The organism is Sphingopyxis sp. OPL5 (assembly GCF_003797775.2).
Classification (GTDB): domain Bacteria; phylum Pseudomonadota; class Alphaproteobacteria; order Sphingomonadales; family Sphingomonadaceae; genus Sphingopyxis.
Genome location: NZ_CP060725.1, coordinates 4,549,458 through 4,607,128, shown reverse-complemented (window position 1 = coordinate 4,607,128; position 57,671 = coordinate 4,549,458). Strand labels below are relative to the sequence as shown.

General features: G+C 66.7%; 40 protein-coding genes (2 of these 40 cut by a window edge). 17 read left to right on the top strand and 23 right to left on the bottom strand.

Annotation, left to right across the window (positions count from 1 at the left end; genetic code table 11):
- A protein-coding gene (locus tag EEB18_RS22145) for a sugar MFS transporter (RefSeq protein WP_187138836.1) crosses the window boundary here: on the top strand, window positions 1–624 show its end. The gene continues 675 nt to the left of window position 1, outside the view; the window shows 624 of its 1,299 coding nt (coding positions 676–1,299); the start codon falls outside the window, past its left edge; it ends in the stop codon at window positions 622–624.
- 3 nt (window positions 625–627) lie between these two features.
- On the opposite strand, the gene EEB18_RS22140 is transcribed toward EEB18_RS22145, so the two are convergent.
- The 3 genes from EEB18_RS22140 to EEB18_RS22130 all read right to left on the bottom strand — a co-directional run bounded on the left by EEB18_RS22140 (window position 628) and on the right by EEB18_RS22130 (window position 4,503).
- Window positions 628–1,158 carry a DUF7010 family protein gene (locus tag EEB18_RS22140; RefSeq protein ID WP_410468142.1) on the bottom strand — a complete coding sequence of 177 codons (531 nt, stop codon included), beginning with the start codon at window positions 1,156–1,158 and terminating at the stop codon, window positions 628–630.
- A gap of 94 nt (window positions 1,159–1,252) precedes the next feature.
- Window positions 1,253–2,749 carry a carotenoid oxygenase family protein gene (locus EEB18_RS22135; protein ID WP_187138834.1) on the bottom strand — a complete coding sequence of 499 codons (1,497 nt, stop codon included), beginning with the start codon at window positions 2,747–2,749 and terminating at the stop codon, window positions 1,253–1,255.
- A 107-nt stretch (window positions 2,750–2,856) separates the two neighbouring features.
- Complete coding sequence (locus EEB18_RS22130; RefSeq protein WP_187138833.1) at window positions 2,857–4,503, bottom strand: sulfatase-like hydrolase/transferase; 1,647 nt, start codon at window positions 4,501–4,503, stop codon at window positions 2,857–2,859.
- A 124-nt stretch (window positions 4,504–4,627) separates the two neighbouring features.
- Between EEB18_RS22130 and EEB18_RS22125 the strand changes: the two genes are divergently transcribed.
- Together EEB18_RS22125 and EEB18_RS22120 are read left to right on the top strand one after the other, a co-directional pair.
- Window positions 4,628–5,245: a TetR/AcrR family transcriptional regulator gene (locus tag EEB18_RS22125; RefSeq protein WP_187138832.1), complete on the top strand. Its 618-nt coding sequence runs from the start codon at window positions 4,628–4,630 to the stop codon at window positions 5,243–5,245.
- The gene (locus EEB18_RS22120; RefSeq protein WP_187138831.1) at window positions 5,242–6,159 is read left to right on the top strand and encodes a formylglycine-generating enzyme family protein; all 918 of its coding nucleotides are present in this window, start codon (window positions 5,242–5,244) and stop codon (window positions 6,157–6,159) included. Before EEB18_RS22125 ends, EEB18_RS22120 begins: the two co-directional genes overlap by 4 nt.
- Before the next feature lie 164 nt (window positions 6,160–6,323).
- Here EEB18_RS22120 and EEB18_RS22115 read toward each other — a convergent pair whose 3' ends face one another.
- The 3 genes from EEB18_RS22115 to EEB18_RS22105 all read right to left on the bottom strand — a co-directional run bounded on the left by EEB18_RS22115 (window position 6,324) and on the right by EEB18_RS22105 (window position 9,850).
- Complete coding sequence (locus tag EEB18_RS22115; RefSeq protein ID WP_187138830.1) at window positions 6,324–8,126, bottom strand: arylsulfatase; 1,803 nt, start codon at window positions 8,124–8,126, stop codon at window positions 6,324–6,326.
- Window positions 8,127–8,226: 100 nt separating this feature from the next.
- Window positions 8,227–9,234, bottom strand: a complete 1,008-nt coding sequence (locus EEB18_RS22110; RefSeq protein ID WP_187138829.1) for a histone deacetylase family protein — start codon at window positions 9,232–9,234, stop codon at window positions 8,227–8,229.
- Window positions 9,235–9,325: 91 nt separating this feature from the next.
- Window positions 9,326–9,850, bottom strand: a complete 525-nt coding sequence (locus tag EEB18_RS22105; protein WP_187138828.1) for a hypothetical protein — start codon at window positions 9,848–9,850, stop codon at window positions 9,326–9,328.
- A gap of 94 nt (window positions 9,851–9,944) precedes the next feature.
- Between EEB18_RS22105 and EEB18_RS22100 the strand changes: the two genes are divergently transcribed.
- Window positions 9,945–10,784 (top strand): family 16 glycosylhydrolase, encoded by an 840-nt coding sequence (locus EEB18_RS22100; protein WP_187138827.1) that lies wholly within the window; start codon window positions 9,945–9,947, stop codon window positions 10,782–10,784.
- 92 nt (window positions 10,785–10,876) lie between these two features.
- Here the strand turns inward: EEB18_RS22100 and nagE are convergent, their stop codons facing one another.
- The 5 genes from nagE to EEB18_RS22075 all read right to left on the bottom strand — a co-directional run bounded on the left by nagE (window position 10,877) and on the right by EEB18_RS22075 (window position 18,440).
- The gene (gene nagE, locus EEB18_RS22095; RefSeq protein ID WP_187138960.1) at window positions 10,877–12,559 is read right to left on the bottom strand and encodes an N-acetylglucosamine-specific PTS transporter subunit IIBC; all 1,683 of its coding nucleotides are present in this window, start codon (window positions 12,557–12,559) and stop codon (window positions 10,877–10,879) included.
- A complete protein-coding gene (gene ptsP, locus EEB18_RS22090) occupies window positions 12,559–15,045 on the bottom strand; it encodes a phosphoenolpyruvate--protein phosphotransferase (protein ID WP_187138826.1) in 2,487 nt (828 codons plus the stop codon). The genes nagE and ptsP overlap by 1 nt, the downstream gene beginning before the upstream one ends.
- A gap of 16 nt (window positions 15,046–15,061) precedes the next feature.
- Entirely contained in the window at window positions 15,062–16,228 is a 1,167-nt protein-coding gene (nagA, locus tag EEB18_RS22085; protein ID WP_187138825.1) for an N-acetylglucosamine-6-phosphate deacetylase, read from the bottom strand.
- Window positions 16,225–17,262, bottom strand: coding sequence for an SIS domain-containing protein (locus tag EEB18_RS22080; protein WP_187138824.1), 1,038 nt, complete (start codon window positions 17,260–17,262; stop codon window positions 16,225–16,227). Before EEB18_RS22080 ends, nagA begins: the two co-directional genes overlap by 4 nt.
- 101 nt (window positions 17,263–17,363) lie before the next feature.
- Window positions 17,364–18,440, bottom strand: coding sequence for an acyltransferase family protein (locus tag EEB18_RS22075; RefSeq protein WP_187138823.1), 1,077 nt, complete (start codon window positions 18,438–18,440; stop codon window positions 17,364–17,366).
- Between the two features lie 184 nt (window positions 18,441–18,624).
- Between EEB18_RS22075 and EEB18_RS22070 the strand changes: the two genes are divergently transcribed.
- The 4 genes from EEB18_RS22070 to EEB18_RS22055 all read left to right on the top strand — a co-directional run bounded on the left by EEB18_RS22070 (window position 18,625) and on the right by EEB18_RS22055 (window position 26,351).
- Window positions 18,625–21,834: a TonB-dependent receptor gene (locus EEB18_RS22070; protein WP_187138822.1), complete on the top strand. Its 3,210-nt coding sequence runs from the start codon at window positions 18,625–18,627 to the stop codon at window positions 21,832–21,834.
- Between the two features lie 64 nt (window positions 21,835–21,898).
- Entirely contained in the window at window positions 21,899–23,407 is a 1,509-nt protein-coding gene (locus EEB18_RS22065) for a tryptophan halogenase family protein (protein ID WP_187138821.1), read from the top strand.
- On the top strand, window positions 23,404–24,861 hold the full coding sequence (locus EEB18_RS22060; protein ID WP_187669050.1) for a tryptophan 7-halogenase: 1,458 nt from the start codon (window positions 23,404–23,406) through the stop codon (window positions 24,859–24,861). Before EEB18_RS22065 ends, EEB18_RS22060 begins: the two co-directional genes overlap by 4 nt.
- Window positions 24,858–26,351 (top strand): tryptophan halogenase family protein, encoded by a 1,494-nt coding sequence (locus EEB18_RS22055; RefSeq protein ID WP_187138819.1) that lies wholly within the window; start codon window positions 24,858–24,860, stop codon window positions 26,349–26,351. Before EEB18_RS22060 ends, EEB18_RS22055 begins: the two co-directional genes overlap by 4 nt.
- On the opposite strand, the gene EEB18_RS22050 is transcribed toward EEB18_RS22055, so the two are convergent.
- Together EEB18_RS22050 and EEB18_RS22045 are read right to left on the bottom strand one after the other, a co-directional pair.
- Complete coding sequence (locus EEB18_RS22050; protein WP_056348551.1) at window positions 26,337–27,077, bottom strand: GntR family transcriptional regulator; 741 nt, start codon at window positions 27,075–27,077, stop codon at window positions 26,337–26,339. The genes EEB18_RS22055 and EEB18_RS22050 overlap by 15 nt on opposite strands.
- A 94-nt stretch (window positions 27,078–27,171) precedes the next feature.
- Window positions 27,172–28,218: a glycosyl hydrolase family 18 protein gene (locus tag EEB18_RS22045; protein WP_187138818.1), complete on the bottom strand. Its 1,047-nt coding sequence runs from the start codon at window positions 28,216–28,218 to the stop codon at window positions 27,172–27,174.
- Window positions 28,219–28,318: 100 nt separating this feature from the next.
- On the opposite strand from EEB18_RS22045, the gene EEB18_RS22040 reads away from it, so the two are divergent.
- Window positions 28,319–30,883 carry a family 20 glycosylhydrolase gene (locus EEB18_RS22040; protein ID WP_262408039.1) on the top strand — a complete coding sequence of 855 codons (2,565 nt, stop codon included), beginning with the start codon at window positions 28,319–28,321 and terminating at the stop codon, window positions 30,881–30,883.
- A gap of 150 nt (window positions 30,884–31,033) precedes the next feature.
- Complete coding sequence (locus EEB18_RS22035; RefSeq protein ID WP_262408038.1) at window positions 31,034–32,056, top strand: cupin-like domain-containing protein; 1,023 nt, start codon at window positions 31,034–31,036, stop codon at window positions 32,054–32,056.
- A 132-nt stretch (window positions 32,057–32,188) separates the two neighbouring features.
- Here the strand turns inward: EEB18_RS22035 and EEB18_RS22030 are convergent, their stop codons facing one another.
- Window positions 32,189–33,178, bottom strand: coding sequence for an AraC family transcriptional regulator (locus tag EEB18_RS22030; RefSeq protein ID WP_187138816.1), 990 nt, complete (start codon window positions 33,176–33,178; stop codon window positions 32,189–32,191).
- A gap of 101 nt (window positions 33,179–33,279) precedes the next feature.
- Here EEB18_RS22030 and EEB18_RS22025 point away from each other — a divergent pair, with 101 nt between their 5' ends.
- The 6 genes from EEB18_RS22025 (at window position 33,280) to EEB18_RS22000 (ending at window position 41,843) form a co-directional block, all read left to right on the top strand.
- Window positions 33,280–34,776, top strand: a complete 1,497-nt coding sequence (locus tag EEB18_RS22025; protein ID WP_187138815.1) for a 4-hydroxyphenylacetate 3-hydroxylase family protein — start codon at window positions 33,280–33,282, stop codon at window positions 34,774–34,776.
- A gap of 27 nt (window positions 34,777–34,803) precedes the next feature.
- Window positions 34,804–35,484: an alpha/beta fold hydrolase gene (locus EEB18_RS22020; protein WP_187138814.1), complete on the top strand. Its 681-nt coding sequence runs from the start codon at window positions 34,804–34,806 to the stop codon at window positions 35,482–35,484.
- A complete protein-coding gene (locus EEB18_RS22015; protein WP_187138813.1) occupies window positions 35,481–35,927 on the top strand; it encodes an acyl-CoA thioesterase in 447 nt (148 codons plus the stop codon). The genes EEB18_RS22020 and EEB18_RS22015 overlap by 4 nt, the downstream gene beginning before the upstream one ends.
- 658 nt (window positions 35,928–36,585) lie before the next feature.
- Window positions 36,586–39,009 (top strand): TonB-dependent receptor, encoded by a 2,424-nt coding sequence (locus tag EEB18_RS22010; RefSeq protein WP_187138812.1) that lies wholly within the window; start codon window positions 36,586–36,588, stop codon window positions 39,007–39,009.
- Window positions 39,010–39,112: 103 nt separating this feature from the next.
- On the top strand, window positions 39,113–40,066 hold the full coding sequence (locus EEB18_RS22005; protein WP_187138811.1) for a TauD/TfdA dioxygenase family protein: 954 nt from the start codon (window positions 39,113–39,115) through the stop codon (window positions 40,064–40,066).
- Window positions 40,067–40,193: 127 nt separating this feature from the next.
- Entirely contained in the window at window positions 40,194–41,843 is a 1,650-nt protein-coding gene (locus EEB18_RS22000; RefSeq protein WP_187138810.1) for an arylsulfatase, read from the top strand.
- Here EEB18_RS22000 and cobA read toward each other — a convergent pair.
- The 9 genes from cobA to EEB18_RS21955 form a co-directional block, all read right to left on the bottom strand.
- A complete protein-coding gene (gene cobA / locus EEB18_RS21995; RefSeq protein WP_187138809.1) occupies window positions 41,831–42,619 on the bottom strand; it encodes a uroporphyrinogen-III C-methyltransferase in 789 nt (262 codons plus the stop codon). The genes EEB18_RS22000 and cobA overlap by 13 nt on opposite strands.
- On the bottom strand, window positions 42,609–45,197 hold the full coding sequence (locus EEB18_RS21990; RefSeq protein WP_187138808.1) for a nitrate reductase: 2,589 nt from the start codon (window positions 45,195–45,197) through the stop codon (window positions 42,609–42,611). Before EEB18_RS21990 ends, cobA begins: the two co-directional genes overlap by 11 nt.
- A gap of 157 nt (window positions 45,198–45,354) precedes the next feature.
- On the bottom strand, window positions 45,355–45,696 hold the full coding sequence (gene nirD, locus EEB18_RS21985) for a nitrite reductase small subunit NirD (RefSeq protein ID WP_187138807.1): 342 nt from the start codon (window positions 45,694–45,696) through the stop codon (window positions 45,355–45,357).
- A complete protein-coding gene (gene nirB / locus EEB18_RS21980; RefSeq protein WP_187138806.1) occupies window positions 45,693–48,170 on the bottom strand; it encodes a nitrite reductase large subunit NirB in 2,478 nt (825 codons plus the stop codon). Before nirB ends, nirD begins: the two co-directional genes overlap by 4 nt.
- Window positions 48,170–49,372, bottom strand: coding sequence for a hypothetical protein (locus tag EEB18_RS21975; protein ID WP_187138805.1), 1,203 nt, complete (start codon window positions 49,370–49,372; stop codon window positions 48,170–48,172). The genes nirB and EEB18_RS21975 overlap by 1 nt, the downstream gene beginning before the upstream one ends.
- 3 nt (window positions 49,373–49,375) lie before the next feature.
- Window positions 49,376–50,611 carry a nitrate/nitrite transporter gene (locus EEB18_RS21970; protein ID WP_187138804.1) on the bottom strand — a complete coding sequence of 412 codons (1,236 nt, stop codon included), beginning with the start codon at window positions 50,609–50,611 and terminating at the stop codon, window positions 49,376–49,378.
- A gap of 246 nt (window positions 50,612–50,857) precedes the next feature.
- Complete coding sequence (locus EEB18_RS21965; RefSeq protein ID WP_187138803.1) at window positions 50,858–52,069, bottom strand: ABC transporter substrate-binding protein; 1,212 nt, start codon at window positions 52,067–52,069, stop codon at window positions 50,858–50,860.
- Window positions 52,066–52,647 carry an ANTAR domain-containing response regulator gene (locus EEB18_RS21960; protein ID WP_187138802.1) on the bottom strand — a complete coding sequence of 194 codons (582 nt, stop codon included), beginning with the start codon at window positions 52,645–52,647 and terminating at the stop codon, window positions 52,066–52,068. Before EEB18_RS21960 ends, EEB18_RS21965 begins: the two co-directional genes overlap by 4 nt.
- A 194-nt stretch (window positions 52,648–52,841) precedes the next feature.
- The gene (locus tag EEB18_RS21955) at window positions 52,842–55,868 is read right to left on the bottom strand and encodes a TonB-dependent receptor plug domain-containing protein (protein WP_222943130.1); all 3,027 of its coding nucleotides are present in this window, start codon (window positions 55,866–55,868) and stop codon (window positions 52,842–52,844) included.
- Window positions 55,869–56,270: 402 nt separating this feature from the next.
- Between EEB18_RS21955 and EEB18_RS21950 the strand changes: the two genes are divergently transcribed.
- Window positions 56,271–57,671 carry the 5' portion of a penicillin acylase family protein gene (locus EEB18_RS21950; RefSeq protein WP_187138801.1) on the top strand. 987 nt of this gene lie beyond the right edge of the window, so only the first 1,401 of its 2,388 coding nucleotides appear in the window; it begins with the start codon at window positions 56,271–56,273; its stop codon lies beyond the right edge, outside the window.

Genomic DNA, 57,671 nt, shown 5'->3' with positions numbered 1-57,671 from the left:
TGGATGTTCCGGTCGGCGCTCGACCACGCCAAGGCGAGCGATGTGAAGCTCGAGGGCACGTGGGGCCTGCTCACCCACAATCGCCGCGTCCAGCTCGGCGCGCTGTGCATCTTCGTCTATGTCGGCGCCGAAGTGGCGATCGGTTCGAACCTCATCGCCTATCTCGGCGATCCCAGCGTGATGGGACTGGGGCTTCAGGCCGCGGGCAAGCTGGTGGCGTTCTACTGGCTGGGCGCGCTCGTCGGCCGCTTGCTCGGCGGTTTCATCCTGCGACTGGCGAAGCCGGGACGGGTGCTTGCGACCTTTGCGGCAGGGGCGATTTCGCTGATCATCCTGTCGGCGGTGACGACGGGCGCCTTGTCGGGCTGGGCGCTGATCCTCGTCGGCTTCTGCAATTCGCTGATGTTCCCGACGATTTTCAGCCTCGGGACCGAGGGGCTGGGCGAACGGACGCCGCAGGGGTCGGGCATCCTATGCACCGCGATCATCGGCGGCGCGATCGTGCCGTTCCTGTTCGGAACGGTGGCCGACATCGACATCCGGCTCGCGCTGGCGGTGCCGCTGGTCTGCTATGCGATCATCGCCGGTTTCGGGCTGTGGGCGGCGCGCCAGGCGACCGCCTGACAGTCACGCGATGGCGGCGTTCCACCGCGTGAACAGCCAGGCGCCGAACAGCAATTCGACGCTACCGACCGCCAGCGTGATATGGACCGGCAGCGCTTCGGCCTGGATCGCGAAGCCGGTGCCGATCAGGAAGATCGCGCCGCCAAGCGCCCAATAGAGCCGGTCGCGATAGAGCGTCGCAAAGACGAAATAGCGCGCCCCGACGACGATCGCGAGCGCGGCGAAGGCGAAGGTCTCCGACGCGGGCAGCAGGCCGAACGCGATGAGCAGACCCGCGAACAACGGAAAGGTCGCCTCGAACCCGAGCAGTGACAGCGGATTGCCCTTCGACACCTTGGGCGCGCGAAACGCTCGCGCGATCAGCAGCGCCAGCGGAAAGATCAGCATCCCGCCGATAAAGATCGCGACATAGGCGTAAAAGCCGCCCCAGATGTACCAGGCGACGTCCGCCGCGAGCCAGGCCAGCCCCGAAACGAAAACCCCGGGCGCGCCGCCCAGATAGCCGCTGCGCAATTCATCCTGTGCCTGACCGATGTCGATGTTCGCCTCCTCTGACTGTGGATCCGGCGCTACGGGGAAACGCGCACCGTTTCAACGGGCTTGGCTCAGGCCGCGCGACAAGGCGAGGTCAGGCGGCGAGGATATCGTTTTCGCCCATGCCGATATCGTCGCCGTTCGCCCACACGCTGTGGGTGCCCGCACAGATGCGCTCGGGCAGGATGATCCGGCACACCGGGCCCGCCGCGATATTCTTCGCGTCGATCAGCACGCATTCGGACTGGTCGGTTTCGAGGTCGGCGATGAAGGAGACGAGATAGCCATCATCCTCGTCCTTCGCATCGATCCGCGGTGCGAAGGGCGCCTCGCTGCCGAAACGGCCGGGACCGAATTCATATTGCTCGCTCGTCCGCGCCTCAAGGTCGTGTTTGACCAGCCCGCGAAACAGGAACCAGCCCGGCTCGGGCATCGCGCTATAGGCGTAGCGATAGCGCTTGCCGGCATAGCGCTGGTTGAACATCCCGAATTCGAGGTTGCGGTCGTCCAGCCGCTCTTCGCTCGTCTCGCCCGTCACCAGATCGAAGCGCCAGCGGTGAAGGCGCGGCTTGAGCAGTTCCTGGTCGAGATAGGCCATCATCCGTTCGAACCCCTCGGGGGCATTCGGATAGGATTTCGGCATCGGCTCTTCCTGATAATAGCCGTCGAGGATGATCTCGTCGCCGTCCTCCCATGCATTCAGCCAGTGCAGCGTATAGGTCGGTTCGGCCTCGAACCAACGGATGTCCTCGGGGCTCCCGTGGCGGGGGATGATCGCGAAACGTGTTTTTTCGTCGGGGTGGAATTGCACGACGTGGAGCCGCTTTTCGAGCAGCTCGGGGCTCCAATAAAGCGGCATGTCGTTGAGGATGGCATAGTTTTCGGTGAACGCCATATCGTGCGGCAGGCGCGGTCCGGGCAGCGGCACCGGGATATAATGCTTCAGCTTATTGTCCGCGCCGACGACGCCATAATGCATGTACGGCGCGTGCTTCGAATAATTGAAGAACATCAGTTCGCCGGTCGCAGGATCGACCTTGCAATGTGCCGAAATGCCGTCGAGCGGTACCCAGCTTTCGGTGCCATGCTGTTCCAGCGTGAACGGATCGAGCCGATACGCCTCGCCGCACTGATAGAATGTCGAGATGATCTTGCCCGCATGGATCGTAACGTCGGTCGAACTGCTGTCCTTCAGCCACTCTTGCGCGCCCCAGCCGTGCCGCGTCGACTTGTGCGGTGGCTCCATCAACCCCGCCCATAGTGAACGCCCGGCTTCCTTCTCGGCCTCGAACCCCTTGGTGCGGACGAAGCGGCTGCGATAGCTCGCACGCCCCTGTTTGAAGCTTATCGCATGGATGAACCCGTCGCCATCGAAGGGGTGATAGCGCCCGATCGGATCATGCACCTGATTCTCGCCGGTGCGGACATAGACGCCGTCGATGTCGGCGGGGATCGTGCCGATCACCTCGGCATCGCCATTGGCGAAGATCGCGTTCCATTCGTTGAACGTCGGCCGCCATGCGCCCTGCATATAGGGATGGTCGTTCGGCTGGATCGTGGACTGGATCGTCTCGACGAGCTCGGCGGTCATGCGATGACTCCTTCGGCGCGGGCAAGGCGTCGCCGCGTCGCGGCGGCATCATAGTCCAAACTCAGGCGATCGACGAGAGCAGCGCCATCGAGGGGGAGGGGACTGCATCAATTCGTCCAATACACATAATCCTGCCCGTCTTTCCACGGCGCGTTCTGCGGCACGTCGATCCGCACCGGTCCTTCGATCAGGCCCGGCCAGATCGGTTTCGCCATGCCTCGGTTCTGCGCCTCGAGTATCGCGCTGAGCTGGGCGACGCGCTGCGGCTCGTGCGCCGAAAGGTCAAATTGTTCGGTCGGGTCGAGCGCGAGATTATAGAGCCGCGTCTTCGCCGGCCGCTTCGTCACCTGCAATTTCCAGTCGCCCGCGCGCACCGCGCGATAGTCGCCTGAGCGCCAGAACAGCGCCTGCCGCTTTGCCGGACCCGCCAATATATCCTCGCTGTCGACCACCCGGTCGGCTGGCACCTTCGCCCCCGCGACCGCCGCGATCGTCGAAAAGATGTCGAGATGCCCCGTCGGGTCGGCCCGCGTCGAACCCGGCGCGATCGTCCCCGGCCAGCGCATGAAAAAGGGGGTACGGATGCCGCCCTCGAAAAAGGTCGCCTTCCACCCGCGGTACGGCGCGTTCAGATGGTCGATCCCGGTGTACCAGGCGCCGCCATTGTCGCTGGTGAAGATGACGAGCGTATTGTCGTCGATGCCCAGCTCTTTCAGCTTCACCATCACGTCGCCGATCCGCCGGTCGAGTTGTGCGATCATCGCGCCATAGACGCGGGTCTTCTCATCCTTGATCTGCGGCAGCTTGTCATACTCCTCGCGCGTCGCCTGCAGCGGGGTGTGCGGGGCGTTGAAGGCCAGATACATAAAGAAAGGCCGGTTCTTGTTCGCCTCGATCGCCTTCGTCGCCTCTGCGGCGAAATAATCGGTCATATGCCCCTTGGGGTGGAATCTTTTGCTGCCGTTGAAGCTCACCGCATGGCGCAAATTCGCCCACAGGAAGCGGTCGATGCGGTCCCACGGCAGCTTCGCGTTGACAACCTCAGGGTCATTCTCCGGCAAAAACATCGCCGCCCCGCCAAGCACCGCGAGGCTTTCGTCGAAGCCCTGGTTTTGCGGTTGCAGGGCCGGGGACTCGCCCAGATGCCATTTGCCGATATGTAGCGTGTGATACCCCGCCGCCTTTACCGCCTCGGCGATCGTCACCTCGCTCGCGGGAACGCCCATGTCGGGATAGTCGGGGATGTCGGGGGTGATCAGCTCCTTGTGGAACACCGGCCGCAGCGGTCCGATCGCGTCGCCATGCGCCAGATTCTCGGCGAACTGGACCGGCACGGCGGTAAATTCGAAGCCGAAGCGCGTCGGATAGCGCCCCGTCATCATCGCCGCGCGCGACGGCGAACAGGTTGCGTTGGCGGCATAGGCGGTGGTGAAATTCATCCCCTCGCGTGCCAGCGCATCGATATTCGGGGTCTTGACGATCCCGCCGGCGACCCCGCCGCCGTTGAGGCTGATGTCGTTAAACCCCAGGTCGTCGGCGACGATCAGGATGATGTTCGGCGGCCGTTTCGTTCCCGGCGGGGCGGCGGGTGCGTCCGCGGGTCCCGCGGCCCATGTCACCACATGGTTCGGCTGCACGGGGTCGCGCCAGTCCTGGACCAGCCCGGGCAGGCGATAGCTGTTCGCCTGATACGCCCAATATCCGCCCGCTCCCAACAGCGCGAGCACGCTCAGCGCCGCCCATCTTTTCTTCATAGCCCCACCCGCTCCACGGTTGTCGTCGATGTTATGGCACTATATGTGTCATTATATGATGCGCCATGCAAGATCGTTCGGCGCGGCATTGACCCGGGCGTCAAGCTGGGCCAGCGGGGACGCCATGGCAACGAAAACCAAAGCCAGGATCGACGCCGACGCCGCGCCGCGGGTCGACGGCCGCCGCGAACGCAGCCGGTCGAGCCGCGCGCGGATCGTCGCCGCGATGCTCGACCTCATCGACCGCGGCGATCTGTCGCCCAGCGCGGCGCGCGTCGCCGAGGAAGCGGGGGTGGGCCTGCGCACCGTGTTCCGCCAGTTCGACGACATGGACACGCTCTACCGCGAAATGTCCGAAACGATCGCCGAGCGGGTGATGCCGATCGTCGTTGCGCCTTATGCGGGCAAGGACTGGCGCGCCGACGTGCGCGACCTTGCGGCACGGCGTGCCCGCGTCTTTGAAACGATGCTGCCCTTCCGCCTCGCCGCCAATATCAAGCGCTATCAGTCGCCGTTCCTGATGGGGCAATATGGCCAGGTCGTCGCGCTCGAACGCGATCTCCTGTTCCGCCTGCTCCCCGACACCATGATTGCCGACCGCGTCGGCCGGGAGGCGCTGTGCGTCGCGCTGTCGTTCCAGACTTGGCGCGCGCTGCGCCACGACCAGGGCTTGCTGGTCGACGAAGCCGGGGCGGTCGTCGCGCAGATGGTCGAAGCGCTGATCGCGGGGGCGGCGCGATGAAGCGAGCCGTCCTGACTGGATCGCTGGCACTGGCCGGGCTGCTCGCCGCCTGTGGCGACAAGCCCGCGGACAAGGTCGCGGCGACTTCGACGCCGACCTGTCCGGCGATGCCGAAGGCGGATTATGTCTGGATCCCCGGCGCCACCTTCGCGATGGGCGCCGACGCGCATCTGCCCGAAGAGGGGCCGGAAAAGCCGGTGACCGTCGCCGGCTTCTGGATGGCGACCCACGAGGTGACGAACGGCGAATTCGCGGCCTTCGTGAAAGCGACCGGCTACAAGACCATCGCCGAACGCGACCCGCCGCCGCTGCCCGGCGCGCCGCCCGATATGCTGGTGCCCGGCGGGGCGGTGTTCACCGCGCCGACCGACGGCAATCCCAACTGGTGGCGCTGGGTCGTCGGCGCCGAGTGGCGCCATCCCGCCGGACCCGACACCGTGATCGACGGCCGCGACCGCGAACCGGTGGTGCAGATCGCCTATGACGACGCGCTCGCCTACGCCCGCTGGGCGGGCAAGGCGTTGCCCAGCGAGGAGCAATGGGAACTCGCCGCCGCGACCGGCGGCGCCGACCGCAATGTGCCGATCGTCGACGGCAAACCGCAGGCGAATTATTATCAGGGCGTTTTCCCGGTCCGCGACATGGGCACCGACGGCTTCACCAGCCGCGCCCCCGTCGCCTGCTTCGCCGCCGACAAGCATGGGGTGCACGACCTCATCGGCAATGTCTGGGAATGGACCACCGGCGCGATCGACGACGAAAGCAATGTCATCAAGGGCGGCAGCTTCCTGTGCGCCGCCAATTATTGCGCCCGCTACCGCCCCGCCGCGCGCCAGTTCCAGGAACGCTCGCTGGGCACCGACCACATCGGCTTCCGCCTGATCGACACGACACGCCCGGCGCCGGCGGGGTAATTGGGTAGCGCGCGACCGCGCCGGGTCGCTAACCGGGGCGGACATTCCATTTCATCGTCATCCCGGGCTTGACCCGGGACCCGCCTTCCTTCTGTCGCCGTCGGATCAAAGACAAGGCAGGCCCCGGGTCAAGCCCGGGGTGACGAAGGCAGGACCTCCCGGATTCAGCGCGAACCCGATGTCCGAACCCGCCTGCGCCGCCGCCAGCCCCAGATCAGCGCCACGATCGCCAAGATCCCACCGCCCAGCCACAGCCCGGCCTTGATCGCGCGCTTCTTGCCCTGCTTCTCCCACGCATAGGCGTTGATCTGCGCATCGGCGGTATAGCCCGCGGGCATGTCGAGCACGCCATTGGCCTTCGCATAGGCGCGGTAGTCGGCCATCATCGCCTTGAACCGGTCGGGCATCGCTGCCGACAAATCCTTCGTCTCGCCCGGATCACTCTTCAGGTCGTATAGCCGCCAGCTGCCGTCGCCGGTGGGCGGCAGGTTGCGCACCAGCTTGTAATCGCCGCGAAACAGCGCGGCATTGCCCGACAGCTCATACCCCAGCGGATCGTCGCCATGCACGCTGCCTGCCGCGCCGCCGAGCATGGGGACGAGGCTGCGGCCGGTCACCGGCTCGACCGCGCGGCCTTTCCAACTGCCGCCATGCCCGGGCACCCCCGCCAGCTCGGCGAGCGTCGGCAGGATGTCGGTGACATGCGCCAGCCCGCCGTTGATCGCGCCGGCGCGGATCTTCGCATGGCCCGGCCAGGCGACGATCAGCGGCACGCGCAGTCCGCCCTCGGTCGCGCTGAACTTATACCCCGACAAAGGCGACACCGCCGCGCTCGCCCAGCCCTGGCCGATCGCCGCGAAGCTGCCGCGCCGCCCGATGTTCGCGGTCGCGTTGTCGTACTGCATGTTCAGGAACAGCCGGTTGCGCGTGCTGCTGAACGGGTTGATCGGCTCGGCGCCATTGTCCGACAGGAAGACGAAGATCGTGTTCTCATATTGACCGCTGGCCTTCAAATGGTTGACGAGCCGCCCGACCTCGCGGTCCATCGCGGTCGCCATGCCGGCATAGGCCTGCATCACCCGCACCGCCGCCGCGCGCTCCTCGGTGTCGAGTTTGGCCCAGTCGGGGGTGGTCGCCATCGTCGTCATCGGCGCGCCTGCGGGGACGATGCCCAGCGCCGCGGCGCGCTTGGCCCGCGCTTCGCGCAGCGCGGTCCAGCCGTCCTTGTACATCGTCGAATAGCGCGCGATGTCGCTGTCGGGCGCCTGTATCGGGATATGGTTGGCGAGGAAGTTGATCGACGCGAGGAAGGGTTTTCCGCTCGCCCGGTCGGCGTCGATATAATCGATCATCTTCTCGACGACGAAGGTCGAGGAATAGAAGTTCTTCGGCAGCGTCGCCGGCCTGCCATTCTCGGTCCAGGCGGCGGTGTCGTACATGCCCTCGATCGGCCGCTGTTCGAAATTGTCGGCGCCGGCATCGGCGAGGCTGAAGGCGCGATTGTAACCGCGCGCCTCGGGCAGCCGCGTCGCGTCGCTCCCCAGATGCCATTTGCCGGTCAGATAGGTGTTGTATCCCGCCGCGCCGAACAGTTCGGCGATCGTCACGACGCGGTGGTTCATCACCGTGTCGTACCCCGGCTGGCCGCGATGCGCGTCGGGGATCGTCTCGGGCATGTTGCCCAGTCCGTTGCGGTGGTTCATCACCCCGGTCTGCAGCATCGCCCGCGTCGGCGAACAGCTTCCGGCGGCGTGAAAGTTCGAAAAGCGCATGCCCGCATAGGCGAGCGCGTCGATATTGGGGGTCGCGAATTCGGCGCCGAACGACCCGACGTCGCTGAACCCCCAGTCGTCGGCGAGCAGGATCACGATATTGGGATGCTTCGGGGCGGGAGAGGGGGCAGGGGCCGCCTGCACCGGCGCCAGCATCAACGCGGCGGCCAGTGCCGCCATTCCCCGCCTCTTCATCGCGAATCCCCCTCCGATATATTGGCACATGTTATGCCAATATATTCGCAGCCGCAATCGATCGTTCAAATCCTCCCTGTGCCAAAGGCATGAGGAGGACCTAATCGAACCCCGCCAGGAACGCGGCGACATTCACGCCGAGGTCGCCGACCGCATAGCCGCCCTCCATCACCACCAGAGTCGGCAGGCCAAGGTCGGCGATCGCCCGCGCCATGTCGCCATAATCGGCGCGTTCGAGCCGGAAGCTCGAGATCGGATCGCCGCTGAAGGTGTCGGCGCCGAACGAGACGATCAGGCAGCGCGCGCCCCGGTCGGCAATCGCGCCCAGCGCGGTATCGAGCGCCGGACGGTACGCCGTGCCATCGGTCCCGCGCGGCAGCACCAGGTTCAGCGTCGCGCCTTCGCCCGCACGCTCGCCACGCTCGTCGGCATGGCCCCAGAAAAAGGGATAGTCGGTGACCGGATCGGCGTGGATCGAGGCGAAGAAGATGTCACCGTCGGTGTAGAAGATGTCCTGCGTGCCATTGCCATGATGATAGTCGACATCGAGGATCGCGACCGGGCCGAGTCCCAGCATCTGCGCCTGACGCGCCGCGATCGCGGCGTTGTTGAGGTAGCAATAGCCGCCCATATAGTCGCGCCCGGCATGGTGCCCCGGCGGGCGGCACAGCGCGAAGCTATGGGCCTCACCCGCCGCCAGCGCGTCGAGCGCGGTCAGCGCGCATTGCGCCGACCAGTATGCCGATTGCCAGGTGCCCGCCGCGATCGGGGTGGAAGCGTCGAAGCTGTACGCACCGATCTCGGCGTCGATGCGGTCGAAGCGCAGCGGCCGCCGCCGCACCACCGGAAAGCTGTAACCGATCGCATCGCCCGTGCGCCCCGCCGCGAGCCAGCCGTCATAAGCGCGTTCGAGGAAGGCGAGATAATCCGCGTCGTGCACCGCGGCGAGCGGCGCCATCCCGAAATTGCGCACCGGCTGCCAGTCCGCCAACGCCGCGACGATCGACCGCGGCCGCGCGGCATTCTCGGCATAGGGCACGAATTCGCCATTGTGCAGTTCGCGCGTCGGCGCGTGCGCCGTCTGCCGGTCGTCGAAGAAAAGTTTCACCTCTGGCCCGTCCTTCCGCGCCGCCGTTCTGACGGTCCGCCCGAACCTAGGCCGGCGGCCCGCCAAGTCAAAGGCGGCGGCACCCGCCGGGCTAGTCGGCCTTCATCACGAACGCCGGCCCCAGGTCGATCGTCCGTGCGCCGTCGCCCAGCGTCAGCGCGACATTGGCCTTGCCCGCCGCATGGCCGGCGGCGGCGATGCCGTTGATATGGACCAGCGCCCAGTCCTTCGTCACCGGCACGCGGCCCGCGACGATCGGCGCATAGGGCGCGTAATTCTGCTGGATCGCGGCGCCGATGTCGCCCGCTTCGCCGTCGGCGACCCGCACCCACAGCGCGAGGATCAGCTTGTCGCCGCGCGCGATCGGCTTGTCGATCGGTACCGACGCGCCGATATCCCACGCATTGGCGGGCTTCGCGGCGATCGTCACCCGCATCGCCGTGCCGCCCTGCACCGCGCCGGCCTTGCGCGCCTTGTGGGTCTGGCCGGGGCCGAAGACGGTCCAGCCCGCGGTCGGCTCGTTGAGCAAGGGCGGCGGCGCGGCTTCGTTCTGGGCCTGAAGTGGAAAGGTCAGTGCCAGAGCGGCGGCAGTCAGCGCGATACGCATCGAAATCATGGCAAGTCTCCCCATTTTGCACGAGTCGATTGCATGATCTTATAGAGACAAGTAAGGTATCAATCTAATACCAATTTACGAAAAGGGGATCGGCATGCGGATCGCGGCGATACTGGCTCTGGGAGTCGCGGGCGCGGCGCTCGCTCCCGCGACATATGCGCAGGACGGCGCGGCGGCCAAGGGCAGCTACGAACTCGTCTGGGCCGACGAATTCGACACCGACGGCCCGCCCGATCCCGCCAAATGGGTGTGGGACACCCACGCCAACAAGATCGGCTGGTACAACAAGGAACTGCAATATTATGCCGCCGACCGGCCCGAGAACGCCCGCGTCGAAGGCGGCCGGCTGATCATCACCGCGCGCAAGGAGGCGCTGTCCGACCGCGCCGACCATGGCGGGCAGGGCTATAGCTCGGCGCGGCTGATCACCAGGGGCAAGGCCGACTTCACCTATGGGCTGGTCGAGGTTCGTGCCAAGCTGCCGTGCGGGCAGGGCAGCTGGCCGGCGATCTGGATGCTCGGCGCGACCGCGCCCTGGCCCGACGGCGGCGAGATCGACATCATGGAGCATGTCGGCACCACCCCCGGCGACGTCTTCGGCACGATCCACAACCGCTCGACCGCGGGGACGTCGGGTAACGGCAACAAGATCCGCGTCGACGACGCCTGCACCGCCTTTCACGACTATCAACTGCTGTGGACCCCGCGCGAACTGCGCATCGCGGTCGATGGCAAGCCTTATCACCGCTATGCCAACGCCGGCACGGGCGACGACCAATGGCCGTTCGACAAGCCGCATTATCTGCTGCTCAACGTCGCGATCGGCGGCGCCATGGGCGGCGCGGTCGACGATGCGATCTTCCCGGCGCATTTCGAGATCGAACATGTCCGTATCTATCGCCAGGCGGTGCGCGGGGCCGCGCCCGCCGAATGACAAGCTGTTGAGAAAGCGTGGCGGCGCGGTCCTATAGTCCAGTCAGGCCGCGCCGCCACTTCCATGCCCTCCGGGAAGAGGAGAGCGGAACCCTAATCGTGCAGGATATGCAGCACGTCGTCGCCGGGCCGCGCGACGCCGCGCGTGACGCGCGCCAGTCCCGGCTCGTCGACCCGCGCCGGATCGGCGAGTTCGACCCGCGCCCGCCCGTGCAGCGCCTGCACGCTGCGCACATTCGCCGCGCCGCCCAGCGCATCGAGGATCGCGGCGGGCAGCACCGCGTCCGCGGGCCGGCCGGCCGGTGTCGCGGTGACCATCGCTGCCGCCGTGCCGCCCGCCGCCAGCGCGCCGCGTATCTCTTCCGCGACCAGATCGGCGACGGGGCCGAGCACGACCTGCGCCGCGTTCGCCGACGGGCGGATGATCCCCCGCGCGCCAAGCGCCGACAGCGCCGCCTCGTCGACCGCGTGGCTGTCGGCGACGATCAGCCGCAGCCGGGTGGTGCAGGCGTCGACGCTCGTCAGATTGCCCGCGCCGCCCAGCGCCGCGACGAAGGCCCGCCCGCGTTCGCTGCCCGCCGAGGCGGTCGCCGCCTCGGCGACCTCGCCCGTCTCGCGCCCCGGGGTCGCCAGGTTGAAGCGGCGGATGAAGAAGCGGAACAGTCCGTAATAGACCCCCGCATAAACCGCCCCGATCGGCAGCAACCACAGGGGGTTTTTCGCGAGGCCGAAGTTCAGCACATAATCGAACAATCCGGCCGAAAAGCCGAACCCCAGCTTCACGTCGAGCGCGTTCATCAGCGCCATCGACGCCCCTGTCAGCAGCGCGTGGATCGCATAGAGCAGGGGCGCGACGAACATGAAGGTGAACTCGATCGGTTCGGTCACTCCGGTCAGGAAGCTGGTGAAGGCGAGCGAAAAGAGCATGCCGCCGACCGCCTTGCGCCGTTCGGGCCGGGCCTCGTGATACATGGCGAGGCACGCGGCGGGCAGGCCGAACATCATCACCGGGAAGAACCCCGACATGAAGGCACCGGCATCGGGATCGCCCGCGAAGAAACGCCCGAGGTCGCCCGTCGCACCATTGAAATCGCCGACGACGAACCAGGCGGCGTTGTTGATGATATGGTGCAGCCCGGTGACGATCAGCAGGCGGTTGAGCGCGCCATAGAGGAACAGTCCGACGCTGCCGCTTTCGACCACGGTGCGGCTGGCGCTGTCGATCGCGCCGCTGATATGCGCATAACCATAACCGATCACCGCCGCGAGCAGCAGTCCGGCGACGCTGCTTGCGATCGGCACGAAGCGGCGACCGCCGAAAAAGGCGAGATATTCGGGCAGCGCGATTGTCGCGAAACGGTTGTAGAAATTGCCGGCGATCAGCCCCGACAAGATGCCGATCGGGACCTCCAGCTTGTCGATCTGGCTCAACGCCCAGTCCTTCGCCGCCAGCGCTGCCGCCGCGTCGGGCAATCCGGCGCCGATATCGGGCGGCGCAACCATAAAGGTCTGCGCCCCGGTGACGGTCACGAGGTAACAGGTGACCCCGGCGAGCGCCGCGGCGCCATTGCCGTCGCGCGCGAAGCCGACCGCGACGCCGATCGCGAACAATATCCCCAGATTTGCGAAAATCGCCGACCCCGCCGCCGAGATGAAGGCGATGTCGAGCAGGTCGTCCTGGCCGATGCGCAGCAGCAGGCCGGCCACCGGCAGCACCGCGATCGGTAGCATCAGCGCACGGCCGAGCGGCTGGAGCGTTTCGAGAATTTTCCGCATCATCGTGTCTCCTCGAACGCGCGGGCCAGCGCGCGCACGTCCGCCGCCGATTTGCATTGCAGCGCCAGGTCGGCATGCGCGCGCGCCTCGATCAGCGTCAGCCGGCGCACCACCTGCTTGGCCTCGGCGACGAAGCCCGGCACCGCCGAGACTTCGGTGACGCCCAGCCCGATCAGGATCGGCAGCGCCGCGGGATCCGACGCCAGCCCGCCGCACACCCCGACCCAGCGGCCATGCGTCGCGGCGAGGCGGCACGTTTCGCCGATCATCCGCAGCACCGCGGGATGGAGCGCGTCGACCCCGGCGGCGACCGCCGGATTGCCGCGGTCCATCGCCAGCACATATTGGGTCAGGTCGTTGGTGCCGATCGACAGGAAATCGGCCTCGGCGGCGAGCAGGTCGGCCGTCATCGCGGCGGCGGGGGTCTCGACCATCACCCCGACTTCGATCGGAACGACGATGCCCATCGCGCCGCGCAGCGTGTCGACCAGCGCCCGCACAGCGCGCAGTTCGTCGAGGCTCGCGACCATCGGGATCATGATCCTGCACTGGCCGACGGGCTCGACGCGCAGAATCGCGCGGAGCTGGGTTTCGAGCAGGCCCGGATGCGCCAGCGCGACGCGAATGCCGCGTTGGCCGAGCGCCGGATTTCCCTCGGGCCCGATCGGAATATAGGCGGCGGGCTTGTCGCCGCCGATGTCGAGCAGGCGGATGATCACGGGCTTGCCGGCGAGTGCATCGGCGATCGCCTGATAGGCCGCGTGCTGCTCATCCTCCGACGGCGCAGCGTCGCGGCCCAGGAACAGGAACTCGCTGCGCACCAGACCCGACCCCTCGGCCCCCTGTGCGGCGGCCAACAACGCATCGTCGACGGTGCCGATATTGGCGAAGACCTCGATCCGGGTGCCGTCGGCGCTGTGGCACGCCTCGGCGGCGGCGGCGCGCGCGGCTTCGCGGCGTGCGGTGCGCTGGGTCAGGCGCTGCGTGAAAGCCTCGGTATCGGCGGCCGATGGAACACTGTTAACATGGCCCGCTTCGGCGTCGAGCAACAGCAAATGGCCATCCTCGACCACATCGAGCGCGTCGCCCATCGCGACCAGCGACGGCAGCCCCATGCCCGCGCACAATATCGCGACATGCGAGGTCGGCCCGCCGCGCGACAGCGCGATGCCGGCCAGCCCCGTCGCCGACAGCGCGATCAACTGCGACGGCAGCAGGTCGTCGGCGACCAGGATCGTGCCCGGCGCGATCGTCTCGGCTTCGCTCGGGGTGCCGGTCAGCGCCGACAGCAATTGGCGTTCGATGTCGACCAGATCGTCGATGCGTTCGATCAGATGCGCATTGCCGGTCGCGCGCAGCGCGTCGATCTGGTCATGGACCGCGCCGCGCCACGCGAAACCCGCGCTCGCGCCGTCGGCGATGCGCCGCTCGGCGGCGCCCAGCAATTCGGGATCGTCGATCAGCGCGAGGTGCGCCTGCATCACCGCCGCAACGCTGCCGCCCGCGGCCTCGGCGCGCGCGGCGATCCGCCCGCGCACATCGGTCCTTGCCGCGATCAACGCGGCGCGTTCTTCCACGGCGCCGGTGCCTTCGCGTGCGACCGCGATCTCGGCGCGGTGCAGCCGCACAGCCGGACCCATGGCGAGGCCGGGCGAGGCGATCACGCCGCCGATATGCCCCTCGGCCAGTGACGTTGCCGGTGCTGCGACCGGGGCAGGGGCGGGGCGCGCGCCTTCGCCCATGTCGGTCGCGAGCAATGCGACCACCGCCGCCAGCGCCGCCTCGGCATCGTCGCCGCGCGCCTGCACGACGATCTCGCTGCCGAAGCTGGTGCCGAGCGCGAGCAGCGCGACGGTGCTGCGCGCATCGCCGCGCGTCTCGCCATGGAGCAGGTGGACGTCCGCCTCATAGCCGCGCACCGTCTCGCCGATCCGCGCGGCGGGGCGGGCGTGGATGCCGTGCGGCAGCGACAGCTTCACCGCCTGCTCGATCAGCGTCCCGTCGTCCGACCGCTTGCGCGCATCGGTCTGCACGGGGACCAACGTCATCAGCGCCTCGCACGCGCCGATCGCCGCATCGACGGTGCGCTTCGTGATCGTGAAGGCCTCGGCATTGGTGACGAGGACCGGGGTGATCAGGCTCGTCGCGGCGAGCGCGACCGCGTCCATGTCGAACCGGATCAGCGGGTCGCCGCGCGACACCATCTGCCCCACCGACACCAGCGGGGTGAATCCTTCGCCCTTCAGCATCACCGTATCGAGCCCGATATGGATCAGCAGTTCGGCGCCCTCGGCGCTGCGCAGCGCGACCGCATGGCCCGAGGCATGGAGCGTCGTCACTTCGCCGTCGCACGGCGCTACGACGGTGTCGCCGAGCGGCTGGATCGCCACCCCGTCACCCATCATGCGCTGTGCGAAAACGGGATCGGGGACGCCGTCGAGGGCCGAGACCCAACCCCTGAGCGGCGAGGTGACGATCAGGCTCATCGGCGGTTCCTCAACTTTACTGGGCGGCCTGGACAAAGGCCGATGCGGTATCGGTGACGGAAGCGCCGCCGATCCATGTCTCGCGCGGCGCGAGCGCCTTGTCGAGCCACACGAAATCGGCACGGCGCCCCGGCGCGATCGCGCCATGGCTCGCCGACAGCGACAGGAAGGCGGCGGGCGTCGCGCTCGCCATCGTCGCGGCCTCGGGCACCGATAAGCCGGTGACCTCGACCGTCTTGCGCAGCGCCGACGCCATGTCGAGGTGGGTGCCCGCGAGCGTGCCGTCCTCGAAGATGCAGACGCCGTCCTTCACCGCGATGCGCTTGCCCTGCAGCGTGAATTCGCTGTCATCGGTGCCGACGCTCGGCATCGCGTCGGTGACCAGCATCAGCCGGTCGACGCCCTTCGCCTTCACCGCCAGCCGCACGACCGCGGGGTGGAGGTGGACGTCGTCGACGATCAGCCCGCAATAACAGTCCGAATCGAACGCCGCGCCGACCGCGCCGGGGTCGCGGTGGTGCAGCGGCGACATCGCATTGAACAAATGGGTGAAGCCGCTCAGTCCGGCGGCGATCGCGCGCTGCGCCTCGTCATAGGTGGCGTCGCTGTGCCCCGCGCTGACGATTACGTCATGCGCGACCAGCGTGCGGATATCCTCGTCGTCGCACAGTTCGGGGGCGAGCGTCAGCATCACCTTGCCGCGGCGCGGCGCGGTGAGCAGCGCCAGCGTCTCGGCATCGAGCTTGCGGATGCGATGCGCCTCGTGGATGCCGCGCTTCACCTCGTTGATGAACGGCCCTTCGATATGGATGCCGATAACGCCGGGCACGCCCGCGTCGATCGCATGGTCGACCGCGGTCAGCGCGGCGGCGATCTGCTCGGCGGTGTCGCTGATCAGTGTCGGCAGGAAGGCGGTGGTGCCGAAGCGGACATGCGCCGCCCCGATCGCGGCGATCGATTCGACGTCGACATGGTCGTTGAACAATATGCCGCCGCCGCCATTGACCTGCGTATCGACGAAGCCGGGCAGCAGCCAGCCGCCCTCCAGGTCGATCACGGCATCGGCGCGCGCACTGCCGGCGGCCGAGACGGCGGTGATGACGCCGTCGGCGACGGCGATGTCCGCCGCGCCGACGGCGCCACCGGGCTGTGCGACCCAGCCATTCTGAAAGCGAAGGATCATAGGGTCTCGGTAACCTTGTTGAGGTGCGGGGGCGAGTCGGGGTCGCGGCCGCGCGCGACCGCGAGCGCGCTCGCCATGCGGTAAAAGCTCTGGATCAGCAGGATCGGTTCGATCGCCGGGTGCGCGGGCAGCGCGGGCAGGTCGCCGCCCGCCGGATCGGCGAGCAGCACCGTCGCGCCGCGCCCGCGAAACTCCGCCGCCGCCTCGCGCACGCTCTCCGCCGCGCGGTCGCTGCCGCCGAACGCCAGCACATGGAACGTGTCGCCGACGATCGCCATCGGCCCGTGCCGCACTTCGGCGGCGCTGAAACTCTCGGCATGGAGCGACGAGGTCTCCTTGAACTTGAGCGCGGCTTCCTGCGCGACGCCATAACCATAGCCGCGGCCGAGCACGAACAGGTTCGTCGCATCGGCAAAAGCCGCGACCGCGGGCGACCAGTCGAGCGCGAAGGCGCGTTCGAGCTGGCCGGGCAGCGTATCGAGCGCGTCTTCCAGCGCGTCATCCTGCGCCCAGGCGGCGACGAGCGCGGCGATCGCGGCGAGCGACGCGATATAGGATTTGGTCGCCGCGACCGATTTTTCGGGGCTGGCCTTGAGCGCGATCACGACGTCGGCGAGCGCACACAGCGGCGCGTCCTCGGCGTTGAGCAGCGCGACGACATAGGCGCCGGCGCGCTTCTGCTGTTCGACCGCGGCGAGCAGGTCGGGGCTCTGGCCCGACTGCGAGATCGCAAGGCACAGCCTTTTGCCCGCCAGCGTCGGCCCGTCATAGAGCGACGCGACCGACAGCGCCGCCGACGCGGTCGGGGTGCCGGTCATCGTTTCGATAAGATATTTGGCGTAGGTCGCGGCATGGTCCGACGATCCGCGCGCGCAGGTGACGACCGCCGCGGGCGGATCGGCGCGCAACCGTTCGCCGATCGCGGCAAAGGCCCGCGCATTGGCGGCGAGCATCGCCGCGACCGCGGCGGCGGCCTCGCCGGCCTCGCTTTCCATCAGCGTCCGCCCCGTTTTCAGCGCCTCTTGCAGCGTCATGCTTCCTACCGTCTCCGACTCGCGCCGGGGTCCTCGTTCGCCCCGATACTATTGGTACTATATAGGTTATATATATCGCATCAACTTGTATCTTTCGCCGATCAGATTTTTACGAACCACCGCTTGCGTCGCAGCCATTCCATCGCCCCCCAGATGAGCAGCATATAAAGCAGCACCGGGATCAGCGACGCGACCGGATCGCCCAGCATCGCCCGCGTCGCGCGGAACGGCGCGAGCAGCAGGTCCCATGTCACCACCCCCGCGGTCACCTGATGCAGCGTATAGGCGGCGATCGCATTGGCCCCGAACGCCAGCATCGCGGTCGCGGCGATCCCCGGTGTCCGGCCCTCGCGATCAAGGATATGGTGGAGCAGTGCGAGCGCGAGGATCGTGATGCCGCTGGTCACCAGCACGAACGGGCTCGACCAAATGTCCTTGACGATCGGAAAGGCGAAGCTCCACACCCCGCCCGCCGCCAGCATCGCCGCGCCGGTCAGCGCCAGCGGCCGCGTCGCGGGTCCGGCGCGGCGGATCAGCATTTCGCCCACCGCGACCCCGATCAGCCCCTGCGCGATCGCCGGCAGCGTCCCCAATATCCCCTCGGGATCATAGCCTTCGGGGCCTTGCACATAAAGATGCGTGCCCAGGAACAGCCGGTCGACCGAGGCGATGAAATTATGCCCGCGCACCCAGATATCGGTCGCCGGCCCGTCGAGCGACGGCAGCAGCGCGAGCGGCCAGTAAAGCGCGAGAACCGCGACGATCATCGCCAGCCGCGCCCGCGGGCCGACGCCTAGGAACAGCAAGGCGCACGCCGCATAGACCAGTCCGATTCGCTGCAGCACTCCGAACAACCGCCACTCGCCCGACGCAAAGCTCATGAACCAATAGAGGTTGCTGAGCAGGAAGCCGAGCAGCAGCAATCGCCCCGCGCGCGACAATATGCGCCCCGTCTGCGGTGCACCGCCCGCGCGCAGCGAAAAGGGAATCGCGATCCCCACCATCGTCAGGAATCCCGGAAAGACCAGGTCGGCGAGGGTCAGCCCGTCCCAGCTGACGTGCAGCAGGATCGGCGCGACATCGGCCTCGGCGCCATATTTCATCGCCGCCGCCGAATTGACGAGGATCATCCCCGCCACGGTCAGGCCGCGCAACACGTCGAGCGAAATCAGGCGCATGGCTGTGCCTCCCCTTGGTCGCCGCGCCCCCGCGGGCGGCTTCTCGACACTGCCACAAATTTGCCATGGACAGCGCGTCAGATTTGTAGTCTATTGGTAATAGTCCAATGACGCAATTGGTCTTATCGAGATTGTTGGGAAGGCAATCTGGACCGGACCACCGGACGATGATGGGGGATATAATATGGTTCATGGGCCTGCAAAAGCTTTGGGGCGCCGCAATGCGCTGATGCGCGGTGTCTGCGCCGCCGCACTGGTGGGCGCGATCACGCTGCCTGCCGCGGCGCAGGACGCACCGGCCAGCGAGGAAAATGCCGACGACATCGTCGTCACCGGCATCCGCGCCAACCTCGAATCGGCACAGAACCGCAAGCGCAACGCCGACACGGTGGTTGATTCGATCACCGCCGAGGATATCGGCTCCTTCCCCGACAAATCGGTTGCCGAAGCCTTGCAGCGCGTCCCCGGCATCACCGTCATCCGGTTCGCCGGCACCGACGACACCTCGCACTTCTCCGCCGAACCCTCGGGCGTGATCGTGCGCGGCCTCAACCAGGTCCGGTCGGAATTCAACGGCCGCGACACCTTCAGCGCCAACTCGTCGCGCGGCCTGTCCTGGCAGGACATCTCGCCCGAACTGCTCGGCGGCATCGATACCTACAAGAACCAGACCGCCGACATGATCGAGGGCGGCATCGCGGGCACCGTCAACCTGCGCACGCGCGTGCCTTTCGACCAGGACGGCCGCCTGATCTCGATCTCGATCAAGAACACCTATGGCGACATCGCCCGCAAATCGACGCCCGAATTCTCGGGCATCATTTCGGACCGCTGGCAGACCGGCATCGGCGAGATCGGCCTGATGATCAACGGCGCCTATTCGCACGCGAAGACCGCGAGCCAAGGCATCCAGTTCGAACGCATGGGCATTTTCGACGGCGTGTTCGGCCCGGGCAAGCAATATATCCCCAGCGGCATCTTCATGCGCGAGAATGAATATGACCGTAAACGCTATGGCGCCGCGGCGGCGTTCCAGTGGCGCTCGAACGACGAGACGATGGAGCTTACCGGGCAGTATAACCGCTCGCAATATAACAACAGCTGGCGTGAATATGCGGTCTTCTCGTCGACCTTCTACGGCGACCTCTATGGCCAGCCGAGCGACTATGAGTTCGGTGACGCCACATTCATCAGTCCGCTTGAAGGCACCGCGCCCTTCGCCTTCGATTCAGACGGCAATTTCCAGAGCGGCTGGTGGTCGTATATCCGACCCTATGTCGGCGACAACCCAGGCGACGAGCGCGGGCTGGGCCTGAACGAGGATGGCGAGGCCTTCTTCAACCGCTGTTATGCGTGGGAAGGCTGCGCTAACCAGCGCCGGGCGCCACAGGTGGACACCGCCGCCAACGCACTGAAGAACAAGCAGATTACCCAGGATTTTGGTCTGAACTTCCGCTGGGACGTCTCCGATCGCGTGCGGCTGACGCTCGACGGGCAATATGTCGACGCCAGCGTCAGTAATTATAACGCGTCGGTCACCTCGCGCAGCTTCGCCAACACCTATGTCGATCTGACGGGCAAATATCCGACCCTCACCTTCACCCCCACGACGGCGGACAATATCAACCTGTCGGCCGGCGGCCTGACCAATCCGAACAATTATTTCTTCTATTCGGTTACCGACCACACCGAGGACAGCGACGGCAAGGAAATCGCGCTGAAGGCGGATCTGGAATATGAGGTCGATTCGGGCTGGCTCAGCGCGATCAAGGTCGGCGCTCGCTATGCCGACCGCGATCAGACGGTGCGGTGGGGCGCTTATAACTGGGCGAATATCTCGAACACCTGGACCTACACCCAGGCGCCCTATTTCAACACCGACAGCCCCGCCTATCCCGCGGGTTCGACGGCGATCCACAGCTTCGGCAAGGACTTCTTCGCGGGCAACCAGCTGAACCAGCATTCGTTCGTCTTCTTCAACATGGACCGGCTGGTGAACCGCGAGGAACTCGCGGCGACGCTCGGCCGGCCGACGATCGGCGTCGGCGAATATTTCCCCGTCTGTTCGAACCAGGGCTATCGCGCCGGCGAAACGATCACCGGCGACTATGGCTGCTATCTGCCCAGCGAAGTGCTGAAGGTGGGTGAGCGCACGATGTCGGCCTATGCGATGGCCAAGTTCGGCGGCGACAGCCTGAGCATCGGCAATGTCGGCATTTCGGGCAACCTCGGCGTACGCCTCATCTGGACGCGCAACGACACGGCGGGTGCGACGACCTTCGCCAACCCGTTCACCCCGACCCAATTGTCCTGCGAGCGTGCCGTCGTCGACGGCCGTCCCACCGCGACCTCGGGCTGCGTCGTGACCGCGAGCGAGATCGCGTTCAACAATGGTGCGACCGTGGCCGACGCCACCAAGGCCAATCATTTCCACGCCTTGCCTAGCTTCAACGTCAAGTTCGACCTGACCGACAAGCTGGTGTCGCGCTTCGCCTATTCGCGCGCGATGTCGCGCCCCGATTTCGGGCTGTTGCGCAACTTCCTGACGATCAACCGTCTGTCGCCCAACCTCAACGATTTCTCCGACCCCAATGTGACGCGCAACGCAGCGAATGAGGCGATCGCCTATGACTGGCAATATACCGGCAAGTCGGGGAACCCGAACCTCAAGCCGATGACCGCAGACCAGTTCGACCTGACGCTGGAATATTATTTCGGCCGGTCGAGCTCGTTCACCGCCACGGGTTTCTACAAGAAATTCTACAATTATATCCAGGCGGGCCAGTTCAGCCTGCAAATCACCAACGGCGGCGTGACCGAGACGGTTCGGCTCGATCGCCCGGTCAACGGCGATGGTGCGAAGATCTACGGCGCCGAATTCGCCTTCCAGACCTTCTTCGACTTCCTGCCCGCACCGCTCGACGGCTTCGGGGTCCAGGCGAACTACACCTATGTGAAGAACAACGGCATCGAAACGGTCAACCTGACCAACGAGACCGCTGGCGGCACCGCAGGCGGCGGCATCACCTATGAGGACAGCACGGTCAAACCGAACGCGCTCGAGGGGATTTCGAAGCACAGCTACAATCTCGTCGGCATGTATGAAAAGGGTCCGATTTCGGCGCGTGTCGCCTATAACTGGCGCTCCAAATATCTGGTGACCGCGATCGACTGCTGCGTCGGCTTGCCGATCTGGCAGCAGGCGACGGGCTATCTCGATGCCTCCGTGCGCCTCCGTGCCACAAAGAACATCGAATTCATCCTCGAAGGGACGAACCTGCTCGGCACCGATACCGTGCTGTTCCAGCAGGTCGATTCGACCGGGCTGCTCAAACCGAACGCCTGGTTCAAGAACGACCGGCGCTACCAGGTCGGTGCGCGCCTGACCTTCTAAAAGCGGGGGCCGGCGCCGGACCGAAAGGGCTGGCGCCGGTATCCGGCGCGGTTAGTGTGAGGCGATGGACGAGGGGCTTTTCAATCTGGTGATCGTCGGCGGCGGGACCGCCGGCTGGATGTGCGCCGCAGCCTGCGCCGCCAAGCTCGATCGCTCGCGTTTCCGCGTCCGCCTGATCGAATCCGAGGAAATCGGCACGGTCGGCGTCGGCGAGGCGACGCTCCCGCAAATGAAGGATTTCAACGACTTCCTCGGGCTCGACGAGGTCGAGTTCATGAAAGCGACGCAGGCAAGCTTCAAACTCGGCATCGAATTCGTCAATTGGGGGCGGCAGGGCGACCGCTATGTCCATCCCTTCGGCACCTTTGGCCGCCCGATCGGCGAGGCCGATTTTTTCAGCTATTGGGTGCGCGGCCGCAACGCCGGCGTTGCGGCGCCGCTCTCGGACTATTGTTTCCCGATCGTCGCCGCGCTGCAGAACCGCTTCATGCTGCCGAACGGCGATCCGAACGACGTCCGCAACGCTTTCGCCTATGCCTATCACCTCGATGCCTTCCTCTATGCGGGCTATTTGCGCGGCTGGGCCGAAGCGCGCGGGATCGAGCGCGTCGAGGGCCGGATCGTCGATGTCGCGCGCGATGCTAACAGTGGCAACATCGCGTCGGTGACGCTCGCCTCGGGGACCAGCGTCGCGGGCGACATGTTCGTCGACTGCTCGGGCTTCCGCTCGTTGTTGCTCGGCGGAACGCTTGGCGTCGACCTCGACGACTGGTCGAAATGGCTGCCGTGTGACAGCGCCGCGGCGGTGCCGTCGGTGCGTTCGCCCGACTTCACCCCCTATACGCGCTCGACCCGGCGCAAGGCGGGCTGGCAATGGCGCATCCCGCTCCAGCACCGCACCGGAAACGGCTATGTCTATGCCAGCAAAGACATTTCCGACGACGAAGCGGCGGCGACCCTGCTCGCCAACCTCGACGGAGAGGCGCTCGCTGAACCGCGCGTGCTTCGGTTCAAGGCCGGCAAGCGCGACCAGGCATGGGCGCATAATGTCGTCGGCATGGGACTCGCGGGCGGCTTCCTCGAACCGCTCGAATCGACGAGCATCTATCTCGTGCAGATGGCGACCATGCACATGTTAACATTGTTACCATCGCGCGATGGCATCGACCCGGCGCTGCCCGCCGAGTTCAATCGCGTGATGGACGTCGAATATGACCGGATCCGCGATTTCCTGATCCTCCACTATATCGCCAACGACGCCGACGCGCCCTTGTGGGAACAGGTGACGACGATGGCGGTCCCCGACACGCTGGCCGGCAAGATCGACCGCTTTCGCCAGCGCGCTTTTGTCCAGGCCTATCGCGACGGGCTGTTCGGCCCGCCGAGCTGGCAGGCGGTGTTCGTGGGGCAGGGGATCGTGCCCCACGCCGCCGACCGGCTCGCCGACACGCTCCCCGACGATCTTCTCGCCGATCGGCTCGGCAATCTGGCCGCGACGATCGCGCATGGCGCGAAGTCGGCGCCGTCCCACGCCGACTTCGTTGCCTCCTACTGCCCGGCGCCCGCGCCTTGAGCGGCGCGGTGCAGCGGGTTGCCGTTTATGGCGGCGGCGTCGCGGCCGCGATGGCGGCGCTCGCGATCGCCCGCGCTTTTGCGCGGCTCGGGACCGAAGTGACCTGGGTCGACACCCGGGAGGCGCCGCCCCCGCACGCCGCGCTGGTGGCGCCGCCCGACCTGGCAACCTTCCACCGCCTGCTCGGCATCGACGAAGCGGCGCTGGCCAGACAGGCCGCCGCGACCTTCAACATGGGACAGCAATATGCCGGCTGGTCGGGCGGCGAGACTGCCTTCCTCCATGCCTATGGCGATGCCGGGACACCCTATGCCTCGCTGCCCTTCGTCCAGCACTGGGCCCGCGCGCGCGCCGCCGGCTTGCGTGTCGGGCTCGAGGATTTCTGCCTCGCCGCCGCCGCCGCCAAGGAAGGCCGCACCGGCGAGCGCGGCGAAGCGAGCGGGCAGGCGGTCAAGCGCGGCTGGCACCTCGACGCCGCCGGTTACGCCCGGCTGCTGCGCGACGCCTGCGAAAAGGCGGGGGTGCGGATCGTGCCGGGACGCGACGCCGTGCCTGAACGCGACGGGATGAGGCTTGCCGCGCTGACACTCGCCGACGGGCAGCGCATCGACGCCGACCTTTTCGTTGATGCCGATGGCGTCCTGATCTCCATGCTCGATCCCGGCGGGGCAGAACGAGAAGCGCTCCTCTGCGACCGCGTCCTGCGGGCATCGGGTGCGCCCTTCGATCCGCTGCCGCTGTATAGTCGCACCGCCGCGCATCCGGCGGGCTGGACCACGCTGATCCCGCTTGCCGACCGTACCGCGGTCGAGTTCTTCTACGACGGCGCGGGTCTGTCCGACGCCGATGCCCGCGCGGCGCTGGCCGCGATGATCGGCCGTTCCGTCGAGGGCGCGTCCGAACCGGTCGGCGCGGCGACGCGGGCGCGGCTGTGGGTCGGCAATGTCGTCGCCATCGGCCGCGCCGCGGGCGACGCGCCGCCGCTCGACGGCGCCAACCTGCTCCTCCTCCAACTCGCGATCGCGCAGCTCGTCCTGCTCTGGCCGCTCGATCGCGCCGCGATGCCCGAGGCCGAGATCTATAACGAGGAAATCGGCGGTGGCCGGGCGCGGGTGCGCGACTTCACCGCGCAGCATTTCCGCCTCAATAGCCGCCCCGAACCCTTTTGGGCCGCCGCCCGCGCGGCACCGGTCTCGTCCGAACTCGCGTCGAAGATCGATCTCTTCGCCGCGCGCGGCATGTTCGCGCATTACAACCACGAGGCGCATGTCGAGGACGGCTGGGCGCTCGTCATGGCAGGCCATGGCGTCGTCCCGCGCGGCTTTGATCCGCAGGCGCTGCAGGTCGACGACCCTGCGCTGATGGCCGAATTTCAGCGCCAGCTGCGCGCCGTCGCCGCCGACGTGCGCGCGATGGACACCCACGCCGACGCGCTGCGGCGGCTCTGGGCATGAGCGCGCGCACGCGCCCCGTCCGCCGCATCGTCATCGTCGGCGGCGGCAGCGCCGGCTGGATGACCGCCGCAGCCCTCGGCCGCGCGCTCGCCGGGCAGGGGCAGGCGATCACCCTCGTCGAAAGCGAAACGATCGGCACCGTCGGGGTCGGCGAGGCGACCGTCCCGCCGATCCACGAATTCAACCGCTATCTGCGCATCGAGCCTGCCGACTTCCTCCGCGCGACGCACGGCACGATCAAGCTCGGCATCGCGTTCGATGGCTGGGGCGGCGCGGACAACAGCTATTTCCACCCCTTCGGCTATCTGGGCGTCGAGATGAGCGGCATCCATTTCCACCACTATTGGCTGCGTCACATCGCCGCGGGCGGCGATCCCGATCATGGCCCGTACAACCTCGAAACCATGGCGGCGCGCGCCGGCCGTTTCGTCCCCGCGACGCGCCACGGCCCCGTCCACCACGCGGTGCATTTCGACGCCGCCGCCTACGCCCGTTTCCTGCGCACCTATGCCGAGGACAAGGGCGTCGTCCGCGTCGAGGGCAAGGTTGCCGACGTCACCCTCGACCCCGAGGACGGTTATATCGAAGCGCTCACCCTCGACGACGGCCGCCGCATCGAAGGCGACCTGTTCATCGACTGCTCGGGTTTCCGTGGCCTGCTGATCGAGGGTGCGCTCGCCACCGGCTACACCGACTGGAACCACTGGCTCCCCTGCGACAGCGCGGTCGCGATGCCCACCGAGCGCAGCGGCGACCCGCCGCCTTTCACCCGCTCGACCGCACGCGCGGCGGGTTGGCAATGGCGCATCCCGCTCCAGCACCGCGACGGCAACGGCTATGTCTATTCGAGCGCGCATCTCGGCCATGACGCCGCCGAGACGGCGCTCCGCGCCAACCTCCCCGGCGCCCCGCTCGCCGACGCCAATCGGCTGCGCTTCACCGCCGGGCACCGCAAGCTGATCTGGAATCGCAACTGCGTCGCGATCGGCCTCGCCGGCGGGTTCCTCGAACCGCTCGAATCGACCTCGATCCACCTGATCCAGACGACGATCATCCGGCTGCTCGCGCTGCTGCCGCGCGACGGTTTCGACCCGCATGTCGTCGCGCGCTTCAACCGCGACGCGCTCCACGAATATGCGACGATCCGCGACTTCGTGATCGCCCATTATGCGACCGCGAACCGCGACGACACGCCCTTCTGGCGCGACGTCGCCGCCGCCGGCGTTCCCGACAGCCTCGCCGAAAGGATCGAGGCGTATCGCGCCACCGGCAATATATTGTTCGAACCCGGCGACCTGTTCGGCCCGACCAACTGGTATGCGGTGCTCACGGGGCAGGGGGTGCGGCCCAAAAGCTGGCACCCGATCGCCGACGGCCTCTCGCCCGAAGACCTCTCCGCCCGCCTCGCTACCCTGCGCGGCCGCGTCGCCGAACAGCTATCCGAACTGCCGCCGCACAGCGAGTTTCTGCGCCGCCTATCCGCCGTTTAGCTCGGCGACGACGTCATAAGCGTCGCCGCGATAATAGCTTTGGGTATATTCGGCGGTGCGCCCGTCGGACAGGAAACCGCGCCGCTCGATGAACAGCCCCGGCGTCCCCGGCTCGATCCCCAGCACCTCGGCCTGCTCGGCGGTAAAGGCGATCGCGCGCAGCCGCTGCAACGCGCGCACCGGCAGATGCCCGGCGGCCTCGAGCGCCTCGTACAGCGAATTGCCCACCGCTTCGACCGACGGCAGGCAGTAAGCCGGGATGGTCGCCTGTTCGAGCGCCATCGACGTGTCGTCGGCATAGCGGATGCGGTGGAATCGATAGACCAGCGACCCCGGCGACAGCCCCAGCGACAGCGCTTCCTCGGGGGTCACCGTGCCCTCGGTCTTGCTCACCCATTTGCTGTACGGCCGCCGCCCGCGCGAAATCATGTCCTCGGAAAAGCTGGTCAGCTTCGAAAAACTCTTCTCGACCCGCGGCCGGGTGACGAAGGTGCCGGCGCCGCGCCGCCGCGTGACGATGCCGTCGGCGACCAGCCCGTCGATCGCCTTGCGCACCGTGATGCGCGACACGTCGAATTCCTCGGCCAGGTCGCGCTCGGTCGGGATCGCCTCCTCGGCCTTGACGATCTGCCCCTCGATCGCGTCGCGCAATATCTTCTGCAATTGCAGGTAGAGCGGGGTTGGGTCCGCCTTCTGGAGCGGACCCAGACGATCGATCAGCGACACGCACGATACCTTTTCGAACAGGCGCGCGGGCAATAGGACCAGTGCGCCCGCCCCATGTGTTGCATTGGTATCGTCGCGTCAACCTCGTTGCGACCTATTCGCGCGACAATCCGCGCCCGATCGCCCGGGTCAGCGCATGATCGGGGCTGTCCTGCGACAATTCCCACACCATCACGCCGCCCGCCTTTTCCGCCGCAAGTCGCGCCTTCGCCGCGATCGTCGCCGGACCATTGTGGGTGATGTAGCGGCAACCCGCACAGCGATCGCCGATGACATCGGCTTTGGTAGCGTCCAGCCCCTTGCTTGCGGCAAGGTCGCGATAGGACCAATTGGCCGTCTCGCCGCCGAACCCGTAGCCGTAAAAAGGCACGCCGAGCACCAGCCGCTCGCGCGCCACCCCGCGCGCCAGCCACAGGTCGAGGTCGCGTTTCGCCATCGCCAGCGGCGCATGTTCGTCGCCCGACTGGCCCCAACTCGGCCCGATCGCGTCATAGGACATCACATTGACCAGATCGAAATAACGGATCGACGAAATCGGGATCATCCCGCCCTCATAGGATGCGGTGGCACAGGTCAGCAGCTTGCCGCGCGCCTTCAGCGCCGCCGACAGGTCGGCGATGAACGGCGTATAATTGCCCGCCTTGTCGATCTCGGTCAGCAGCGCCCCTTCGATGTCGATGTCGATCCCGTCGAGGTTCAGCGTTTCGGCGAGCTCGACGAGCGCCGCCACCGTCGCCGCGCTCCGCTTGGGCGCCAGCAACGCCCGCCAGTCGCCCGAACAGCCGGGGATCACGCCCCCGGCGGTCGACAACAGCACCTTTCCGCCCGCCGCGTGCAACCGCGCCACCGCCGCACGCAAGGCATCGACGCGCATGGCCGCGCCATTCTCGTCGCCCATGCAGGTCATGCGCCCGTCGCGGACGAAAGCGCCTCCGGCATCGGGATTGGCGAAGGAGAGGTTGTAGTGGGTGAAGGACGACAGGTCGGTCCGTTCGATCGACAGGTCGAGGCCCTTGAACGCCGCGAGATAGCCGACCACAACCGGACGATCGGTCGCGGAGGCGGTCGATGCCGACGACAATACTAATGTAAAACCAATCAGGATCGCCGCGATGCGCCAAAAAGCCGACAATCCTGCCATGTCACGCCTATCCCTTTTGAAAGCGCCCCATTTGAAGCGCATTGACCATTGGGAAACTACATGACAAATTAGATACAACTTGTCGAGCGGGAGAGCGGATATGCGGATGATGGCCAGGGCGATGACGACCGCGGCGATGGTGGCGGCGCTGCCGATGGCGCCCGCGGCGTTCGCGAACGAAGCCCCCGCGCAGGCGGCGTTCGACCGCTTCGCCGATACGCTCGGCTACCGGCTGACGATGGTCGACAACCGTCCGGCGTGCCCGACGGGAATCGACGCCTGTTTCCTCTCGACGATCACGCTGACGCTGCCCGACACGGTCCCCGCCGACCTTCACAGCCTCTCGCTCTACTTCAGCTTCGTCAACCGCCTCCCCGTCGTCGAAAGCGACATCTTCGACCATCGCCTGATCAACGGCGACCTCCAGCAATTGACCCTCAAGCCCGGGGTCACGCTGAAACCCGGGTCGACGCATAAGATCAAATTATGGGGCGTCGGCGCCAATTTCTCAAAGGCGTTCGGCATGCCCAACGCCTATCTGGTCGCCGACGGGGTGCGGGCGCGCACGATCGCCGCGACGCGGCCCGTCATCGACCCCGAAACCGGCCTCGAAATCCTGCCTTTCGTCGCGCCGATGACCGATGAGGCGCGGCTCGCGACCAAGAGCGACGCCGACAAGACGCGCTGGCTGCTCCCCGAACGCGCCTTCGCGCTGCAGGCCGACCGTCAGGCCCCCGCCGCGACCGGCGTCGTTATCCTGCCCAAACCGGCCAGGGCGGTGCAGGGCAAGGGCAAGCCCGTCGACCTCGGCGGCGGTATCGCGCTGACGCTCGACGGCACCGATCGCAGCGCTCTCGCGCCCGCCCTGTCCGCGCTGGCGGCGGCGGGGGTGGGTGAGGGCGGCAAGCTGCCGCTCACCATCCGCATCGGCGCCCCCTCGCTCGCGCCCGAAGCCTATGTCCTCGACGTCGCTGCATCCGGCGTCACGATCAGCGCGCATGACGCGGCGGGGGCAAGTCATGCGCTGCGCTCGCTCGCGCAACAGGCGGCGTTCGAACAGGGCAAGCTCAAGCCGCTCCATGTCGAGGACGCGCCCGAATATGGCTTTCGCGGGCTGCACCTCGACCTCGGGCGCAATTTTCACGGCCGCGACGAGATTTTGAAGCTCGTCGAGGCGATGGCTGCGTTCAAGCTCAACAAGCTTCACCTTCACCTTGCAGAGGATGAGGGGTGGCGGATCGAAATCCCGGCGCTGCCCGAACTCGCCGAAATCGGCTCGAAACGCTGCCACGACCCCGAGGAAAAGACCTGCATCCTGCCGCAGCTCGGCGCCGGTCCCGACGGGACGAGCGGGGTCAACGGCTATCTCAGCGTCGCCGACTATGTCGCGATCGTGCAGGCGGCGGCGGCGCGCCAGATCGAGGTGATCCCGTCGATCGATATGCCGGGACACAGCCGCGCCGCGATCAAGGCGATGGAACTCCGCCACGCGCGGCTGGCGGCTGCGGGCAAGACCGCCGAGGCCGACGCCTATCGCCTGATCGACCCGGCCGACACCACCGCATATCGCAGCATCCAGAATTACGACGACAACACGCTCAACGTCTGCCTGCCCGCGACCTATCGCTTCGTCGACACCGTCGTCGACGCGCTCGCCGCCATGCACCGCCAGGCGGGAACGCCGCTCAAGACCTTCCACCTCGGCGCCGACGAAACCGCGGGCGCCTGGGTGAAATCGCCCGCCTGCGCCGCGATGATCGCCGAAAATGGCGGCGATCCGGGTAAACTGACCCCGCGCTTCATCGAACGCGTCAGCGCCAGCCTTGCCGCCAAGGGATTGCGCGCCGGCGGTTGGAGCGACGGCATGGGGCACACCGATGCCGCCAACATGCCGAAGGATTCGCAGACCAACATCTGGGGCGTTCTCCACACCGGCGCGATCCGCGAGGCGCACGACCAGCTCAATCGCGGCTGGAACGTCATATTGTCGATCCCCGACCTCGGTTATTTCGACATGCCCTATGCGCCGCATCCCGACGAAGGCGGTTACGACTGGGCCTCGCGCGGCGTCGACGAATATCAGGTCTTCGGCTTCATGCCGGACAATCTGCCCGCCAATGCCGCGACGATCCGCAACATCTATGCCGAGGGCAAGCCGATCGACGATGCCCCGACGCTCCAGCCCGGCCACCGCGTCGCCGGGGTGCAGGCGCAATTGTGGAGCGAGACGATCCGCACCGACGGCCAGGTCGACTATATGCTCTTCCCGCGCCTGCTCGCGCTCGCCGAACGCGGCTGGGCGCCCGCGCCCTGGACGCCGGCCTATCAAGCGGGGGCGGCCTATGAATGGGGCGACAGCCGTGTCGATCGGGCAAAGCTGAAAACGGGCTGGCAGGATTTTGCCGGCCGCGCTGCGGCGCAATTCCCGCTGCTCGACCGCATCGGCGTCGCCTATCGCGTCGCCCCGCCGGGCGCACGCATCGCCGCGGGCAAGCTCGAAGCGAACAGCGTCTATCCCGGCACGACCATCGAATATCGGGTCGGTGGAGGCGCCTGGACGCGCTATGCGGGACCGGTCGCGGTCAGCGGCGCGGTCGACCTCCGCACCCGCTCGACCGACGGCAAGCGCGCCAGCCGCACGGTTCGTGTCGAACCCGGGCGGTAAGCATCGGCGCGCTCGACCTGCCTGCGTCTCGCCTATCTATGCGCCGCCCCCTCATCCCGTTCGTGTCGAGCGAAGTCGAGACACGCTTGGGACCCGCAAGGCTTCGGGGTGTCTCGACTTCGCTCGACACGAACGGCTAGATTGATGTCCGTGAGCACCGAAACGGAAAAGACGATCGACGAAGTTGACGGCGCTAACTTGGCGGCGATTGATGCTGCCATCGCCGCCGCCGCGCGCCCTTTCGTCATGCGCGGTCTCGCGTCCCACTGGCCCGCCGTCGCAGCCGCAGGGCAGGGCGACCAGGCCATCGCCGCCTATCTGGCGGCGCGCGACAATGGCAAACCGCTGACAGTGCTGGTCGGCCCGCCAGAAACCGGCGGGCGCTATTTCTACACCGACGACATGCGCGGGGTGAATTTCCGCAGCGAGAAGATGCCGATGGCGACGCTCGTCGAACGGCTCCTCGCGATCCGCGGCGATCCCGCGGGACCCACGCTTTACGCCGGATCGACCCCGACCCCCGACAGCCTGTCCAGCTTCGCCGCCGAAAACCCGCTCGGCATCGATGTGCAGGGCGTCGATCCGCGCATCTGGGTCGGAAACGCCAGCCGCATCGCGCCGCATTACGACATGGCGTCGAACATCGCGGTCGTCGTCGCGGGCCGCCGCCGCTTCTCGCTCTTCCCGCCCGAGCAGATTTCGAACCTCTATGTCGGCCCGGTCGAGCGCACCATTGCCGGCCAGCCGACGAGCATGGTCGACCCCGACCATCCCGACCTCGACCGTTATCCGCTTTATGCCGACGCCGAACGGCACAAGCTGATCGCCGATCTCCTACCCGGCGACGCGCTCTTCATGCCGCCGATGTGGTGGCACCATGTCCGCTCGACCGGCGCGCTCAATGTGCTGGTCAACTACTGGTTCGGTCAGCGCACCGACCGCTTCCCCTTCGCCGCGCTGATGCTCGCGATGCACTCGATCCGCGAACTGCCCGACGCCGAACGTGAAGCGTGGCGCACCTGGTTCGACCATTATGTCTTCGGCGAGGGGGCAGGGCAGGCGGTCGCGCATCTTCCGCTCCACGCGCAAGGCGTCCTCGGTCCGCCGTCGCCCCAGCGCGACCGGATGATCATCGACTATGTCATCGGCATGTGCCGGGGCGGGGGGAGCTGAGCCGAGGGAAAAGTCGTCGCCCCCGCGAAGGCGGGGGCCGCTATCGTTTTGCGCAGCGCTCGTTGAGCAAGGCGGCCAGTGGCCCCCGCCTTCGCGGGGGCGACGGGTTAAGCAACGCCGCTGTCCACCCCATCACCCACCAGCCCGCCAAGCCGAAGGCGACCGTCCCGTCCACTGCCGGAACGCGCGCGTAAAGCTCCGCGCCTCGGCATAACCCAGCATTTCGGCGATCGCCTCGACCGTCGCATTGCCGCTGGTCAGCAGCCGCATCGCCTTGTCGCGCCGCACATTCTCGCGGATCGTCGCCAGCGTCATGCCCTCCGCGCGGAGCAGGCGGCGCAGCTTGTGCGGCGACAGCCCGGTCGCCACCGCCAGTTCCTCCAGCGTCAGATCGGGGCTGCGCGTCAGATACTGCCGCACCCGCCGCGCGACGCTCGCATCGCTCGCGGGGATCGTCATGATGTCGAGCGGCGCCGCCGCGATCATCGCCTCCAGTTCGTCCCGCGTGCGCTGGATCGGTGCGTGCAGCGCGTGTCCGTCCATCAGTATTCGCCGCGCCGCGCCGTCGAAGCGATGACGGCACGGGAAGAGATATTTGAACTCCTCGAAATAGGCTTGCGGACGCGGATAATCGAACTCGGCCGCCAGCAGCGAAATCGTCTCGCCTGCCAGCCAGCAGGCGAGCCGGTGCCAGATGATCAGCCAGAATTCGCCGAAATAATGGTCGGGATCGAGATCGGGCCGGTCGAAGCGCACCTCGACCTCAAGCCCCGCCGCAGTCGCCCGCACGCCCGTGGCGATCCCCGCATCGAGTAGGTTGTAGAACCGCGCTGCTCGCGACAGCCCGTCGGCGACGTCGGCCCCCTCCAGCGCCAGTTCGCACGCGAAGGCGAAGCTCCCCGGCCGCACCCGCCGCGCGGTATGGCCCATAAACTCGTCATCCAGCGCCGCCCAGATATTGCGCACCAGCAGCGCCATCGCCTCGGCCGACCCGCGCCACCCCGGCGCCGCGAAATCGGCGGGGTCGAGTCCGGTCCCGAGGGTCAGGTCGCGCGCCCGCTTGCCCGCGCGCTCGGCGCCCTTCGTGCAGATCTGAAAATAATAGCCGTCGATCGTCGCCATGATGGCTGCGCATTATGGTGAGTTTTCCTCGCCTGTCATGCCCTGTTTTGACACCCCGCCTCCGCGATATGCGTGAAGATAGACAAAATGGGAGACTGCACATGACCATCCACCCCCGCGAAGAAAGTGCCGCCGACCGCTGGGCGCGCTTCGCCCCGATCGTCACCGGTGACGACTATGTCGACTCGCTCCGGAACCGCGGCGTCGAGGTCTGGCTGTTCGGCGAGCGCGTCGCGGAACCCGTCGACCACCCGATCATCCGCCCCTCGATCAACGCGCTCAAAATGACCTATGACCTCGCGGTCGCCGACCCCGAGCTCGCGACCGCGCACAGCGACCTGATCGACGCGCCGGTCAACCGCTTCCTCCACATCGTCGGCTCGCCGCAAGACCTCGTCATGAAGAACCGCATGCAGCGCAAGATGGGCCAGCTCACCGGCACCTGCTTCCAGCGCTGCGCCGGGCTCGACACGATCAGCGTCCTCCACTCGATCACATACGACATCGATGCGAAGCACGGCACGCCCTACCACCAGCGCTACCTCGACTTCATGCGCCACGCTCAGCGCGCGAATATCATCATCGGCGCGGGCATGACCGACCCCAAGGGCGATCGATCGAAACGCCCGCACGAACAGGCCGATCCCGACATGTTCCTGCACGTCGTCAAGCGCACCGACGCGGGCGTGTACGTCACCGGCGCCAAGGCGCACATGACCGGCGGGCTCAACTCGCACTGGATCTGCGTGATGCCGACGATGAACATGGGCGAGGCCGACCGCGACTTCGCGATCGTCGGTCTGGTGCCGGGCGATGCGGTGGGCCTCACCTACATCTATGGCCGCCAGTCGTGCGACACCCGCGCGATGGAGGCGGGCGACATCGACCAGGGCAATGCGCGCTTCGGCGGGCAGGAAACGCTCGTCGTCTTCGACAATGTCTTCATCCCGCACGAACATGTGCTGATGGACGGCGAATATGAATTCGCGCAGGACATGGTCGCGCGCTTCACGTCGTACCATCGCGCGAGTTACGTCTGCAAAACCGGGCTCGGCGACGTGATGGTCGGTGCCGCGGCGCAAGTCGCCGATTACAACGGCGCCGAGGCGGCGAGCCATATCAAGGACAAGCTCGTCGAGATGACGCACCTCAACGAGACCATCTATTCCTCCGCCATCGCATCGAGCCATGAGGCGAAACAGCTGCCGTCGGGCATCTTCATGAACGACGCGATGCTCGCCAATGTGTGCAAGCATAATGTGACGCGCTTCCCTTACGAGATTTCGCGCCTCGCGCAGGATCTTGCCGGCGGCATCATGGTGACGATGCCTTCGGATGCGGACTTCAAGAACGAGACGATCGGCCCGATCCTAGAGAAATATATGAAGGGCAAACACAATGTCCCGGTCGAATATCGCCAGCGCATCCTGCGGCTGATCGAGAATATGACGCTGGGCCGCAACGCGGTCGGTTATCTCACCGAATCGATGCACGGCGCGGGGTCGCCGCAAGCCCAGCGCATCCAGATCTTGCGCGGCATGGATGTCGAAACCAAGAAAGGTTTCGCGCGCGACCTTGCGGGAATCGTCGAGGAATAGCAGCATCGACGCGAGAGGAGAGGGCGGGTGGATGCACCGGTAATCGCGATCTGCGGCATCGCCACCGATGCGGCGAGTTGGCAAGGCATGCCTGTCGATCGCATCTTCGTGCCGCGCGGCGCCTCGGTCGAGGCGATGGCCGAGGCCATCCTCGCCGACCTGCCCGACCGCTTTGCGCTCTGCGGTCATTCGATGGGCGGCTATGTCGCACTGGAACTCGCCGCGCGTGTCCCCGAACGGCTGACGGGCTTTGCGATGCTCAGCAGCGCCTGCACCGCCGACAGCGACGAAGCCAGGGCAGGGCGGCAAGCGGCAATCATGCAGGCGCGCGACGACTTTGGCCTGCTGGCGGACCGTCTCGCCCGCGCGATGTTGTCGCGCACCAGCCGCGCCGATGCCGAGTTGCTCGCCGACATACATGCGATGCTCTTGCGCTGCGGCGCCGAACGCTTCGCCGAGCAGCAGGCGGCGGCCTCGACGCGCGTCGACCGGTGCGGCCTGCTGGCCGGCATCGCCGGTCCGGCGCTGGTTCTTGCGGGCGAGGACGATGCTATCGTCTCTCCCGATCGTTCGCGCGACATGGCGGCCGCTTTGCCCGATGCCGTGCTGCACATGATTCCCGTGTGCGGTCACGTCCCCCAGCGCGAGGTACCCGAAGCGACCCATGCCGCGCTGATGGCGTGGCGCGACCGATTGGAAACGCGATGAAACCGACGCCGCCCCGCCTCGATCCCGGTTCCTACCCGCTGCACAAGGCGGTGCCGATCCGCTTTTCCGACATCGACATGTTCCGCCACCTCAACAATGTCGCAACCGGGCAATTTTATGAGGAAGCGCGCTTCGAACTGCTCGCCGAAGCGCGGGTGCAGGTCGCCAAGGAAGACAGTCCGGCGCTGGTGATCGCTAATGTCGACACCGCCTTTCTGGGACAGGCGCGCTACCCCGGCACCATCGACGTCGCGACCGGCATCGTCCGCGTCGGCGAGCGTTCGCTCGTCATCGGGCAGGGGCTGTTCGTCGGCGGCAAATGCATCGGCTGCGCCGACAGCGTCGTCGTCTCGACCGGACCCGCAGGTCCGGTTCCGCTTCCAGCCCCGATCAACGAATATCTGTCGCTGCTGCTGCTGTCCGGCGGCGGCGATCCGGCCTGACGAGCGTCGATCCGCTCGCGGACGGGAATGGACGCGATGCTGGCATGACCGGTCTGAAAGACCTCGGTTCATCGTCTCAAAGATTTTCTTTGCCGCAAAAACCGCGGTCCGCCATTGACGACTCCAATATCAATTTTTTAAGTTGAGATTGTCACTCGGAGCTGGTCGAGACGGGTGACGGGCTCTCCCGCTCCTCTTCGACCCGCGGCTTTTGAACGGGAAAGCAGCTTGCTCCGCGTTACCAACGGCTAAAGCGCGTGATGCTCGGGCGACAGCGCCAGGCATTGCGTTCCCCCAGAAGGGGTATTGCGATGCGCATGTGTAGTATCATCATCTAGACCTTCGCCCTTCCTGTGCGCGGGATAGCGGACCACCGCATCCCCTCCGCGCGGCGGCGCCTTTCTTTCATCGTGGCCGATATCCCTCACGCGAGGGCTCACGGTCCAGCGTCCGGCGCCTGCGCGTCGGCGACAGGTGAAACCATGCCTTTGCTGACCCAATCCGACCTGTCGGATCTGGCTCGCTATCCTGCGTCCCTGCGCAGCGCGGCTCGCGCTTTGTGGGGCGACGGTCTGGCGAGCGGAGGATCCGGCGCGGCGCATAGCGCCCATCTCAAACACATCAAAAAGGGGGCGGGAACGCCGCCCGGGGACAAAATATGACGACGAAATTCTCTCCCGACCACCGGCTCAAATTGTTGCTCGGCGCCGCCGTGGCATGGCACGCGGTGCCCGCCGCGGCCACCGAAGCCGCCACCGACGCCGCGACCATCATCGATGGTGAAGCCTCGGCCGAAGCGGCCGGCGACAGCTATGACGGCAGCGAAATCATCGTCTCGGCGCGCCGCCGCGACGAAAGCGCGCAGAACGTCCCGATCGCGCTGTCGGTCGTGGGCGCGGAAACACTCGAGAAGACCGGCAATTACACGCTGACCCAGGTCCAGCAACTCGTGCCGAGCCTGCAGGTGTTCAGCTTCAACCCGCGCAACACCAACATCAATATCCGCGGCCTCGGCAGCAATGTCGCGCTCACCAACGACGGGCTGGAGAACGGCGTCGGTTTCTATATCGACAATGTCTATTACGGCCGCGTCGGTCAGTCGCAGTTCGACCTCGTCGATCTTCAGCAGATCGAGGTTTTGCGCGGACCGCAGGGAACGTTGTTCGGCAAGAACACCACCTCGGGCGCGATCAACATCACGTCGCGCAAGCCGAGCTTCGACCCCGAATTCTCGGGCGAGGCGAGCGTCGGCGATTATGGCTATTATCAGCTGCGTGCTTCGGCCTCGGGTCCGATCGTCCAGGATCTGCTCGCGATCCGGGTCAGCGGCTCGGCGACCGAACGGCGCGGGTTTCTCTACAACGATACCCAGAATGAACGCGCGCAGGATTATTCGAACTGGAGCTTGCGCGGGCAATTGCTCTTCACGCCCTCGTCCGATGTCGAGGTGCGGATCATCGGCGACTTCGCGCGCCAGAAGCAGAACCATGTGCTCAACGTCTTCGCCGATTATTTCGGCACTTATGACAATGGCGCCGCGATCCCGAACAATTTCGCGCAGCGTGCGGCGCGCTTTCCCGGCTACACTTTCCCGACCATCGATCCCTTCGCGCGGCGCGGCGAGGCGAACAGCCATTATCAGTCGAACATGGACGGCTATGGCGTGTCGGGGCAGGTCGACTGGGATATTGGCGGCGCCAAGCTGACGTCGATCACGGCCTATCGCTGGTGGGACTGGAACCCCGCCAACGACGGCGACTCGACGTCGCTGCCGGTCATCACCAAGGCGCAGCAGGCGAACCGGCAGCGTCAGTTCAGCCAGGAAGTCCGTCTCGCATCGGACAGCACCGGCCCGATCAACTATGTCGTCGGCGCCTATTATTTCTGGCAGGTGATCCGTGGCAAGGGCGCGACGGCCTATGGGCCGGCCGCGGCGTTATGGAACCGGCCGCCGGCATCGCCCTTCTCGCTCGCCACGTGGGAAGCGGCGGTCAACGGGTTCGAGGCGAATTCGACCTCCGACCCGCGTACCAAAAGCTATGCGCTGTTCGGCCAACTCGACTGGAAGTTCACCGATCGCCTGACGCTGACCGCAGGGCTTCGCTATACGCGTGAAAAGAAGAGCGGATCCTTTCATCAATATCATGTTGCGGGCGTCGACCTGTCGACCTTGCCCGCCGATATCGCGCGCGACGCTGCCATCCTGCGGACCCAGTTCAATCCCGTCACCGACTATTCGACGAGCTTCAGCGACAACAGCGTGTCGGGCCTCGCGACGCTGTCATGGCAGTTCTCCGACGACGCGCTTGGCTATGCGACCTATTCGCGCGGCAACAAGTCCGGTGGGCTCAACCTGACCAGCCTGCCCGTCGGGGTCGATCCCAATGTCTCGTCGGAAAAGGTCGACAGTTACGAAATCGGGGTCAAGACCCAGTGGCTCAATCGTGCGGTAACCTTCAACCTCGCGGGTTTCTGGACCGAGATCAGCGATTACCAGACCGCGATCACCGAGCAGATCGGAAGCACCGTCAATTTCCGTCAATATATCGCCAATATTCCCGGCGTCCGTTCGCGCGGGGTCGAGGCCGATCTGGTCGCGGCGCCGACCGATCGCATCAGCTTCTATGCGTCGGCCGCCTACGCCGATACGACCTATAGCGATTATCCGAACGCACCGCAGGCGCCCGAAAGGCTCAACCTCAGCGGCAAGCAGGACCTGACCGGCGAGCAACTGCCCGGCGTGCCCAAATTCACCTATACGCTGGGCGGCGACGCGTCAGCACCGCTCGGCGCGCTCGGTGGACGCGACCTGTCGCTCTACGCCCACGCCGATTACTCGCACCGCTCGACCTTCAATACTTCGTCGAGCGACAGCCGCTATGCCGATGTCCCCGGGTTCGGCATCGCCAATGCGCGTATCGGCATCCGCACCGACGACGGGTTGTTCGACCTGTCGATCTGGGCGCGCAACCTGTTCGACAAGGATTATTTCCAGACCTTGTCGGCGCAGAACACCGGCATCGTCACCGCGCTGATCGGCGAACCGCGCACCATCGGCGCGACGCTGCGGACGAAGCTGTGATCTGCGCCGCCCCTTCCCGAAATTCGCCGAAGGCCCCGACCGGTTCCGCCCGATCCCGCCCTTCCCGGATAGCCTGCCGTCCAACCCCCAAAGGAGACTGATCATGACGGACCTTCACAACAGCTACGCCAATGCTCGCGACAAGAAAATCGACCTCGACGTCACGCCCGTGACCGGCACCATCGGCGCCGTCGTCAACGGCGTCCAGCTTTCGGGCGATCTGCCCGCCACGACGGTGCAGGCGATCCAGGCAGCGCTGGTGCGCCACAAGGTGCTCTTCTTTCGCGACCAGCAGCATCTCACCGATCAGGAGCATGAGGATTTCGCCGCATCGCTCGGCGATCCGGTCGCCCATCCGACGGTGCCGGTCGCCGACGGGTCGCGTTACCTGCTCGAACTCGACAGCAAGGAAGGTTATGCGGCGTCGAGCTGGCACACCGACGTGACCTTCGTCGAGGCCTATCCCAAGGCGTCGATCCTGCGGGCGCTGACCATCCCCGAAGCCGGCGGCGACACGTTGTGGGCCAATGGCGAGACCGCCTATGAAGGGCTTCCCGAGACGCTGCGCCAGCTCGTCAACACGCTGTGGGCGACGCACACCAACCTCTACGACTATGCGGCGATCCTGCAGAGCGCCCCCGACGGCGAAAGCGCCGCCAAGCGCATCAAGGACCATCGCAACGTCTTTGCCTCGACGGTCTATGAAACCGAGCATCCGGTGGTCCGCGTCCACCCGGTCAGCGGCCAGCGCAGCCTGTTGCTCGGGCATTTCGTCAAGCAGTTCGTCGGGTTGAATGGGGCGGATTCGGCGCGGCTCTTCGCGATTCTGCAGGACCATATCACCAAGCCCGAGAATGTCGTGCGCTGGCGCTGGCGCGAAGGCGACGTCGCCATCTGGGACAATCAGGCGACCCAGCACCGCGCCGTTGCCGACTTCGGGTTGCAACGCCGCACGCTGCGCCGCGCGACGATCGCGGGCGACACCCCTGTCGCGATCGACGGCCGCACCAGCCGGACGGTGCGCAAGGAAAAGGCGGTACAATACGAACCGGCCTGACGCATCATGGGCCGGCGCCCATGCTCTCCTCTCCCATCCTGCGACTGCGCCGATCCTGTCTGCGGTGCGCCCGGGTTCCATTCGCCCGGGCGCACCGCCCCTTTGTTTCGATCGAACGGACGCCAACATGATCCGCCGCTTTCTCGTTCTCGCCTTGACCCTTGTGACCATCGGCGTGCCGTTTTCCGCCACGGCCACCGAGCGCCGTCCCAATTTCCTCGTCATCGTCGCCGACGACCTTGGCTATTCGGACCTCGGGGCCTTTGGCGGCGAGATCAGGACGCCGCATCTCGACAGACTGGCGCTCGCGGGCATTCGCCTCGCCGGTTTTCACACCGCGCCGACTTGCTCGCCGACACGTTCGATGCTGCTTTCGGGCACCGACAACCACCTCGCCGGCCTTGGCACGATGGCCGAGATGATCCGCCCCAACCAGAAGGATCAACCGGGATATGAAGGCTATTTGCGCAGCGATGTCGCGACCTTGGCCGAGCGGCTTTCGGCTGGCGGTTATCAGACGCTCTTTTCGGGCAAATGGCACCTTGGCCTGACCGCTGAGCAGGATCCGCACGCCCGCGGTTTCGCGCGCAGCTTCGCCTTGCTGCAGGGCGGGCACAATCATTTCGGGACCGACGCCGATCCGGAAAAGGGGGGCCGGGCGACCTATACCGAACAAGGAGAGCGACTGACGCGCCTGCCGCAGGATTTCTATTCGAGCGACTATTTCGCGACGCGGCTGGTCGATTTTCTCGGTGAGCGGCCAGCGGCAGGACAGGGCGAGCGCCCCTTCTTCGCCTATCTGGCCTTCACCGCGCCGCATTGGCCGCTGCAGGCGCCGCCCGAGGATATCGCCCGCTACAAGGGGCGGTACGACGAAGGTTTCGATGTGCTGCGCGAACGGCGCCTCGCGCGCCAACGCGAACTCGGCATATTGGCGCCCGGCGTTGCGGCCCACACGCCGCGCAACCGCGACGGCAGCTGGGACTCGCTGACCGCCGGGCAGCAACGCCTCGCCGCGCGCAACATGGAAATCTATGCCGCAATGGTCGACCGGCTCGACCAGAATGTCGGCCGCGTGATCGAGGCTTTGCGCGCCGCGGGCGAACTCGACAATACGGTGATCATCTTCCTCGCCGACAATGGCGCCGAGGCGCTCGACGTCGAGACTACCGGCGCCGAAATGCTGGCAGGTGCGCTGAAAGGCGCCGACAACGGCTTCGCCAATCGCGGCACGGCGACCTCCTATCTCACCTATGGCGCCGGTTGGGCCCAGGCTGCGACCGCGCCTTCCTGGCTCACAAAGGGCTATCAAAGCGAAGGCGGCACGCGCGCCGTGGCTTTCGTCAGCGGGTTCGACATTCCCCGGCGGGACGGCGCCGCGACCGAATATCAATCGGTCGCCGATATCGCGCCGACCGTGCTCGAACTTGCCGGGGTCGATGCAACGGCGACGAGGGTCGGCGATCGCACGGTCCGCCCGATCACCGGCCGGTCGTGGGCCCGCTGGCTGCGCGACCCCCGGGTCCCTGTCTATGGTCCCGACGATGGCGTGGGCGCCGAACTGTTCGGATCGCGCGCTTATCGTCGCGGCGAGTGGAAACTCACCGACATCGGCGACGGGACCTGGCGCCTGTTCAATATTGCCCGCGATCCCGGGGAAACCCGCGACCTGTCGCTCGCCGAGCCCGAACGCCGGACCGAATTGGTGGAGGCCTGGGTAAGCTATGCAAAAACGGTTGGCGTCATCCTTCCCGATTCCGTCCCTTACCGGCCGTAGGTCACCTCGGTTTCGGCGATCGGGGCTGGGTGCGGGGACGGTGCCTTGCCGACCGCTTCGCCGACGAGGATTAGCGTCGGCGCGTCGGCGGCCAGCGCGCGGGTCGCGAGCGCGAGAAGATCGAGGCGCGTCGCGATCAGCATTTCGTCGGGAAGGCTGACGTTGCAGACGACCAGCACCGGGGTCGCGGCGGGCATTTCGGCATCGACCAATCCGCGCGCGATTTCGCCCGCGGCTTCGCGCCCCATATAGAAGGCGAGGGTGGTGCCTTCCGCAGCGAGCGCCGGCCAGTCGAGATCGAGCGCTGCGCCGCGGCGGCTGTGTGCCGTCACGAAATGGACGTCGCGCGCCACGCCGCGCAGTGAGAGCGACACGCCCGCCGAGGCGGCGGCGGCGCTGGCGGCGGTGATGCCCGGACAGACATGGACGACATGCCCGGCGCCGCGCAGCGCCGTCATTTCCTCCGCCGACCGGCCGAACAGCGACGGATCGCCGCCCTTCAGCCGCACGACCCGCTTGCGCGCCGCCGCGGCGGCGACGAGCATCGCGTCGATCGTCTGCTGGTCCTTCGAATGGCGACCCGATCGCTTGCCGACCCCGACGCGTTCGATATGCGGCGGGATAAGGGCAAGAATGTCCGGGCCGACCAATGCATCGTAAAAGACAATGTCCGCCGCCGCGATCAACCGAACCGCTTTCATCGTCAGCAGCTCGGGGTCGCCGGGACCGGCGCCGACAAGCCAGACCGCGCCGGGGGCGAAATCGTCAGGCGGCATTACTGGTCTCCTCGGTCAGGATGCGCGCGAGCGCGGGGCGGCACGATCCGCAATTGGTGCCGGCGCCAATCGCGGCGCCGATCGCCGCGACCTCGGCCAGGCCCTGGTCGCGGATGGCGCCGACGATCGTCTTGAGCCCGATGTCGAAACAGACGCAGATGATCGGGCCGCGGTCGGCCTGCATTCCCGGCGCGCGGCCGGCGAGCAGGGTGGGGGCGACCTCGGGCGCGGACAGCTGGGCGATCAGCCAGTCGCGCGGCGGCAATTCGCCGCTCTCGGTGACGAACAGCGCGCCGGCGAGGCGGCCGTTTGCGGCGATCGCGATGCGCCGCGTGCCGCGCGCGGCGTCCTGCGCCTCGATGCGTTCGCCCTTGGGGAGCAGCGCTTCGATGCTCTTGAGGTCGCCATTACCCGCGACCTCCCACAGCACGCCGGAAGACACCGCGACGCGCGTCGCCCACAGGCAGCGCGGGGTCTCACTAAGCTCGCGCGCGAGCAGGAGGAAGCCCCGCCATTTGGGGGCGACCGCGGCGATCGATGCGGGGGTGCGCTTGAACCCCGGCTGGCCCGACACGGGATCGACGAGCGGGCGGGGGAGCAGGCCGGTGCGGCCGCCGCTCGCGGTGCGGTCGGTCCAGTGGATCGGCACGAACAGCTCGCCGGGGCGCTGGCCGGGGTAGAAGGCGACGCGGTAGAGGCTGTCGCCCTGCGGGGTTTCGATGCGCGCGAGGCCGCCGTCGGCGAGGCCGAGGCGCGCGCCGTCGTCGGGGTGGACCTCGACGAGCGGCTCCTCGCGGTGACGCGCGAGTTTAGGCGCGAGGCCGGTGCGCGTCATCGTGTGCCACTGATCACGATATCGCCCCGTATTGAGCGTCAGCGGCCATTTGGCGAGCGGTTCGGGCAGCGGCTTTTGCGCGACGGGAACGAGGCGTGCGCGGCCGTCGTCGGTCGAAAAGCGTCCATCGGCAAAGGGATGTTCGCCGCCCCAGCGAAAGGGCCGCATATCGTCATACGCGGCATTGCCTCCCTGAGCCGCGCCGGGCAGGGCGAACAGCCGCGCGCCGTCGTTGTCGTAATTCGAAAGGCGGCAATGCTCGCGCCAGATGTCGGCGGCGCGGTCATAGGCGAAGGCGTTTTTCCACCCCATCCGCCGCGCGACCTCCTTGACGATCCACCAGTCGGGCATCGCTTCGCCGGGCAGCGGAAACAGCGCGCGCTGGCGGCTGATCGTGCGATCGCTGTTGGTGACGGTCCCGTCCTTTTCACCCCACGCCGCGGCAGGCAGGCGGACGTGCGCGAAGGCCCCGGTGTCGGTCTTTTCGATCACGTCGCTGACGACGACGAAGGGGCAGGCGGCCAGCGCTTCGCGCACGCGGTTCGCGTCGGGCATCGACACCGCGGGGTTGGTCGCCATCACCCACAAAGCCTTGATCCGGCCTTCGCCGACGGCGCGGAACAGATCCACCGCCTTCAATCCGGGTTTTTCGGCGATCGTCGGCGCGGCCCAGAAACGTTGGACACGCGCACGGTTTTCGGGCGCGAAGTCCATATGCGCCGCGAGCGTCGAGGCGAGTCCGCCGACTTCGCGCCCGCCCATCGCATTGGGCTGGCCGGTGATCGAGAAGGGCGCGGCACCGGGCTTGCCGATGCGCCCCGTCGCGAGATGGAGGTTGAGGATCGCGTTGACCTGGTCGGTTCCGGCGGTCGCCTGGTTGATCCCCTGGCTGAACATCGTGACGCTACGCGGCGTTGCGGCGAACAGCTCATAGAAACGCCTGAGGTCGGCGGCCAGCACGTCGCATGTCCGTGCCACCGACCACAGGTCGTTCCCCTCTCCAAGCTGGTCCCAAAATTCGGCGGGTACCGCGACATGCGCGGCGAGATAGTCTTCGTCGACGACGCCGGCTTCGCGGCAATGCTGGAGCAGCCCGTTCATCAGCGCGACGTCGCTGCCGGGGCGGATGGCGAGGTGCAGGTCGGCTTCCTCGGCGGTCTCGGTGCGCCGCGGGTCGATGACGACGAGCTTGGCGCCCGCCTCGCAGCGCGCGCGGATGCGCTGGTAGACGATCGGGTGGCACCAGGCGGTGTTCGACCCGACGAGCACGAACAGGTCGGCGGCGTCGAGATCGTCATAGGTGGCGGGGACGATGTCCTCGCCGAAGGCGCGCGTGTGGCCCGCGACGGCGCTCGACATGCAAAGGCGTGAATTGGTGTCGATGTTCGCGGTGCCGATGAAGCCCTTCATCAGCTTGTTCGCGACATAATAATCCTCGGTGAGCAGTTGGCCCGAGACGTAGAAGGCGACGCTGCCGGGGCCGTGGCGCGCGATCGTCTCCTTGAAGCGCTTGGCGACGAGGTCGAGCGCCTTGTCCCAGCTCGCGCGCTTGTTGCCGATCATCGGGTGGAGCAGGCGGCCTTCGAGGCCGACGGTTTCGCCGAGATGCGTGCCCTTCGAGCAGAGCTTGCCCCGATTGGCGGGATGATCGGGGTCGCCGGCGATCTCGACCGTGCGCTCGCCGGTCACCGTCGCGCGGATGCCGCAGCCGACGCCGCAGTAGGCGCAGGTGGTGCGGATCATCTAAGCCCCTCCCCTTCAGGGGAGGGGTTGGGGTGGGGTCTCGCGAGATTGCACAAGGCCGCGAGACTCCACCCCGCTCGACTGAAGGCCCGGCTGACGCCGGACCAAGTCTCGCTGCCCCTCCCCTGAAGGGGAGGGGTTTTCGTTTCGCCACCCCTCACGCCGCGGCCTTCAGCGTGCTCGCTCGGCAGATGAGCACGCGGCCTGCGTCGATCTTGACCGGCACCGTCGGGGTACAGCCCTTGTCCTCGCCGAGCGCTTCGCCGGTCGACAGCGAAATCCGCCAATTGTGCAGCGGGCAGGCGACCGCACCGCCATGGACGATGCCTTGCGACAGCCGTCCATGCTTGTGCGGGCAGCGGTCGAGCAGCGCGAAGACCTTGCCCTCGGCGGTGCGGAAGACCGCGATGTCGCCGCCGCCCTCGACCTGCACCGTGCGGCTGCCGCGCACGGGGATCTGGTCGACCCAGCCGATGTCGAGCCATTCAGCGGTGGTCATGCAAAAGCCTCCTGCGGGGTGAAGCGCGCCATCGGCGCATGATGTTCGGCCTCGGCACCCTCGGCGCGCTGTGCCCAGGGGTCATCCTGCGAAAAGCTTTGCGAATAGAGGAAGCGCGCGCGCAGCGCTTCGCGGCCGGGTTCGTCGTCGACGATGCGTGCGACGATATGCGCCAGCCCGACGCGCTCGATCCATGGCGCGGTGCGTTCGAGGTAGCGCGCTTCCTCGCGGTAGAGCTGGATGAACGCCGCGCAATGGTCCATCGCCTCCTGCTCGGTCGCGACCTTGCAGAGCAGGTCGGTGGCGCGGACATGGATGCCGCCGTTGCCGCCGACATGCAGTTCGTAGCCGCTGTCGACGCAGACGATGCCGAAATCCTTGATCGTCGCCTCGGCGCAGTTGCGCGGGCAGCCCGACACCGCGATCTTGAACTTGTGCGGCATCCAGCTGCCCCAGCTCATCCGTTCGATCTTGACGCCTAGCCCGGTCGAATCCCGCGTGCCGAAGCGGCACCATTCGGAGCCGACGCAGGTCTTCACCGTGCGCAGCGCCTTGCCATAGGCGTGGCCCGAGACCATCCCGGCGGCGTTGAGGTCGGCCCAGACCGCGGGCAGGTCTTCCTTCTTGATCCCGAAGATGTCGAGCCGCTGGCCGCCGGTGACCTTGACCATCGGCGCGTTGAACTTCTCGACCACATCGGCGATCGCGCGCAGCTCGCGCGGGTTGGTGAGTCCGCCCCACATGCGCGGGACGACCGAGTAGGTGCCGTCCTTCTGGATATTCGCGTGCAGCCGCTCGTTGACGAAGCGGCTCTGCTGGTCGTCGACATAGTCGCCGGGCAGCGCACAGAGCAGATAATAATTGAGCGCGGGGCGGCACGACGAGCAGCCGTCGGGGGTGGTCCAGTGCAGTTTCTGCATCACCTCGGGGATCGAGCGCATCGCTTGCGCGACGATTTCGCGGCGCACATCGTCGTGACCGAAGCTGGTGCATTTGCAGATCGTCTTCGGCCCGGCTTTGACCTCGTCGCCCAATGTCAGCGCGAGCAGGTTTTCGACGAGGCTGGTGCAAGACCCGCAGCTTGCCGAGGCCTTGCAGGTGCCGCGCACCGCGTCGAGGCTATGCGCGCCCTTGGCGATGCACGACACGACCTGGCCCTTGGTAACGCCGTTGCAGCCGCAAATCTCGGCATCGTCCGAGAGCGCCGCAACGGCCGCCTTAGGGTCCGCCGCGCCTCCTCCCGAGGCGAAGGCCTGACCGAAGATCAAAAGGTCCCGGAGGTTGGAGACGTCTTCCTGGCGTTTGAGCAGGTCGAAATACCAGTTGCCGTCGGCGGTATCTCCGTAGAGGACCGCGCCGACGATGCGGTCGTCCCTGACGATCACGCGCTTGTAGACGCCGCGGCTCGCGTCGCGGAGGACAATGTCCTCGCATCCGTCGCCGCCCGAGAAATCGCCCGCCGAAAACACGTCGATGCCCGACACCTTGAGCTTGGTCGAGGTCGCCGATCCGCGATAGCCGCTGGGTTTCTCGACGAGGCCGTCGGCGAGGCTGCGGCACATGTCCCACAGCGGCGCGACGAGGCCATAGACCTGTCCGTCATGCTCGACGCATTCGCCAACCGCGAGCACGGCGGGGTCGCTGGTCACCATATGATCGTCGACCTGGATGCCGCGCCCGACCGCGAGGCCGGCGTCGCGGGCGAGGGCGACCGAGGGGCGGATGCCGACCGCCATGACGACGAGGCTGGCGGGGATCAGCGTACCGTCCTTGAGTCGCACGCCTTCGACCCTGCCGTCGCCGACGATCTCGGCGGTGTCGGCGCCGGTCAGGATCGTCTGGCCGCGCGCTTCGAGCGCGTTCTTGAGCAGCCAGCCGGCGGCTTCGTCGAGCTGGCGCTCCATCAAGGTCGGCATCAGGTGGATGACGGTGACCTTCATGCCGCGCAAGCTGAGGCCATGCGCGGCTTCGAGCCCGAGCAGACCGCCACCGATCACCACCGCGTCGCCGCCGGCATCGGCGGCGGCGAGCATCGTGTCGACATCGTCCATGTCGCGAAAGGCGATCACGCCGGGCAGGTCCTTGCCTGGCACGGGGATGATGAAGGGATCGGAGCCGGTCGCGATCAGCAGCCGGTCGTAGGTCTCGCTGAGTCCACTGCGCGTCGTCACCGTTTTCGCGGCGCGGTCGATCGCCGCGACGGGATCGCCCGCGGCGAGTGCGATGCCATTGTCGGTGTACCATGCGGCGTCGTTGATCACGATGTCGTCGAAGCATTTCTCGCCCGCGAGGACGGGGGAGAGCATGATGCGGTTGTAATTGACGCGCGGTTCGGCGCCGAAGATCGTGACGCGGTAGCGGGTGGGATCGCGCGCGAGCAGTTCCTCGACCGCGCGGCAGCCGGCCATGCCGTTGCCGATGACGACGAGATGCTCGCGCGTGTCGGCGTCGGGTTTGAGGGGGCGGTGTTCCATCAGAGCATCCAGTCCAGTTGCAGCCAGAATTTGTCGGTGTCGGTGGCAAGAGTGCGCGCGTCATAATGCGCGTAGCGGGCGGAGGCGGTGAATTTGCCGAGCTTGGCGCTCGCCAGCAGGTCGATCTCGTCGCCATAGGAGCGGCTGGCCCGGTCGCTGCGATAGTCGTGGTACACCGCTTGCAGCGTCACCGCCTTGAGCGGCCCCACGGCCTGCCAGCCCCAGCCGGCGCTCGCATAAAGGTCGCGCACGCCATCGGGCGGGTTGGCGAGGAATTTGTCCGCCCAGCCCTGGAATTTGAACCCGGTGGCGAGCGGGGTCTGGAAGCTGGTGAGGGCAATTCCGTTGTCGGCGCCGAGTATTTCATAGCCGACGCCGACCCGGGGGCCGCCAAGATCGACCGCGACATCGGCGAGCCAATAGTCGGCGGAATAATCATTGGGGTTGCGGTGCCAGTCGGACTGGCGCGCATAGCTCAGCTGATAGGCTATCTTCGCCTTGCCGAGCTTCTGGCTGCCGTCGAGCCGCACGCCATAGCTCTGGCTTGACATGCGGAAGCCCTGCATCGCGGCCTCGTCCTGATCGACAAGATAGGCGAAGGCGACGGCCTTGCCGACCGGGGTCGCGACGCTGAAATTGGCGAAGAGATTGTCGCCCGACACCGCCTGTTGCCGCGCGCCGACGCCGTCGATGCCCCAGATGGTGCGCACGCTCCATGCATAGGTCAGGTCGGCCTTGACGCCCTTGGCCGGGGTGATTTCGGCGCGGACCGCGTCGAAGCTCTGCCCGTTCTGGCGGAAAGGCACCGCGCCGACGAAACGCTCGTCGTCGAGCGCGACCCGCTGGCGCCCCGCGGTGAGGCCGAAGGTCGGTGAGGCGTAGCGGAGCTGGGCGCGGGCGAGGGCGATATTCTCGGGATCCGCCACCAGCGGCCGCGTCGCGGCGCCGTGGAGACCGTCGAAATAATCGTCGACGAGGGCGAGATTGCCCTGGCCTTCGACGAGCGCCGACCAGCGCCCGGACTTCGCCTCGACCCCGGCGCGGACGCGCAGGGTCAGGGCGTCGGCTTCGGCGGCGAGGCCGTCCTGGTCGACGCTCTCGTAACGGAGCCGGGCCTCGCCGAGCGGCTTGAGGGTGACGTCCTGGGCGTGCGCCACCCCGGCCGGCGCGAGCGCCAGCAGGATGAAAAGGGTGCGGGTCATGATTTAGATCCGCACGCCTTCGGCCGCGCCCCAGGTCGCACGCCACTGGCCCTTGACGAAGATCAGCCCGACCAGCGCGACGACCGCGAGTCCCGCGAAGATGTAGAAGCCGGGGCCGAAGCTGCCGCTCCACTGCTTGGCGAAGCCCAAGGAGGAGGCGAGGTAGAAGCCGCCGACGCCGCCCGCCATGCCGACGAGCCCGGTCATCACCCCGATCTCGGCCGAGAAGCGCTGCGGCACGAGCTGGAAGACCGAGCCGTTGCCGGTGCCGAGCGCGAGCATCGCGATGACGAACAGGGTGAGTGCGGCGGGCAGGGTTGCGGCCTGCGGCACCCCGGCGAGCGCCAGCGCGGCGACGACGAACACCATCATTAGGGCCTTCACGCCGCCGATCCGGTCGGCGAGCGCGCCGCCCATCGGGCGCACCAGCGATCCGGCGAACACACAGGCCCCGGTGCAATAGCCCGCCATCACCGGGGTCAGGTGGAACTGGTCGGTGAAATAGATGGGAAGCGAGGCGGCGAGCCCGACGAAACCGCCGAAGGTCACCGAATAAAAGGCCATCAGCCACCAAGCGTCGGCGGTCTTGAGCGGTTCGAAATAATCGACCAGCTTCTTCGGCGCGGGCGCGTTTGGCGCGTCCTTCGCCATTGCGAGATAGACGAAGAAGACGATCGTCAGCGGGATGCAGGCGAGGCCGAGCACCGCGTTCCAGCCGAACAGCTTGGCGAGGCCGGGGGCGAAGAGCGCGGCGAGCACGGTGCCCGAATTGCCCATGCCGGCGAAGCCCATCGCCTTGCCCTGATGCTCGGGCGGGTACCAGCGGCTCGCGAGGGGGAGGGCGATCGCGAAGCTCGCGCCGGCGAAGCCGAGGATCACGCCGAGCGCTAGGGTGCCGGCGAAGCTGTGGACCCCCATGGCCCAGGCGGTGAATAGCCCGGCGATGACGATGAGCTGGCTGATCGCGCCCGAGCGCTTCGGCCCGATGCGGTCGACGAGCAGGCCGTTGACGACGCGCAGAAGCGCCCCTGCCAGCGTCGGCACCGCGACCATGAGTCCCTTTTGCGCGGGGCTGAGGCCGAGGTCTTCGGAAATCGCGGGGGCGAGGGGGCCGAGCATCACCCAGACCATGAAGGCGAGGTCGAAATAGAGAAAGGCGGCGACCAAAGTCGGCCAGTGACCGCTGGTCCAGAAATTCGATTTGGGCCCCGTTCCGCTGCCCCCGCTGATCGTCGTCATCGTCCGTCCCCTTATGTGACGGGCAATAAAAAAGCCGCCAGGACGGCGGCCACGCGGGCGCATCCTGACGGCTTCATTGCCTGTTGGATTATGGGGAAAGGCTCCCCATGTGCCGCGCGGGCCAGCCCCCTCGTTGGAGCCGTCGCCGCTTTATCCTGCCCCGGCAGCCTTGCCGAGTGGGTTTAAGCTGCCTGATTCGCGACGTTCCCGCAAGCGTTATTTCGCAAGTGCAGCATAAAATAAAAGCTACGGCAATTCAGCGAGATAGGCCTCGATATCGTCGGGATCGAAGGCGCGGCCGTCGAAAAATCGGTCGCTGCCGAGCATCAGGCGGCCCTGCGTCGAGCCGGCGCCGATCGGCTCGTCGAGCCCGCCTTCGAGCTTCGAACTGGCTCCCGGGAGCGGGGCGCCCGAGCCCGCCAGCGCGGCGCGATAGATGTCGGGACGGAAGACCGCCGCCGCAGTCGCGGCATCGCCGGGCGCAAAGCCGATATCGTCCCAGCGAACCATCTGCGAATAGAGCCAGGCGGCCTGGCTGCGCCAGGGGAAGTTGGCGGCCTCGCGATACTGGAACATGAAATCGGCATAATGGATCGGCGCGCCGCCGGGCTCGACGCGGACGCGGTCGGTAATCGCGCGCAACACCGCATCGCGCGAGGCATCGAGATATTCGGGGCGCGCGAGAATGTCGGCGCTCTCCTCCGCGGTACGGGGCGCGACGAAATGGGCGGCGGCGGCGTGCAGCGCGCGGAGCAACGCTTCGACCGCGTCGCGGCGTTCGTCGATGGTCTCCTCGCGCATCGCGAGCACCTTTTCGACGCCGCGGCGCCAGATTTGCGCGGTCGCCAGCGCGATATGGCCGACGCCGCGGTCGACGGCGATCGAGTTCCACGGCTCGCCGACGCAGATGCCGTCGACCTCGCCCGCCGCGAGCGCATCGGCGGCGAAGGGCGGGCTGGTGACGACGATCTCGACGTCGCTGTCGGGACGCACGCCGACCCCGGCGAGCCAGTAGCGGAGCATGTAATTGTGGCTTGAATAGCGGTGGACGACCCCGAAGCGCAGCGGCTTGCCCGCCGCCTTGCGCGTCGCCGCGACGGTCCGGAGCGCGGCACCGATCGCCGCCGGATCGCCGAGCGCCCCGCCAAGCCCGACGGCGCGGGCGAGCGCGGTCGAAAAGGTGACCGCATTGCCGTTGAGGCCGAGGACGAAGGGGACGGCAAGCGGCACCGCCGGGCGGTCGCGCCCGAGCGCGGTGGCGATCGCGAGCGGCGCGATCATGTGCGCGGCATCGGTATGGCCGTAGAGCAACCGGTCGCGCACCGTCGCCCAGGTCATGTCGCGCACCAGCTCGATCGCCACGCCTTCGCGCGCCGCGAAGCCCAGTTCGTGCGCGAGGATCGGCAGCGCGGCGTCGACGAGCGGCAGGAAGCCGATACGGAAGCGCTCGGCGGTCATTCCATGTCTCCCATCAGCGCTTCGCTGGTCACGATGGCTTCGGCGATTTCCGAAATCCGGCGGTTGGTGCGCATCGCCTGCCCACGCAGCAGCGCATAGGCGGCGGGCTCGTCCACCTCGCGACGCTTCATCAGGATCGCCTTGGCCTTGTCGATCACCGCGCGTTCGGCGAGCGCGTTCTTGGCATCGTCGAGTTCGCGCTGGAGCCGCGAGAAGGCCTGGAAGCGGCGGACGGCAAGCTCGACAACGGGCTTGATCCTTTGCTTCGACAGGCCGTCGACGACATAGGCCGAGACGCCGGCATCGATCGCCGCGCCCGTCACCTCGGCATCGCTCTGGTCGACGAACATCGCGATCGGGCGCGCAAGCGCGCGCGACATCGCGAAGAAATCCTCAAGCAGGTCACGGCTGGGATTTTCGAGGTTGATCAGGACAACCTCGGGCTTCGCGGCCTCGACCTGCGCGACGAGCGGCCCGGCGGGATCGATCAGCACCAGATCGTCGAGTCCGGCCTCGCGCAGGCCATCCGAGATGATCGCGGCGCGCGTCGTGCTGGTGTCGATGATCGCGATCCTCATGGCCGCGCCTTTACGGTGCGGCGTTCGAATTCGCCAGAGCTAAGCCGATATGGCGACATATAGACGCTGTATCATGGCCGATATGCGGAGTTTTCGAACCTGCGCTTTGGTTTCGCGCCGCGTCAAGGTCTCCACATCGACCAAAAAAAAGGGGAGCAACGCCGGCTCCCCTTTCTCCCTTGGTTGGATGCGCGTCAGTCCAGCTTGAACCGGACGCCGACGCGGTAGGTACGACCCAGCAGGTCCGAAAAGGTGCTGTTCGCCGCGAGGCCCGTTTCGGGCAGCAGCAGCGGGTTGGCATCGAACAGATTGGTGACGTTGAAGAAGAACTCCGCCTCCGATGCGTTGCCGACCTTGATCTTCTGAGTCAGGTTGAGGTCGACGTAGAACGTCCCTTTGACGCGGTTGTTGTCATAGGTCGGGTTCTGGCTGGTCGAGGTCGGGCAGCCGCTTGTGCATTCGATCGCGTTCGCCAGATATTTGCCCGAGCTGACGCCGCGACCGGTCACGGTGCCCGAGAAGGTCGGGGTCGAATAATTGGCGTTGGCGCGGAAGATCCACTTCGGTGTACTCGCCTGACCGCCGTTCGCCCCCACCGTGTTGACCGGCGTGGTCCCGGCGATGCCCGTTTCCGCCAGATTCTCGATGTAGCGCGTCGCGGTCCCTTTCAGCGTGATACTGCTGCTTTCACCCACGGGCAGGCGATAGGCGGCGTCGAAGTCGATGCCGCGCACCAGCCGGCGCACATAGTTGAAGGGCTGGGTACGGATCAGCAGATAAGGCACCGTCGGGGTCGAGCGCGTCGGATCGGTGGTGATCGCGTCGCAGAACGCCTGGACCCCCTCGTCGCAGCGGTTGACCACTTCCTGCGCGCTGATGGTGTCGATCGCATCCTGCAGGTTGATACGGAAATAATCGACCGATGCGCTGAAGCCCGGCAGGAAGCGCGGCGTGATCACGCCGCCGATGTTCCACGAATCGGCCTTTTCGGGTTCCAGCGCGAGGTTGCCCGTCGTCAGGCCCGAATAGGGAAAGAATTGTGGACCACTGTTCGGATCGGCCGAATTGAACTTGGGATTGCGTACCGAATCGCTGTTCGCGGTGCCGGCCTGGAACAACTCGTTCAGGTTCGGCGCGCGAATGTCGCGCGACCGCGTCACGCGGAGGCGGATGTCCTCGATTGGCGCCCAGGTCGCGCCGAGTTTCCAGGTGGTGACATAACCCGACGTCGAATAATCGGTCGCGCGCACCGCGCCGTTGAATTCGAGGCCGAAACCCAGCGGGATCAGCGTTTCGAGATAGGCTTCCTTCACATTATAGCTGCCCTTGAACGGCAGATAGTTGCCGACCGACCAGGCGTTGCGGAATCCGGGCCGGCCATTGGCGTCGACCGTCGCGATCGGCTGGAACTCCGTCGGCACGCTGCCGCGGATCTTCTCTTCGCGATATTCGCCGCCGATCGCGATGCTGACGTCGCCCGCCCAGGTGGCGAAGGGCGTCAGCGACAGGTTGGCGCCCGTGACATATTGTTCGAGCACTTGCTTGCGGAACGGATCGCCGAGCACATAGTCGATCGCCGCCGGATTGGCGACGCCGATGCCAAGGCGATTGAGCGGCACGCAGGTCGGGTCATTGTTGGTGGTGTCGGTGTCGACGTTGATCAGGCACTGGATCGATCCGACGGCGTAGCCGCCCGCATTGCCGGCGGGCGCAAACGCCGCATTCGTCGCATTCGCCATGCGCGTGACATGCATGATGTTACGCAGCTGTTCGCGCACATCCGAGCGGCCATATTGGCCGAAGATGTCCCAGCGTGCCGCCTTGCCGAAGGCGTCGAACTCGCCCTCGGCACCGACGACGTAGCGTTGGACCTGGCGCTTGTTGTTGATGCCGCGGAACGGCAGGTCGGCCGCGGTGGTCGTGATGCTGATGCTGTTGACGCCGGTGAGCCGTGCCGCGCCCAGCGTCTGCAGGGCGAAGGCGTTGCAGGTGGTCGGGACCGGGATGGTCGTGCAACCGACGGTGTTGAGAGTCGCCGATCCCAGGTTGGGGCCGGCGTTGAAGAAGACTTCCTGCTTGTTGTACGACCCTTCGGCGAACAGCGTGAGGCCATCCGATACGTCGAAGCTGGTGCGGCCATAGACGCCCCAGCGGTCGTCCTTTGGCGCGAGGCCGATGCGGCGGCCCGAATCGTTGACACGCCAGTCTCCGCCGACCGTGCGCGTGACGGGGGAGCCAGTGCCGTTGGTGTTCAGCACCGGCGAGTTGAACGACCCATATTGAAACGGGATGACCTGGCCGTTCTGGCCGAAATAATTACCGCGCAAAGCATTGGTCGAGGTCCCGGTCGATGCGGTGATGAAGCCGCCGGGGGCCTGATTGGTCTGACCGGCATTCTCGCGGAAGGTGATGAAGGCGGGCTGGCCATTGGTCGTCGTATATGCGGGGTTGGCAATGGCCAGATAGCCCTTGTGGTTCCACGGCCGATCCCCGGGGTCGATTTCGTAGATGCCGTCCTGATGTGCGATTTCGGCGTTGAAGACGATATGCCCGCGGCCGTCGGCGAAGGAGGTGCCGCCAGCGACGCTGCCCGAATAGTTGAAGCCGTCGCCCTTGTCGGTGAGCCCTATGTCGCCGCTGATGCGCAGCCCCTCCATCTTCTTGTTGAGGATGAAGTTCACCACGCCGGTGACGGCGTCCGAACCATAGGCCGACGATGCGCCGCCGGTCACCAGTTCGACGCGCTCGATCAGCGCCTGCGGGATAGTGTTGATATCAACCCAGCCGAAGATCGTCGAACCGACCGACCGGCGGCCATCGACGAGGACCAGCACGCGGCTCTCGCCCAGGTTGCGCAGGTTGAGCGCGTTAATGCCCGCCGAGCCGTTGGAGATGTTGAGGCGCGAGTTGCCGGGCTTCGTCGATCCGGCGAGTTGCGGCAGCTGGTTGACGAAGTCGGCGATGTTGTTCGACGGCGAGGTGTTCTGGATATCTTCCTTCGTCAGCACGATCACCGGGGTGGGGGCCTGGAACCCGTCGCGGGCGATGCGCGAGCCGGTGACGACGATCTGCTCGCTGGGGGCCGCTTCGCCGCTGTTCGGCGTGGCGGTGGTCTCCTGTGCCAACGCCGGCGCGCTGTGAACCAGCGCCAGCGCGGTCATCACCGCGCCGAAGCGGCATGTACGGCCCAGCGGCCGACGAATTCGTCCAAGATCACGCATGTTAACAAGTCCCCTTAATTGCCCAAAGGCTACGCCGCACACCGCCAGTGCGTGCCGCGGCTAGCCCTATTGTCCCACCTGACCGCGTGGCGGGCTCTTGGCTCCGCCTTCTTATGTTTTCGTGATATTCATCGTATCGGCCCGGCTATCGCCGCGTTCGAGGTGCGCGGATAGACCGTTCCGTGACGGAGAGGTTACAGGGTGGTTACCGCCGGTCAACCGCTTCGCGATTACCCTAGCGATATGGACCTATAGCCCCAAGGCATGGCGTCGCCGAAATCGATGAAGGCCGGGCGCGGAATAGCTTGCAGTTATAGGGCGCGGTCCGCTTGCTATGGCATGGCCGCACTCCGCTGCGATAGGGTCGCCTCGTCATCTTCAATCCTTATCGGGGAGGCTCTGTTGATCCAGCGCCGTGCGTTTCTGCTGGCTTCGGTTGCGCTTGTCGCGCTGCCCGGAACCCTTTTGGCGAAACCCGGGGTCAAGGACGGCAAGCGCGCGCGCACCGTCAGGCTGTTCGGCGCGCGGGCGCCGGTCGAGGTCATCGAAGACGAACTGGGCGTGCCGCACGTCCGCGCCGCTTCGTTGCACGACGCTTTCTTCGGGCAGGGGTATCTGGTCGCGCGCGACCGCCTGTTCCAGATCGACATGGAGCATCGCCGCGACATGGGCCGGATGGCCGAGGCGTTCGGACCGCGCTTCGTCGCCGCCGATCGTGCGGCGCGGCTGTTCCTCTATCGCGGCGATATCGACGCCGAGCTGGCGGCGCTGTCGCCCGATGTGCTCGAATGCGCGAGGGGCTATGTTGCCGGGGTCAACGCCCGGATCGACGAGCTGGCGGCCAATCCGGCGGAATTGCCGCTCGAATATGGCATTCTCGGGATCAGCCCGCTGCGCTGGGACATCGGCGATCTGGTGCGCAATCGCGGCATCAGCATGGGCGACGCCGACGACGAGGTGCGCCGGGCGCAGCTCCACGCGCGCGGACTGCTCGACGCCGACCAACTGATGGCACCGCTGCGTCCGGCGTGGTCCTTCACCGTACCCGAGGGGCTCGATACCGCGGCGGTGAGTAATGCCGACCTTGGCCTGCTCGACCCCGCCAACCGTCCGGGGGGCTTCGAACCGCTGCAGGAGGCGCGCTTCGACCCCGAAACGCGCTGGGGCGACCGCTTCGCGCTCGGCAGCAACGCCTGGACGATCGCACCGTCGCGCAGCGCCACCGGCCGGCCGATCCTCGCCAACGACCCGCATCTGGGCATCGGTCGCGCCAGCCCGCGTCACATGTGCCATCTGTCGGCGCCGGGCCTCGACGTCATCGGCGCCGGCGCGCCGGGGCTGCCGGGCATCATGCAGGGGCACACCGACCGCTTCGCCTTTGGTCGCACCAATTTCCACATCGACCAGACCGACCTGTTCATCCTGCGCACGAAGGAGGGCGATCCCGGCCGATATTGGCACAAGGGCGCGTGGCGGGAATTCGAGACGTTCGAAGACGAGATCGCGGTCAAGGGTGCGCCGTCCGAGCGCGTGACGCTGCGCTACGCAGCGGGACGCCCGATCGTGTCGGAGGACGCGGCGCGGGGGCGGGCGGTCGCCTTTGCCACCGTCAGCATGCTGCCGGGCGCGAACATGCGGTTCGCGATCATCGCAATCAACTTATCGAAGGACTGGGCGTCGCTGCGCCAGGCGTTCAAGCTGCACGTATCGCCGACCAACCTTCACTATGCCGACATCGACGGTAACACCGGCTGGCAGACGATCGGGTTCACCCCGCGCCGCCCCAAGCACGACGGGCTGTTT

Bases quoted from the DNA above. Each gene is read 5' to 3' on its own strand.
- EEB18_RS22135 (WP_187138834.1), bottom strand. From the start codon at position 2,749: ATGACCGCCGAGCTCGTCGAGACGATCCAGTCCACGATCCAGCCGAAC.
- EEB18_RS22130 (WP_187138833.1), bottom strand. From the start codon at position 4,503: ATGAAGAAAAGATGGGCGGCGCTGAGCGTGCTCGCGCTGTTGGGAGCG.
- EEB18_RS22125 (WP_187138832.1), top strand. From the start codon at position 4,628: ATGGCAACGAAAACCAAAGCCAGGATCGACGCCGACGCCGCGCCGCGG.
- EEB18_RS22120 (WP_187138831.1), top strand. From the start codon at position 5,242: ATGAAGCGAGCCGTCCTGACTGGATCGCTGGCACTGGCCGGGCTGCTC.
- EEB18_RS22115 (WP_187138830.1), bottom strand. From the start codon at position 8,126: ATGAAGAGGCGGGGAATGGCGGCACTGGCCGCCGCGTTGATGCTGGCG.
- EEB18_RS22105 (WP_187138828.1), bottom strand. From the start codon at position 9,850: ATGATTTCGATGCGTATCGCGCTGACTGCCGCCGCTCTGGCACTGACC.
- EEB18_RS22100 (WP_187138827.1), top strand. From the start codon at position 9,945: ATGCGGATCGCGGCGATACTGGCTCTGGGAGTCGCGGGCGCGGCGCTC.
- nagE (WP_187138960.1), bottom strand. From the start codon at position 12,559: ATGCGGAAAATTCTCGAAACGCTCCAGCCGCTCGGCCGTGCGCTGATG.
- ptsP (WP_187138826.1), bottom strand. From the start codon at position 15,045: ATGAGCCTGATCGTCACCTCGCCGCTCAGGGGTTGGGTCTCGGCCCTC.
- nagA (WP_187138825.1), bottom strand. From the start codon at position 16,228: ATGATCCTTCGCTTTCAGAATGGCTGGGTCGCACAGCCCGGTGGCGCC.
- EEB18_RS22080 (WP_187138824.1), bottom strand. From the start codon at position 17,262: ATGACGCTGCAAGAGGCGCTGAAAACGGGGCGGACGCTGATGGAAAGC.
- EEB18_RS22075 (WP_187138823.1), bottom strand. From the start codon at position 18,440: ATGCGCCTGATTTCGCTCGACGTGTTGCGCGGCCTGACCGTGGCGGGG.
- EEB18_RS22070 (WP_187138822.1), top strand. From the start codon at position 18,625: ATGGTTCATGGGCCTGCAAAAGCTTTGGGGCGCCGCAATGCGCTGATG.
- EEB18_RS22065 (WP_187138821.1), top strand. From the start codon at position 21,899: ATGGACGAGGGGCTTTTCAATCTGGTGATCGTCGGCGGCGGGACCGCC.
- EEB18_RS22055 (WP_187138819.1), top strand. From the start codon at position 24,858: ATGAGCGCGCGCACGCGCCCCGTCCGCCGCATCGTCATCGTCGGCGGC.
- EEB18_RS22045 (WP_187138818.1), bottom strand. From the start codon at position 28,218: ATGGCAGGATTGTCGGCTTTTTGGCGCATCGCGGCGATCCTGATTGGT.
- EEB18_RS22040 (WP_262408039.1), top strand. From the start codon at position 28,319: ATGCGGATGATGGCCAGGGCGATGACGACCGCGGCGATGGTGGCGGCG.
- EEB18_RS22030 (WP_187138816.1), bottom strand. From the start codon at position 33,178: ATGGCGACGATCGACGGCTATTATTTTCAGATCTGCACGAAGGGCGCC.
- EEB18_RS22025 (WP_187138815.1), top strand. From the start codon at position 33,280: ATGACCATCCACCCCCGCGAAGAAAGTGCCGCCGACCGCTGGGCGCGC.
- EEB18_RS22015 (WP_187138813.1), top strand. From the start codon at position 35,481: ATGAAACCGACGCCGCCCCGCCTCGATCCCGGTTCCTACCCGCTGCAC.
- EEB18_RS22010 (WP_187138812.1), top strand. From the start codon at position 36,586: ATGACGACGAAATTCTCTCCCGACCACCGGCTCAAATTGTTGCTCGGC.
- EEB18_RS22005 (WP_187138811.1), top strand. From the start codon at position 39,113: ATGACGGACCTTCACAACAGCTACGCCAATGCTCGCGACAAGAAAATC.
- EEB18_RS22000 (WP_187138810.1), top strand. From the start codon at position 40,194: ATGATCCGCCGCTTTCTCGTTCTCGCCTTGACCCTTGTGACCATCGGC.
- cobA (WP_187138809.1), bottom strand. From the start codon at position 42,619: ATGCCGCCTGACGATTTCGCCCCCGGCGCGGTCTGGCTTGTCGGCGCC.
- EEB18_RS21990 (WP_187138808.1), bottom strand. From the start codon at position 45,197: ATGATCCGCACCACCTGCGCCTACTGCGGCGTCGGCTGCGGCATCCGC.
- nirD (WP_187138807.1), bottom strand. From the start codon at position 45,696: ATGACCACCGCTGAATGGCTCGACATCGGCTGGGTCGACCAGATCCCC.
- nirB (WP_187138806.1), bottom strand. From the start codon at position 48,170: ATGGAACACCGCCCCCTCAAACCCGACGCCGACACGCGCGAGCATCTC.
- EEB18_RS21975 (WP_187138805.1), bottom strand. From the start codon at position 49,372: ATGACCCGCACCCTTTTCATCCTGCTGGCGCTCGCGCCGGCCGGGGTG.
- EEB18_RS21970 (WP_187138804.1), bottom strand. From the start codon at position 50,611: ATGACGACGATCAGCGGGGGCAGCGGAACGGGGCCCAAATCGAATTTC.
- EEB18_RS21965 (WP_187138803.1), bottom strand. From the start codon at position 52,069: ATGACCGCCGAGCGCTTCCGTATCGGCTTCCTGCCGCTCGTCGACGCC.
- EEB18_RS21960 (WP_187138802.1), bottom strand. From the start codon at position 52,647: ATGAGGATCGCGATCATCGACACCAGCACGACGCGCGCCGCGATCATC.
- EEB18_RS21955 (WP_222943130.1), bottom strand. From the start codon at position 55,868: ATGCGTGATCTTGGACGAATTCGTCGGCCGCTGGGCCGTACATGCCGC.